The 56,374-nt window shown below is 57.9% G+C and carries 55 protein-coding genes and 1 pseudogene (1 of these 56 cut by a window edge); 32 read left to right on the top strand and 24 right to left on the bottom strand.

Annotation, left to right across the window (positions count from 1 at the left end):
• Window positions 1–154: the end of an acetamidase/formamidase family protein gene (locus AC1DPR_RS21575; protein ID WP_477817130.1), read on the top strand. It extends 758 nt beyond the left edge of the window; 154 of the gene's 912 nt are visible here — the last part of the coding sequence; its start codon lies off the left edge, out of view; the stop codon is at window positions 152–154.
• A gap of 181 nt (window positions 155–335) precedes the next feature.
• Here AC1DPR_RS21575 and AC1DPR_RS21570 read toward each other — a convergent pair whose 3' ends face one another.
• Window positions 336–1,505, bottom strand: coding sequence for a trans-sulfuration enzyme family protein (locus tag AC1DPR_RS21570; RefSeq protein WP_477817129.1), 1,170 nt, complete (start codon window positions 1,503–1,505; stop codon window positions 336–338).
• Window positions 1,506–1,610: 105 nt separating this feature from the next.
• Between AC1DPR_RS21570 and AC1DPR_RS21565 the strand changes: the two genes are divergently transcribed.
• A complete protein-coding gene (locus tag AC1DPR_RS21565) occupies window positions 1,611–2,498 on the top strand; it encodes a LysR substrate-binding domain-containing protein (protein ID WP_477817128.1) in 888 nt (295 codons plus the stop codon).
• A 993-nt stretch (window positions 2,499–3,491) separates the two neighbouring features.
• Entirely contained in the window at window positions 3,492–3,722 is a 231-nt protein-coding gene (locus tag AC1DPR_RS21560) for a DUF6894 family protein (protein WP_477817127.1), read from the top strand.
• Window positions 3,723–3,746: 24 nt separating this feature from the next.
• On the opposite strand, the gene AC1DPR_RS21555 is transcribed toward AC1DPR_RS21560, so the two are convergent.
• Window positions 3,747–4,475: a Crp/Fnr family transcriptional regulator gene (locus AC1DPR_RS21555; protein WP_477817126.1), complete on the bottom strand. Its 729-nt coding sequence runs from the start codon at window positions 4,473–4,475 to the stop codon at window positions 3,747–3,749.
• A gap of 119 nt (window positions 4,476–4,594) precedes the next feature.
• On the opposite strand from AC1DPR_RS21555, the gene AC1DPR_RS21550 reads away from it, so the two are divergent.
• The 3 genes from AC1DPR_RS21550 (at window position 4,595) to AC1DPR_RS21540 (ending at window position 5,958) form a co-directional block, all read left to right on the top strand.
• Complete coding sequence (locus tag AC1DPR_RS21550) at window positions 4,595–4,999, top strand: response regulator (protein ID WP_477817125.1); 405 nt, start codon at window positions 4,595–4,597, stop codon at window positions 4,997–4,999.
• A 103-nt stretch (window positions 5,000–5,102) separates the two neighbouring features.
• A complete protein-coding gene (locus AC1DPR_RS21545) occupies window positions 5,103–5,336 on the top strand; it encodes a hypothetical protein (protein ID WP_477817124.1) in 234 nt (77 codons plus the stop codon).
• A gap of 487 nt (window positions 5,337–5,823) precedes the next feature.
• The gene (locus AC1DPR_RS21540; protein WP_477817123.1) at window positions 5,824–5,958 is read left to right on the top strand and encodes a hypothetical protein; all 135 of its coding nucleotides are present in this window, start codon (window positions 5,824–5,826) and stop codon (window positions 5,956–5,958) included.
• A gap of 276 nt (window positions 5,959–6,234) precedes the next feature.
• On the opposite strand, the gene AC1DPR_RS21535 is transcribed toward AC1DPR_RS21540, so the two are convergent.
• On the bottom strand, window positions 6,235–7,140 hold the full coding sequence (locus AC1DPR_RS21535) for a LysR family transcriptional regulator (protein ID WP_477817122.1): 906 nt from the start codon (window positions 7,138–7,140) through the stop codon (window positions 6,235–6,237).
• A gap of 105 nt (window positions 7,141–7,245) precedes the next feature.
• On the opposite strand from AC1DPR_RS21535, the gene AC1DPR_RS21530 reads away from it, so the two are divergent.
• Window positions 7,246–8,364 carry a Gfo/Idh/MocA family protein gene (locus AC1DPR_RS21530; protein ID WP_477817121.1) on the top strand — a complete coding sequence of 373 codons (1,119 nt, stop codon included), beginning with the start codon at window positions 7,246–7,248 and terminating at the stop codon, window positions 8,362–8,364.
• A 147-nt stretch (window positions 8,365–8,511) separates the two neighbouring features.
• On the opposite strand, the gene AC1DPR_RS21525 is transcribed toward AC1DPR_RS21530, so the two are convergent.
• Together AC1DPR_RS21525 and AC1DPR_RS21520 are read right to left on the bottom strand one after the other, a co-directional pair.
• Window positions 8,512–8,874 carry a response regulator gene (locus AC1DPR_RS21525; protein WP_018859586.1) on the bottom strand — a complete coding sequence of 121 codons (363 nt, stop codon included), beginning with the start codon at window positions 8,872–8,874 and terminating at the stop codon, window positions 8,512–8,514.
• Window positions 8,871–10,556 carry a cache domain-containing protein gene (locus tag AC1DPR_RS21520; protein WP_477817120.1) on the bottom strand — a complete coding sequence of 562 codons (1,686 nt, stop codon included), beginning with the start codon at window positions 10,554–10,556 and terminating at the stop codon, window positions 8,871–8,873. The genes AC1DPR_RS21525 and AC1DPR_RS21520 overlap by 4 nt, the downstream gene beginning before the upstream one ends.
• A gap of 150 nt (window positions 10,557–10,706) precedes the next feature.
• On the opposite strand from AC1DPR_RS21520, the gene AC1DPR_RS21515 reads away from it, so the two are divergent.
• A complete protein-coding gene (locus AC1DPR_RS21515; protein ID WP_477817153.1) occupies window positions 10,707–10,919 on the top strand; it encodes a hypothetical protein in 213 nt (70 codons plus the stop codon).
• A 274-nt stretch (window positions 10,920–11,193) separates the two neighbouring features.
• On the opposite strand, the gene AC1DPR_RS21510 is transcribed toward AC1DPR_RS21515, so the two are convergent.
• The 3 genes from AC1DPR_RS21510 to AC1DPR_RS21500 form a co-directional block, all read right to left on the bottom strand.
• Complete coding sequence (locus AC1DPR_RS21510) at window positions 11,194–11,415, bottom strand: SDR family NAD(P)-dependent oxidoreductase (protein WP_477817119.1); 222 nt, start codon at window positions 11,413–11,415, stop codon at window positions 11,194–11,196.
• A gap of 9 nt (window positions 11,416–11,424) precedes the next feature.
• Window positions 11,425–11,862 (bottom strand): Rossmann-fold NAD(P)-binding domain-containing protein, encoded by a 438-nt coding sequence (locus AC1DPR_RS21505; RefSeq protein WP_477817118.1) that lies wholly within the window; start codon window positions 11,860–11,862, stop codon window positions 11,425–11,427.
• Window positions 11,863–12,659: 797 nt separating this feature from the next.
• Window positions 12,660–12,854 carry a hypothetical protein gene (locus AC1DPR_RS21500; RefSeq protein ID WP_477817117.1) on the bottom strand — a complete coding sequence of 65 codons (195 nt, stop codon included), beginning with the start codon at window positions 12,852–12,854 and terminating at the stop codon, window positions 12,660–12,662.
• A 292-nt stretch (window positions 12,855–13,146) separates the two neighbouring features.
• Between AC1DPR_RS21500 and AC1DPR_RS21495 the strand changes: the two genes are divergently transcribed.
• Window positions 13,147–13,335 carry a hypothetical protein gene (locus AC1DPR_RS21495; RefSeq protein ID WP_018859592.1) on the top strand — a complete coding sequence of 63 codons (189 nt, stop codon included), beginning with the start codon at window positions 13,147–13,149 and terminating at the stop codon, window positions 13,333–13,335.
• A 246-nt stretch (window positions 13,336–13,581) separates the two neighbouring features.
• Window positions 13,582–14,520, top strand: a complete 939-nt coding sequence (locus AC1DPR_RS21490) for an adenylate/guanylate cyclase domain-containing protein (protein ID WP_477817116.1) — start codon at window positions 13,582–13,584, stop codon at window positions 14,518–14,520.
• A gap of 81 nt (window positions 14,521–14,601) precedes the next feature.
• On the opposite strand, the gene AC1DPR_RS21485 is transcribed toward AC1DPR_RS21490, so the two are convergent.
• Window positions 14,602–16,566, bottom strand: a complete 1,965-nt coding sequence (locus tag AC1DPR_RS21485; protein ID WP_477817115.1) for an ABC transporter ATP-binding protein/permease — start codon at window positions 16,564–16,566, stop codon at window positions 14,602–14,604.
• A gap of 340 nt (window positions 16,567–16,906) precedes the next feature.
• On the opposite strand from AC1DPR_RS21485, the gene AC1DPR_RS21480 reads away from it, so the two are divergent.
• Together AC1DPR_RS21480 and AC1DPR_RS21475 are read left to right on the top strand one after the other, a co-directional pair.
• Window positions 16,907–17,140: a DUF6894 family protein gene (locus AC1DPR_RS21480; protein ID WP_477817114.1), complete on the top strand. Its 234-nt coding sequence runs from the start codon at window positions 16,907–16,909 to the stop codon at window positions 17,138–17,140.
• A 66-nt stretch (window positions 17,141–17,206) separates the two neighbouring features.
• Entirely contained in the window at window positions 17,207–17,536 is a 330-nt protein-coding gene (locus tag AC1DPR_RS21475) for a low affinity iron permease family protein (RefSeq protein WP_477817152.1), read from the top strand.
• Window positions 17,537–17,620: 84 nt separating this feature from the next.
• Here AC1DPR_RS21475 and AC1DPR_RS21470 read toward each other — a convergent pair whose 3' ends face one another.
• Window positions 17,621–17,833, bottom strand: a complete 213-nt coding sequence (locus AC1DPR_RS21470) for a hypothetical protein (RefSeq protein ID WP_477817113.1) — start codon at window positions 17,831–17,833, stop codon at window positions 17,621–17,623.
• Window positions 17,834–17,939: 106 nt separating this feature from the next.
• Between AC1DPR_RS21470 and AC1DPR_RS21465 the strand changes: the two genes are divergently transcribed.
• The 13 genes from AC1DPR_RS21465 to AC1DPR_RS21405 all read left to right on the top strand — a co-directional run bounded on the left by AC1DPR_RS21465 (window position 17,940) and on the right by AC1DPR_RS21405 (window position 32,202).
• Complete coding sequence (locus AC1DPR_RS21465; protein ID WP_477817112.1) at window positions 17,940–18,068, top strand: hypothetical protein; 129 nt, start codon at window positions 17,940–17,942, stop codon at window positions 18,066–18,068.
• A gap of 797 nt (window positions 18,069–18,865) precedes the next feature.
• Window positions 18,866–19,234 (top strand): response regulator, encoded by a 369-nt coding sequence (locus tag AC1DPR_RS21460; protein WP_477817111.1) that lies wholly within the window; start codon window positions 18,866–18,868, stop codon window positions 19,232–19,234.
• A 121-nt stretch (window positions 19,235–19,355) separates the two neighbouring features.
• Window positions 19,356–21,287: a methyl-accepting chemotaxis protein gene (locus tag AC1DPR_RS21455; protein ID WP_477817110.1), complete on the top strand. Its 1,932-nt coding sequence runs from the start codon at window positions 19,356–19,358 to the stop codon at window positions 21,285–21,287.
• A gap of 3 nt (window positions 21,288–21,290) precedes the next feature.
• The gene (locus tag AC1DPR_RS21450) at window positions 21,291–22,721 is read left to right on the top strand and encodes a chemotaxis protein CheW (protein ID WP_477817109.1); all 1,431 of its coding nucleotides are present in this window, start codon (window positions 21,291–21,293) and stop codon (window positions 22,719–22,721) included.
• Window positions 22,718–23,803, top strand: coding sequence for a chemotaxis-specific protein-glutamate methyltransferase CheB (gene cheB, locus AC1DPR_RS21445; protein WP_477817108.1), 1,086 nt, complete (start codon window positions 22,718–22,720; stop codon window positions 23,801–23,803). Before AC1DPR_RS21450 ends, cheB begins: the two co-directional genes overlap by 4 nt.
• Window positions 23,803–24,669: a CheR family methyltransferase gene (locus tag AC1DPR_RS21440; RefSeq protein ID WP_477817107.1), complete on the top strand. Its 867-nt coding sequence runs from the start codon at window positions 23,803–23,805 to the stop codon at window positions 24,667–24,669. The genes cheB and AC1DPR_RS21440 overlap by 1 nt, the downstream gene beginning before the upstream one ends.
• Window positions 24,670–26,631, top strand: a complete 1,962-nt coding sequence (locus tag AC1DPR_RS21435) for a chemotaxis protein CheA (protein WP_477817106.1) — start codon at window positions 24,670–24,672, stop codon at window positions 26,629–26,631.
• Window positions 26,628–26,888, top strand: a complete 261-nt coding sequence (locus AC1DPR_RS21430; RefSeq protein WP_112825206.1) for a hypothetical protein — start codon at window positions 26,628–26,630, stop codon at window positions 26,886–26,888. The genes AC1DPR_RS21435 and AC1DPR_RS21430 overlap by 4 nt, the downstream gene beginning before the upstream one ends.
• Before the next feature lie 77 nt (window positions 26,889–26,965).
• A complete protein-coding gene (locus AC1DPR_RS21425; RefSeq protein WP_477817105.1) occupies window positions 26,966–27,349 on the top strand; it encodes a response regulator transcription factor in 384 nt (127 codons plus the stop codon).
• The gene (locus AC1DPR_RS21420) at window positions 27,346–27,984 is read left to right on the top strand and encodes a chemotaxis protein CheC (RefSeq protein ID WP_112665426.1); all 639 of its coding nucleotides are present in this window, start codon (window positions 27,346–27,348) and stop codon (window positions 27,982–27,984) included. The genes AC1DPR_RS21425 and AC1DPR_RS21420 overlap by 4 nt, the downstream gene beginning before the upstream one ends.
• Before the next feature lie 26 nt (window positions 27,985–28,010).
• Window positions 28,011–30,359, top strand: a complete 2,349-nt coding sequence (locus AC1DPR_RS21415) for a PAS domain-containing protein (protein ID WP_477817104.1) — start codon at window positions 28,011–28,013, stop codon at window positions 30,357–30,359.
• A 215-nt stretch (window positions 30,360–30,574) separates the two neighbouring features.
• The gene (locus AC1DPR_RS21410) at window positions 30,575–31,897 is read left to right on the top strand and encodes a type II toxin-antitoxin system HipA family toxin (protein ID WP_477817103.1); all 1,323 of its coding nucleotides are present in this window, start codon (window positions 30,575–30,577) and stop codon (window positions 31,895–31,897) included.
• A 17-nt stretch (window positions 31,898–31,914) separates the two neighbouring features.
• Entirely contained in the window at window positions 31,915–32,202 is a 288-nt protein-coding gene (locus AC1DPR_RS21405) for a helix-turn-helix transcriptional regulator (RefSeq protein WP_018859666.1), read from the top strand.
• 113 nt (window positions 32,203–32,315) lie between these two features.
• On the opposite strand, the gene AC1DPR_RS21400 is transcribed toward AC1DPR_RS21405, so the two are convergent.
• Window positions 32,316–32,540, bottom strand: a complete 225-nt coding sequence (locus AC1DPR_RS21400) for a hypothetical protein (RefSeq protein WP_018859665.1) — start codon at window positions 32,538–32,540, stop codon at window positions 32,316–32,318.
• Window positions 32,541–32,660: 120 nt separating this feature from the next.
• Between AC1DPR_RS21400 and AC1DPR_RS21395 the strand changes: the two genes are divergently transcribed.
• From AC1DPR_RS21395 to AC1DPR_RS21380, 4 genes are all read left to right on the top strand, one after another.
• On the top strand, window positions 32,661–33,089 hold the full coding sequence (locus AC1DPR_RS21395; RefSeq protein ID WP_477817102.1) for a VOC family protein: 429 nt from the start codon (window positions 32,661–32,663) through the stop codon (window positions 33,087–33,089).
• A 315-nt stretch (window positions 33,090–33,404) separates the two neighbouring features.
• Window positions 33,405–33,614 carry a cold-shock protein gene (locus AC1DPR_RS21390; RefSeq protein ID WP_018859663.1) on the top strand — a complete coding sequence of 70 codons (210 nt, stop codon included), beginning with the start codon at window positions 33,405–33,407 and terminating at the stop codon, window positions 33,612–33,614.
• Window positions 33,615–34,065: 451 nt separating this feature from the next.
• Window positions 34,066–34,368, top strand: a complete 303-nt coding sequence (locus AC1DPR_RS21385) for a UBP-type zinc finger domain-containing protein (RefSeq protein WP_112665404.1) — start codon at window positions 34,066–34,068, stop codon at window positions 34,366–34,368.
• A gap of 16 nt (window positions 34,369–34,384) precedes the next feature.
• Window positions 34,385–36,106 (top strand): NAD(P)/FAD-dependent oxidoreductase, encoded by a 1,722-nt coding sequence (locus tag AC1DPR_RS21380; RefSeq protein WP_477817151.1) that lies wholly within the window; start codon window positions 34,385–34,387, stop codon window positions 36,104–36,106.
• A 351-nt stretch (window positions 36,107–36,457) separates the two neighbouring features.
• Here AC1DPR_RS21380 and AC1DPR_RS21375 read toward each other — a convergent pair whose 3' ends face one another.
• The 4 genes and pseudogenes from AC1DPR_RS21375 to AC1DPR_RS21360 all read right to left on the bottom strand — a co-directional run bounded on the left by AC1DPR_RS21375 (window position 36,458) and on the right by AC1DPR_RS21360 (window position 39,004).
• Window positions 36,458–37,150, bottom strand: coding sequence for a DUF599 domain-containing protein (locus AC1DPR_RS21375; RefSeq protein ID WP_477817101.1), 693 nt, complete (start codon window positions 37,148–37,150; stop codon window positions 36,458–36,460).
• 82 nt (window positions 37,151–37,232) lie between these two features.
• Window positions 37,233–37,376: pseudogene (locus tag AC1DPR_RS21370) on the bottom strand (DUF2934 domain-containing protein); the annotation flags it as partial.
• 138 nt (window positions 37,377–37,514) lie between these two features.
• The gene (locus AC1DPR_RS21365; RefSeq protein WP_477817100.1) at window positions 37,515–38,777 is read right to left on the bottom strand and encodes a HipA domain-containing protein; all 1,263 of its coding nucleotides are present in this window, start codon (window positions 38,775–38,777) and stop codon (window positions 37,515–37,517) included.
• Window positions 38,774–39,004: a helix-turn-helix transcriptional regulator gene (locus AC1DPR_RS21360; protein ID WP_018859659.1), complete on the bottom strand. Its 231-nt coding sequence runs from the start codon at window positions 39,002–39,004 to the stop codon at window positions 38,774–38,776. Before AC1DPR_RS21360 ends, AC1DPR_RS21365 begins: the two co-directional genes overlap by 4 nt.
• 413 nt (window positions 39,005–39,417) lie before the next feature.
• On the opposite strand from AC1DPR_RS21360, the gene AC1DPR_RS21355 reads away from it, so the two are divergent.
• A complete protein-coding gene (locus tag AC1DPR_RS21355; protein WP_477817099.1) occupies window positions 39,418–39,609 on the top strand; it encodes a hypothetical protein in 192 nt (63 codons plus the stop codon).
• Window positions 39,610–40,043: 434 nt separating this feature from the next.
• Here the strand turns inward: AC1DPR_RS21355 and AC1DPR_RS21350 are convergent, their stop codons facing one another.
• From AC1DPR_RS21350 to AC1DPR_RS21330, 5 genes are all read right to left on the bottom strand, one after another.
• Window positions 40,044–40,826, bottom strand: coding sequence for an ABC transporter permease (locus AC1DPR_RS21350; RefSeq protein ID WP_477817098.1), 783 nt, complete (start codon window positions 40,824–40,826; stop codon window positions 40,044–40,046).
• Window positions 40,823–42,001 (bottom strand): ABC transporter permease, encoded by a 1,179-nt coding sequence (locus tag AC1DPR_RS21345; protein ID WP_477817097.1) that lies wholly within the window; start codon window positions 41,999–42,001, stop codon window positions 40,823–40,825. Before AC1DPR_RS21345 ends, AC1DPR_RS21350 begins: the two co-directional genes overlap by 4 nt.
• Complete coding sequence (locus AC1DPR_RS21340; protein ID WP_477817096.1) at window positions 41,998–43,062, bottom strand: ABC transporter ATP-binding protein; 1,065 nt, start codon at window positions 43,060–43,062, stop codon at window positions 41,998–42,000. The genes AC1DPR_RS21345 and AC1DPR_RS21340 overlap by 4 nt, the downstream gene beginning before the upstream one ends.
• Before the next feature lie 79 nt (window positions 43,063–43,141).
• The gene (locus AC1DPR_RS21335) at window positions 43,142–44,182 is read right to left on the bottom strand and encodes an ABC transporter substrate-binding protein (protein ID WP_018859640.1); all 1,041 of its coding nucleotides are present in this window, start codon (window positions 44,180–44,182) and stop codon (window positions 43,142–43,144) included.
• A 117-nt stretch (window positions 44,183–44,299) separates the two neighbouring features.
• Window positions 44,300–44,848: a cupin domain-containing protein gene (locus tag AC1DPR_RS21330; RefSeq protein WP_018859639.1), complete on the bottom strand. Its 549-nt coding sequence runs from the start codon at window positions 44,846–44,848 to the stop codon at window positions 44,300–44,302.
• Window positions 44,849–45,027: 179 nt separating this feature from the next.
• Here AC1DPR_RS21330 and hisD point away from each other — a divergent pair, with 179 nt between their 5' ends.
• A complete protein-coding gene (hisD, locus tag AC1DPR_RS21325) occupies window positions 45,028–46,341 on the top strand; it encodes a histidinol dehydrogenase (RefSeq protein ID WP_477817095.1) in 1,314 nt (437 codons plus the stop codon).
• A 405-nt stretch (window positions 46,342–46,746) separates the two neighbouring features.
• Here hisD and AC1DPR_RS21320 read toward each other — a convergent pair whose 3' ends face one another.
• The 4 genes from AC1DPR_RS21320 to AC1DPR_RS21305 form a co-directional block, all read right to left on the bottom strand.
• Window positions 46,747–49,005 (bottom strand): VCBS domain-containing protein, encoded by a 2,259-nt coding sequence (locus tag AC1DPR_RS21320; RefSeq protein ID WP_477817094.1) that lies wholly within the window; start codon window positions 49,003–49,005, stop codon window positions 46,747–46,749.
• A gap of 253 nt (window positions 49,006–49,258) precedes the next feature.
• The gene (locus AC1DPR_RS21315) at window positions 49,259–52,021 is read right to left on the bottom strand and encodes a cadherin-like domain-containing protein (RefSeq protein WP_477817093.1); all 2,763 of its coding nucleotides are present in this window, start codon (window positions 52,019–52,021) and stop codon (window positions 49,259–49,261) included.
• Between the two features lie 184 nt (window positions 52,022–52,205).
• On the bottom strand, window positions 52,206–53,546 hold the full coding sequence (locus tag AC1DPR_RS21310) for an HlyD family type I secretion periplasmic adaptor subunit (RefSeq protein WP_477817092.1): 1,341 nt from the start codon (window positions 53,544–53,546) through the stop codon (window positions 52,206–52,208).
• Window positions 53,543–55,303: a type I secretion system permease/ATPase gene (locus AC1DPR_RS21305; protein WP_477817091.1), complete on the bottom strand. Its 1,761-nt coding sequence runs from the start codon at window positions 55,301–55,303 to the stop codon at window positions 53,543–53,545. Before AC1DPR_RS21305 ends, AC1DPR_RS21310 begins: the two co-directional genes overlap by 4 nt.
• Window positions 55,304–55,558: 255 nt before the next feature.
• On the opposite strand from AC1DPR_RS21305, the gene AC1DPR_RS21300 reads away from it, so the two are divergent.
• Window positions 55,559–56,095: an AraC family transcriptional regulator ligand-binding domain-containing protein gene (locus AC1DPR_RS21300; RefSeq protein WP_477817090.1), complete on the top strand. Its 537-nt coding sequence runs from the start codon at window positions 55,559–55,561 to the stop codon at window positions 56,093–56,095.
• Window positions 56,096–56,374 lie beyond the last annotated feature (279 nt).

Below are 56,374 nucleotides of genomic sequence, written 5' to 3'. Positions count from 1 at the left end.
GATGCTTGATTTGCTGAAAACAGATTATGGTCTGACAAAGGTTGCCGCTAGCCACCTGCTTGGCCAAGTCGTTCGCTATGACGTTGGCAATGTGTTCGACCCTGCATTTACTGTTGCCTGCAGGGTAGCAAAGAAGTGGCTGCCAGTTCGCTGAATTGCTTTTGGCTGTGACTAACGAAGCTCGCTGAGTAGCGATCGGGTGAGACGGCTTTCTGCATCCGATGCTGTAGGGTCGGCATTACCGGCCAATTAGGTCGAAAGGTGCAAGCACAATGCACCCTGCTGGCCTCTGGGTAAAGTCTTGCCGCCAGCGACCCGAATGACGTGTCCGATTGTTACGCTCTCGCGGATATCTCTGCGAGCAGTGCCTCGATGTCGGCTTGGAGGTCTTGGGCATCCTCCAAGCCGACGCTGAGTCTAAGAACCAGGTCATCTCCGCTCCACGCCGTGGCGGAGCGACTGGCTTTAACAGGCATCGGCGCGGCCAAGCTCCTCGTGCCGCCCCAGGAAGCGCCAATGGCGAAGGTCTTGAGCACGTCGAGCGCCGGGACGACATGCTGCGCCACACCTGGCTTGAACACAACGCTGAACACCCCGCTTGCTCCGAGAAAATCTCGCTTCCAGATGCTGTGGCCAGGATGGCTCGGCAGGGCGGGATGCAGCACCCGATCGACCACATCGGCTCTTTCGATGATGTCGATGAGCTGCATCGCACCGCTAAAAGCGTGGCGCATCCGGACGCCCAATGTCTCGAAACCGCGCAGCACCAACGAGGCATCATCGGGTGAGACCCCGATCCCAAATCTGCCAAGAGTAGACCGGATCGGAGCAACAAGGCTCTCGTCTTTGACGCTCAGCGACCCCATCAAAAGATCGGAGTGGCCGGAGACATATTTCGTCAGCGCCTCCGTCACGATGTCGACTCCAAGTGTCAGAGGTTTGTAGTTCAGTGGCGTCGCCCAGGTATTGTCGCAGGCAACCAGCGATCCATGCCGATGGGCGATCTCCGAAATGGCTGGCAGGTCCTGGACTTCCATCGTGGTAGAACCGGGGGACTCGCACCAGACGATCTTCGTCCGGTCATCGATCAACCGATCCAAGTCGTCGATGTTGACCGGATCATAATAGGCGACCTCGATGCCGAACCGGGCGAGATCGGTATTCGCGAAGTCACGCACAGGAGGGTATGCGGTATCGGCAATAAGGACTTTGTCGCCGGAGGTGAGAAATGGGAGCATTGCAATGGCGTTTGCTGCCTGTCCGGAAGGGACGAGAAACGTCCTGACGCCATGCTCAAGCGCCGTCAGTTTGGCTTCGAGTGCTCTGGTGGTTGGGGTGCCATAAAGGCCGTAGCTGTAGCCATCCGGTCCACGCTTGCCACGGCTTGCATATGCTTCGGCGTTTTCAAACACGATTGTCGATGCCCGATGGACGGCCACGCCAAACGATGCAAATCCGTCCGTGTTGACATCAGGTGTGAGGACACACTGCGTGAGGTCGTTCATTCCACTACTCCCTGCTGTCTCTCGTTTGATGAGCGATTACAGCATTGACTGGCCCATTCCGTCCAATACTAAGATCGACGTGCGCTATTCGTCAGGGTTATGGTTATGAACATTCGACAGGTCGAGATTTTCCACGCCGTTATGACCAATGGTACGGCCTCGCGGGCGGCCGACGTCCTGCGGATTTCCCAACCCGCCGTCAGCAAGACCATTCAGGAGCTTGAACGGGAATTCGGTTTTCTCCTGTTCCATCGCGTCAAGGGTAGAATGACGCCCACGTCTGAGGGTCGCCTCTTCTTCCGGGAGGTGGAGCAATCTCTTTCCGGTCTTATCCATTTGCGTAGCGCCGCCGCCCGAATTCGCGATTTCGGCTCCGGCGAGATCAAGGTCGCCAGCCTCTCGGCTCTCAGCACGAACATTGTCCCGAAAGCGCTTCGTGGCTTCCAGCAGCGGCATCCTAACGTTGCCATCACGTTTCAGGCGCAGATGTCGTCGGTGGTCAAGGACTTGATCGCGGGAGGCCAGTTCGATGTCGGACTGGCCGCCGACGAGATCGATATTGCTGGGGTGGAGGCAACGCCGTTTTCTCGCTTCCGGGCAGCAATCGCACTGCCAAGCGACCATCCGCTCGGAAGGAAGGAAATCATCGAGCCCACCGACCTGGATGGTCAGCCATTCATTGCCCTCGCGCCCGAGGACACCACCAGGCGGCAGTTGGATACGATCCTGTTGCAGGCGAATGCACAGCCGAAGGTGGTTTTAGAGACGCCCTATTCGACGACGATATGTGCGATGGTTCAGGCAGGACTGGGTGTCGGCCTCGTGAACCCCCTGACAGCGGAGCCGTATGTAGGAAAGGGCCTGACGCTAAGGCCTTTTCGTCAGGGAGTGTTTTTCAGGACGCTTTTACTGCTACCGCCTAACCGTCGGCCAGCGCTTATCGTCTGCGACTTCATTGAGGAGCTAACGGCGTTCTCGAAATTTGAGGACTGAATTGACCCGCGTTTTCCCGATCTGCACGTCCATATCATTAGCCTCTACCGCCACCCCGAATGCCCTTTCTAAAGGCGCATGCCTTGCACTGGTTTCATGAATTGACCGGAGACCACCGATGAGTTGCTCTCTGAACTCGCAGAAACGACTGTGCACGCGAAAGCCGCCTGACGATAACGACGCGTGCGTTGCCGTTAGAAGATGGCAACCACGCCATCGGGTGTAGCTGTCAAATTTGTTTGCGAACGCGGAGAGAGTACTTCATTGTCCTCGATGGTTGTGTTTGCCCCTTCGAAACGAGTTCTCGCCTGAACTATAACCAACCATTTTCTTAACATTCGTGAGCTGTTGGGCGGTTGAGGGGAGCACAAATCTGATAGAATCCATGGCGGTGGCCATCGCCTCCGAGTTCCCGTCTTCCTTAAACCTTCTTATTACTGAGGATGCCCGATTAAGCGTGTTTCGAAGATCGTCGATAACGCTCTCTGCGCATACTGAGACAACCGCGCGTTCCAAGGCGGTGGCAATTCTAACGTTTTTGCGGGCTCGACGACTTGCCAAAGGCAACCTCCAATCGCACCACATTAGCTTTCTCTTATATTAATAGGTGTCCCCCACTGGAGACAATATTCTCCATGCGAGCGAACAGTAGCATCCACAAGATACTTCGCCGAAAATGCCCTCAGCCGCCTTCGCTGCTCCGGCCTCGTCCCTGGAATTCGTTCAATTTGACTGCCGTCGGGTTGTGAGAGGACTGGCTGGCCACGGCTACCCGCTGGACCCCTTGAAGGAACGCGAGCCACTAGYCGACCGGCTGGCAAACCGCCAATCGCGGTCACGCCGTCCGCTAAGAGTATCTGTATCGACTTAACCTTTTTAGTGGCTAAGCCCGCACGAAGGTGACTAAGTAGATCATCATCGGCATCCTTTTTGGCCAGTCCGTGACAGAGAGATTCTATGGGCTCCCGCCAAATTGCAGGGAGAACCGCTATCATGGCGCAGTATTACTTTCACGTTATGAATGGCCAAGCCGTTATGGACGATGTGGGAATGAATTTGGCGAACATGGAACTAGTTCGCACGGAAGCGATCCGAGCGGCCGGGCAAATGCTCAGCGACGGCGACCACTCGTGGAAAGGCCAACAGTGGCAGATGATAGTAACCGATGCATCTAACACAATCGTCTTTGGCGTGAGCTTCTCGGTGGATCGCCACGGTCTCTAGGGCTTTGCTGCAGAACCCGCACGCTCAAGCACCCTCAGGGGATGGCCATTGAAGGTGAAGGTACGCGGGATCAAAGCCCGAGTATTCCTTTAAGCGATGCACGTCGCGGATGACAATGCGGTTGTCTTTCATCGTTACCAGACCAGCCTCGCGGAGTTCCTTCAGGCTTCTGTTCACGTGGACAACGGACAACCCCATGGTGTCGCTAAGCTCCGTCTGGGTGATAGGAAGTTCGAAAGAGCCGTCGGACACCAGGCCCACCGCGTTCATCCGAACATGCAGTTCACAGAAAAGATGAGATATGCGATGCGGAGCCGAGCGCTGCCCGAGGTTCACGAGCCACTCCCGCAGCGTGGCCTCGTCGACCAGCGAGCACATCCACAGTGCACGCGTAAGAGTGGGCCGTCGGTCTGTCAGCTCTATGATGCTGCTTGGAGGTAGCTGAACGACCTGGCATGCGCTCAGAGTTGCGACGCTGTGGTCCATCGTCTTTAGAAGGGCGACCTGGAAATCGCAGAAGTCCCCGGGGATCAAGTAGGCGAAAATTTGCCTTCGTCCCTCTGGCGTGAGCTTGTAACGCATAGCAAAGCCTTCGAGGATGAGATGTACATTGTCGGGTTTGTCGCCTTCTCTGATCAGATCGTGGTCGGCGTTGACATAGTCCGTCCTGCTGGTTAGCGAAAGCAGCCATGCGCGGTCGTCGTCGTCCAGGCGTTCAAAGGCACTGAGCTTGCGGATGAACGCGTTCGGCACGGCGCACTACGTCCTCTCTGGATATGCTCGTGGCAGGGCGGTGGCGCTGCCAACGCGCATTCAAAAATACGCCGGTTATTAACCTATGTGAACGCACAGTAGTCAAACGAGTACTAAACTTGCGGACCATGGAACAGCTAAAAACCAGGTCCGGTCTTCTTCTGGAGGACGAGCCAATTATTGCGATGGATGTAGAATACTGGCTACGAGACGCCGGTTTCGAGATCGCAGGTTCTTTTTGCTCATACGTCAACGCATTGGAATGGCTGAAATCCGAGGAAGCCAACGCTGATATCGGAGTACTCGACATCGTCCTCCGGGACCGAGATTGTCTTTCGGTCGCCCAAATCCTTCAGGAGCGTGGTATCCCGTTCATTGTAGATGCGGCAGGTACCAATGATCCTGACTTTCACAATCCCGTGTTCGCAAATAGCAAGTGGCTTTCAAAGCCAAGCGATCCGGTTGATGTGGTCACTACTCTAAAAACTCTGCTCACACAGCGCCAGGCCCTGACGTCAGCTTAGATATCTCGATGGCAGCTTTGTTCCCCCAGTCATTGCGAAACGAGAAGTTCCGGAGTGGCACAGATATTTTGTTTAACTACCTTAAGTTGAAAAGGAGAGCCCGATGACAACACTCAATCCCGAGGAGTTTCAACTGCTGTCTAGAGCTGTTGTTCTTTGGTATCGCCATTACAATGTATCTCCAGTCGAGCACCGCTCTGCGATGCTCTGCCGAGAAGCAGTCGACCTGTTTCGAGCTGGGTACGACACTTCCGAGGAAATTGCCGACGTCCTTATCGACAGATACGGAGAGGGTGATTTTCATCGCCTCGTAAGGCCAAGCCTCATTTTCAACTAATCGGACGTTTGGCCTTGAATTTCTTGCTTCTCCTGAGCTTGAGCCAACGGTGTTGCACGCGGTGGTATTAATACAGTGGTTTGCGCTTGATGAGGCTGTAGAACAGGCAAGTCTGCCGGGACTGAAAGAGTTGCTGGCAAACTCGGGCGACAAGGCGGACACACAGCGTAAATGCAAGTTCTTCAGTGAAGGCGCATTGTTATGAGAGCTGTCGGCATGTCCGATGACCGCATTGGCCCCAAAAAGAAACGTCGTGTCCCAGCCTTCACAAAAACGCCGGCCTCAGCCGCTTAACCCCTCATTCGAGGGAAATAGCAATCCCGTGGCCAAGGGATACTGTCGGCAATCGCACTCGTTGCCGTGGGCCCAGCCGGGTCAGAGACCCTTTTCGTGAGCATGGCCCTCACGAGAATACTGGCCTTCCTTGTTCAGGAACTTGTCGGCTATGCCGCGGCTATCGCAACGGGGCTAGGTCATCGGCAGGGTGATGAGCGGCATCGTGACAGGTATTCTTGCAGCGCAATCAGTCGCCGGTGTCGTTGCTGACCTCGGCGGCTGGCGAGCCGTGTCTGCGCTGCTCACCCTGTTGATGGTCGGCTTCGTCTTATGGACGCTGCCTTGACAGCCCGTCGGGGAGTATCAGAGGGCTAACATGGTCTTTTTTACTCTGTCGGCAGCGCGATCGGGGCTGCAGCGACTACTCGGGCTTATGCCCACTACGGTTGGTCGGGCGTTTCCCTGTTGGGAGCAGCTTTCAGCGCGAGTGCGCTTGCGTTATGGGCGGCCAGGTGGGCGGGTAGTATTACCTCTTTGGTTGGACGCGGCGATGAGGTCTTTCGCCCGCCAGCGGTCATTAACATTCGCCCGCATACTCTTGAAACACTGTGCAGTCGTTGCGTTATCGACGCCCGTCTCGATCGCCCTCGCTGGATGACAATCGAAGAGCTAGATCCGGATTCCCGGAGACGGCGTCCACCACGAAGTCCATCACGGCGCGTACCGCAGGAGTTTTGCGTAGGTCGCTGTGAACCAACAGCCATATGTCGCGTGCGAAGTATGGGGCGCGCTCGTCAATCCGAACGAGATCAGGGTCGCGTTCCCCGATAAAACAAGGCAGACCGGCAACTCCCACCCCAGCCCGCACCGCGACTAAGTGCTCGCTCGAGTAGGTCAGTTCGCAAACGACCGAGCGCCCGTTTGCAATGCCGAGCAGCCACGATTGTGCCGGCGAATCAGCAAAAGCCTGGTCCCAGGTTATGAACTCCCACCGTTCGGGTGTGGCGAGGTGCGCATAGGATCGGTGTGCATAGAGGCCGAACGCCATTACACCGATCTTCCGAGTCACGCTGCTCGTTTCATCCGGCCTGATGAACCGTACAGCGACATCCGCCTCGCGACGACTGAGGGAAACCCGATGCGCTTCCGCGGAAAGCGAGAGCCGAATATTGGGATACTCCTCCCTGAACCGCGCGAGACGCTCGGTCAGCAGATGTGTGGCGAGCACTGGCGGGGCGCTGAGCGTGATCCGGCCAGCAAGCGGGGCATGAGCGGCTTTCGCCAAACGGGCGATGCCATCAGCCGCGGCTTCCATCTCCACGGCCCGCTCCAATACCTGCCTGCCTAGGACGGTGAGACGGCAGGATCGTGGCATGCGATCCACCAGCTTCACGTCGAGCGCAGTCTCCAGCGCGGCAAGCCGCCGGCTCACTGTCGCATGGTCTACTTTTATTTCGCGAGCCGCGCCGGACAGCGTACCGCTCTGAGCAACGGCAAGGAAATGCCGTACGTCTTCCCAATCGACCATCTGTGCAAAATCTCCAGGATCACCCGCACATATACCGAATTTTCGCAGCGAGCGCATCCATGCACTGTTGGGGCATTAGAAATCAATTAACGGAGATAGAACACCATGACAGGACAACGGCTCAAGATTGGCATCATTGGCGTGCAACCTGGAAGAAGCTGGGCTGCGCGTGCTCACATCCCCGCCTTGCGCGCCCTTTCCGACACGTTTGACATCGTCGGGATTGCCAATTCCACGGCGGCAAGTAGTCAAGCCGCCGCAGCCGAGATCGGGGTCGCGAAAGCCTTCGACGGCGTTGCCGATTTGATCGTTGCTCCCGAGGTTGAAATCGTCACTGTGGCGGTGAAGGTACCGCCGCACTTCGAGATGGTGAAAGCTGCGATCGAAGCCGGCAAACACGTGTACTGCGAATGGCCGCTCGGCAACGGCTTGGCCGAGGCGCGAGAAATGGCTTCGCTCGCCAAGGCAAAAGGAGTCCTGGGCGTGGTCGGAACTCAGGCGCGCGTCGCGCCGGAGATCGAGTATTTGAGACATCTGATCGCCGACGGCTTTGTCGGCGAGGTGCTGTCGATCACTTTGGTCGCGCGGGGCGGCTCGGCACTGGGCGGAGGCAGTATTCCCGACCGGAAGACCTACGGATATCTGCTGGATCGCGCCAATGGCGCAACCCTGCTGACGATCCCCGTCGGGCATACGCTGGCGGCGTTAAGGGATGTCGTAGGCAACCTCGCTGAAGTGTCTGCAGTAATGGCGACACGCCGACCCACGGCGACGGCAGTCGATACCGGGGAAATGCTGCCTGTATCGGCACCCGACCAGGTGCTGGTAAGCGGGGTCTTGGCCAGCGGCGCTCCCATCTCCATACATTACCGCGGCGGCGCGCCGCGCGACGACGACGGATTGTTTTGGGAAATCCACGGGACGGAAGGCGATATACGGGTTTCAGGCTCCTCTGGTCATACGCAAATGGTGCGGCTTTCCCTCATGGGTGCACGCGAAGGAGAGACGGAGTTCCGTCCATTGGAGGTTCCCGCCCAACACCGCCCCGGCTGGCCGGAGGACGTGGAGGCTGGGAATGTCGCACGTCTCTACGCCAGAATGGCCGAGGATCTCCGGCACGGCACTCGTACCGCGCCAAGCTTCGAGGACGCGGTCGAAGTGCATCGCGTTATTGAGGCCATCGAAAGTGCAGCCGAAAGCGGGCGTCGCGTCGTGCTGACCTGATGGAAAATCCGAGAGACAGATCGGGAACTGGTTGTCGGAAGCGCGTAGCTCATCTGGCAGCAAGCAGAATGACCGCGATCGCGGAGGAGACCAGGACACGATTTCATGATCGTTTCCCTGTCAGCGGACCGTGGCTAAGCGGTTCGTTCAGGCCACCATCCTTGTCAGGGCCTCAGTCATCGTGCGGGCGTCATATGGCTTCGCAATGAAGACCCCACCTGCCGGGATCTGGTCCGCCGAAGGTTGCCGTTTTCCAGAGACGATCACAATCTTGATCGGCGGCCATCTGTCACGGACAGCAGCAGCGAACACCAAGCCGTCCATGCTGCCGGGCATGTCGATGTCGGTCAGGACGATCACGATGTCATCAGTGTTTTCGAGGAGGAGAATGGCATCGTCGGCATTGCTTGCTTCAAGCGCCTCAAATCCGCCGTCCTCGACGACATCAACCGTCATCATCATGATGAGCGGTTCGTCCTCGACGATCAGTACCTTCGCCTTGTTTCTCACGTGCCCTGCTCCGCTACCCCATCCGCCGAAACTTGCGAAAGGGAGTCTGGTTCCCCGGCGGCGAACGAAAGTTCGAAGACCAATCCCTCGGAGAGATAGTCCGACCGGGAGACTGATCGCGCTTTCGACGGGAAGGCTCGCTCGATCAGAACTGAACCGAAACCCTTTCGGGCAGGCGCGTCGACAGCGGGACCGCCGCTCTCGGTCCAAGTGAGGTCCAGACGTTCGCGCTCCTTGCGCCAGACGATCGAGACCTTCCCCGTCTCGCTGGAGAGGCTTCCGTATTTGGTGGCGTTAGTTGCCAACTCGTGCACCACGAGCGACAGCGGTAGCGCGAGATCCGCGGGAAGGACGACGTCCGGTCCATCGACGCGAATTCGTTCGCAACCACCGTCAAGATGGGCTTCCATTGCGGCCGCAATGACTTCACGCACCGACGACGACGTTGTCTCCTTGGACAGCAGTAGGTCATAGGTCCGAGCGAGCGCCGTCACGCGCTCCGAGAATGAGTGATAGCGTTCTGGTTCGACCTTCGAGAACGTCTGCCTGGATATCGCCTGCACGAGCGTGAAGCCGTTCTTGACGCGGTGCGTGAGCTCCCTCATCAACAGAGCACGCTCGTCCACTCCCCGCTCGGTTTCAAGCCGGCGACGGTCAAGTTCATCCAGCAATCCGTCGAGCGTCGCCCCGACTGCGGACAGCTCGTCAGGCCCTCTCATGCCGGTTCGTGCCTTCGTCTCGCCGTTGCGCCATCGGTCCATTGTCGCCGCGATGCGTTCAATCGGCGCAAGCAGGAACCTATTGCCAATCAAGAACGCGGCGAGAAACGCAAGCAGCACTCCCCCGACAATGCCAAGCGCGCTTGCGAGTGTCGACCTGTTAATCTGATCGAAGGCCTCCTTCTTTGAGAAGCCTGCACTGACATAAAGCGGGCTACCCGGCAGAGCGATCGGGCGGTATCCGAGGATCCGCTCGGTACCATCCTGGCTCGTGACATCGATGACGCCAGGCTCGTCGGCATGAATGAGCGACTGGAATTCATCTGGAATGACGGTGCCGACGAACCGTTCGGGAAACGGCACCCGCGCAAGGATCGTCCCCTTTCCATCAGCTATCGCCACGGCATTGCCGGGGGAGACGCCGCGCTCGGTGATCCTGTTCTGAAGCCAGTCCAGCCGGACGCCGGTGACCACGACCCCCTTCAGATTGTCACCTTCCATCAACGGCATTGCGATCGGCAACACGGCCGTATCCGAGATCCTGCTCATCGTGTACGTGCCAACGACCGTCTGCCGAGAAACGATGACGCCCTTGAAATAGTCTCGGTCTGCGAACGTCGTTCCGGCCTTTATCGGCTGACTGCCGCAGATCGGGCTTCCCTTCGGATCGAGGACGAAGATCGTTCTGACGTTCGGAACGTTTTCCGCCACCGACTTCAGGCTCTCGCTGCAGCTTGCGGCGTCGAGGTGACGAACGGCGGGCATGGCGGAGACAGAGACGAGCATGGCGCGGACGCCTTCGATGATCCGCTCGACCTCCGACGAAGCCTCACGAGCGGCTTGCGCGGCGTTCGCTCTAACCTCCTCGTTTCGCTGCGCACGAAGCGCGAACTCGTTGTACACGAGCATCGCGACAACAGGAGCGAGGGCCGCCGCTGCGACCCCTACAAGCTTCAGCTTCATGTGGCCCCCATACACTCCAGACTAAGGTCGTAGCATGGCCGCGAAACCTTGGCTATCCGGTGAGTTTTGTCCCGCAACGCTCGGATCTGGCGGAACAAACTGGTGTCGCAATCATTTTCACCGCCAGAAAATATAAGGGAGCTGGGAAAGATGCATTCAGATCGTCATTTTGAACGCCGGCGAGCGTTGCGTGGCAACGCGTACACGCTCGAGGAGTTTCAAAGCCGATACGGCCTGCATCAGGACGTGGCCGAGAGTCTGTTTTATCGCTTCGGCCCATCATCGATCGAACTGGACATTTTGATGGCCGCGAAGAAGCGCGTGCCGTCGATCCACGTGATTACGCAGGAAATGGGACGGTAGGTACGACGCCGACACCTCCGTGCGATTGTCCGACTGAGGTGCATCTTCCTCAGAAGTCGGTGGAGCCCGAGACCTCTCGCCACCGCTTGATGATGTCGGCATCGCTAAGATGCTTCGCCTTCATCGCGGCAACAGTGTCGCTGCCGAACGGCATGCGGACGGGCGGTTGAGCGACGTCGGAGAAGGCCAGGACCTGCTGGGCGAACGTTTAGGGGTCGCCGGGCTGATTGTGGTTCAGCAACGACGCGCGCTCGCGAACCGCGCGGCGGTCTCATCATAGTCGCGGATCCGATTGGTGCTCGACGCCAATGAGCTGCGATCGAGGAAGTCCGTCCGGAAGGTAGCCGGGTTCGATCACGGTCATATGGATTCCACGCGGTTCCAGTTCCGCATGGAGGGCCTCAGAAAGTCCTTCGACTGCTAACTTCGCGGAGCAGTAGAGCCCGAAGGCCCAAGTCGGTCTCGGACTGTCAAAGGTGGAACTTCTGCGAGACATCCCTTTAGTTCAGGAAAGATCGGGGTGTCGCGAAATTCGGATCCAAGGACACCCAAGCTCAGGTCTTTTATCGCGGTTGGAGTGCCGCGGGCCTTCAACCTCAATGGTGGACCCTGTATACGCGCCCGCTCTGCACGCCTTCAATGCGGCGTCTATAGGCCATTGCGACGCGAGTTCCCGAGATGCTTTCATACCGGGAAAGAACGGACCAAAGCGGTCCATCGATTCCGTTAGCATCGTCGGGCTTACTTCATTGATACGGATGCCTCGGGAAAAATCGCAGGCGGCGGCAGGGACGAACCCTTCAATCCCGGCGTTGGAGGTTGCGGCGTTAGAGCCTTGAGCAATCGGATCGTCAACAGCGATGCCGGAGGTCAGCGTGATCGACCCTACGTCGTTCGCGCCCTGTCCATATTGTGCGTCGACAGGATCGACGACCGCTCCCAAAGCTTACTCGTTTCATTGGCATTTGCTCGCGCATGTCAGGGAGGAGGCAACTAGCTAATTTCGTGTCGGGTCGATCTGAAGTACGCAATTGGCGGAAAGAGGTCTCTCGCTGATGACTGCTATCAGGCCCAAAGCGCGACCCGATAGCGGGCACGAATCCCGACAGTTCTTAGGCTAGGCAGTCAGCCTATCGTTGAGCAGCGGCAGCGTCCAAGAGGCCCCTCGCATCTTTGCCGTGGTAATCGCGCTTGAAGGCGGCGATTTCCTGCTTTTTCGGTATCGTTATCACGACAAAGCGCTTATCAGGCTCCGGTCCTTCATCAATCGCGAGGTCGACGCTGGCGCGGATATGTCCAGTCATAGCAGTGTTGACAATTCGAACCTCCATTAAGCCTTGACCACTGGGCAGCGGGCTGGTCTCCCGCAATGGCCGGCGAATTGGCACACGAGGCCCTGCCTATCCGGCTTCGCACTCGACCGCGAAGGCCGCATCAAGATCGCCGCCCCTGTACGGCGTCATAGGGTCCTCTCGCGCCCCCATTGGAGTGTTCCGCGCATGAAACAGACCGACGACCGGAGCATCGTCATCTATAATTTCGGTGGCTTCCGGTTTAGGACCGGTATTCGCCAGCGAAGCTTACGCTGACGCGCATCTGCTGGAGCAGCAGCCGTTGACTAAGGACAACCTTATCGACGACGCGATCGACGACACCTAAGCGAATGGTAGCGGGTTCGGCCACACGGAAGCGTTCAAGGGCTCGCTCCGACCGCCGCCCGGCCGTCTACATCGTGTAGGTTTAATTGGCGCGAACCTCGGTATCAGGCCCATGATTTGCATATGAAGGGGCCGACCGGCTCGGAAAACGACGGCCACGCTCCGCAGCAGCCCTTTCGAGCAGCATCGCGAAATCGCCCAGCTTCACACCGTCGGCGCGCAGCATCTGACGGATCAGCGGATCAGTCAAAACTTGAGACATAGTAAGGTCGAGCATTGCAAGTTCCTCCTATTTTGGAATGGACCTACCACTCTACCTTGAAGGTCAGATGTCGCTGGGGGGGCGAAAACAAGGCAGGCAACTAGAGCAAAACTCCGCCGGATGCTCCGGCCGGAAATTCAACTCGCCACGCCACTTTGATCATCACGGCCAATTCTTCGATGGGAAAGGAGCCCCGGAGCAACGTGGACGGAAAAAACGGCGGCCGAGTTGGCGCTGGCTATCACCCTCAGGAACGAACCCGCTGCCGAACCGTTGTGCTTACCCACAGATATTTGGAGAAAGTGAAATGGGTATCGAGCAAGCTACCACAAGCAAGGGTCGGGATGCCGCGCGCGGACTGAGAAAAAACGCAGCAAAAGAGGAGAAGAAGGTAGAAGCTCAAAAAGGTTCGGACCTCGCTAAAGGTGCCGATCGTTTTGAGGAGCGGTCGAAAAGCTCTGACGGCAAGAGTGCCGGGAAAAAGCAGGGGCTTTAGCCGTAGTTTTGAAACCAGCCGGTGAGTCCCAGCAGACCAATAACCCGGGATAATTGCGGAGGTCCGTCGGTCGATGCTTTTCAGCATCCACCATCATACCCTGGCGGAAGATGTCCTCAATCTGGCGGAAGCGAGCAACAGCAAATCGCGCCGGCCTCTCGGACGACTTGTTATCGCCCTTCTCATCCGGGTGTAGAATAAGAGCTTATGGCAGAACTTTCGCTGTCAACAGATAGGACCGGTCGAATGGAAGCACCACCGCTTGAACGCAAGCTTGCAGCCATTCTCGCGGCTGATGTAGAAGGCTATTCCCGGCTGATGAATACTGACGAGGAGCAGACGCTGGCGACTTTGACGTCGCATCGCACGATCGTCGACGGTCTCATTGAAAAGGCCCACGGCCAGATTTTCGGCACAGCCGGCGACAGCGTGCTGGCCGAGTTCCCGTCTGTCGTCCATGCCTTCAATGCGGCCGTTGCGATCCAGCAGGCAATGTGGCGCGCCAACGAGGAACTTCCCATCGACCGTCGAATGAACTTTCGCATCGGGATAAACGTGGGCGACGTTCTGGTCAAGAACGGAGACATCTTCGGCGATGGGGTCAATATTGCCGCCCGGCTGGAGGGGCTCGCCGATGTCGGTGGCATCTGTGTGACGCGGGGCGTAAGGGATCATCTCCGCGATCGTGTGGACGCAACCTTCGAAGACCTGGGAGAGCAAATTATTAAGAACATCCCGCGTCCCCTCCGGGTGTTCCGTGTCCTATTCGACCAGGAGGGAGAGCCCGCGCTCGATTTGACAGCCTCCCTTGTCGGAGACCCAAAGCATTCCTCTTCTGTCGCGCAGTCGCTATCGCAAGACAGCGACGATGCGCGTCACCTTGTCGAAGTCGCCTTCTGGGAGTCGGTACAGGAGAGCGACGACCCGGCCGAGTATCTTCTCTACCTGGAGCGCTTTCCGCACGGACAATTCGTCGAACTGGCCAACGCGCGGCTCGAGAGCGGTTTAGGGAGTGGAGACGATCCTGCAATCGAACTCGCCTTTTGGGAGACGGTGCGGGAGACCGGTAACAAGGATATGTTGGAAGCTTATTTGGTAAAGTACCCCAACGGGCAGTTCAGCGACCTCGCGAACATTATGATAGCCAACCTTCTGAAAGCCAGGAGCGCACCTTCGATCGATTGAACGCTGAGTTATGGAGATCGCGCGCCTGGCGACGACACACACAAAAAACCCGTCGGGCCCGTCGCCGGGGATCGAAACACTTCACCTTCTCGTCCGTATTAAACGCGAAAGAACATTTCGCTTTCTTCCTCGCTCAAGAACAATGTCACTAACGAGCCGCGCGCCGCCCTCTCTTCGCTCCAACGTGATCTTGCGGCTGTGGAACGCCTCAAGCTCCGCCCGGTGACCGACACTGACGATCGTGACTTTCGGCAACTCACGGACCAGGGTACCCATGAGCGCGTCCTGGCTCGTTTCATCGAGTGCGGACGTTGCCTCATCCAGCACGACGATATCAGGATCGTGAAGCAGCAGGCGCGCAAAGGCGAGTCGCTGCTTCTCGCCGCCTGACAGTGTATGGTCCCAAGGCGCGTCCTCTTCGATCTTTTCAGCGAGGTGGCCCAGACCAACCTTGTCGAGCGCTGCACCGATTTCCTCAGCCGTCCAGCTATCCGCGGCTCCCGGATAGTTGACGGCGCGACGCAGTGTGCCTGATGGGATGTACGGTCTCTGCGGCAGCATGAACATTTGCCTGTTAGCATGAAAGTTGACGCTGCCATTTCCCCACGGCCAGAGGCCGGCGATGGCGCGCACCAGCGTACTTTTGCCCGATCCGGATTCTCCGGCAACAAGCACCCATTCCCCCGGTCCGATCTCAACCTGTGTCTCCTTGACCACGGCGGTCCCGTCACCAAGCGACACCGAAAGATCCTCGAGGCTCAGCATCGTGTCACCTCCCGTCTCACCGTGCTGGATGCGCCCGAGGGCTTTGCTCAATTCCGCGCGTTCCAGCCCGTCTAGCGACATCATCAGAGAGGCAACGCGCCGCGCCGACGCGTTCCAATCGGCCAGACGCGGATAGTTGTCTACCAGCCATCCGAAGGCGCTTTGGACGATGGTAAAGGCGGAGGCTGCCTGCATGACCTGTCCAAGCGTCATGCTGCCGTCCAGAAATTTCGGTGCGCAGAGCAAGACCGGGACAACGGGGGCAATGAGCATCGACCCCTGCGAAACGAGTGTCGTTCGCATGTATTGTCGCGCAAGCAGCCGCCATTGCCGCCGCACATTGGCGAATGTCCTACCGAGATCGCTCTGCTCTTCTTCCTCGCCCCCTAGCAGGGCTATACTCTCGCCATTCTCGCGTATCCTCGTGAGGGTGTAGCGAAACTCGGCCTCCACCTGGTTTTTCGCCTCGGAAACTAGGACAAACTTGCGGCCGATGAATGCGATCGAACCGGACGTGATTATGGCGTAGAGCACCGCGGTAACGACCAGAAAACCGGGAATAGTGATCATAGCGCCACCCACCGGAAGCGTTAATGCACCGCCGATCGTCCATAGCACGACGATGAACGTCGACGCAGAAACGAATGCGGATATCACGCCCGCGATGAAGTCGACTGGAGATTCCGTTGCAATCCGCAGATCCTCGGACATGCGCGCTTCCGGGTTCTGATGATCCCCGCCGATCAGATTCAACTGATAGTATCGGCCGTTGGCCAACCAGCGGGAGATCAGTGCCCTCGTCAGCCACGACCGCCAGCCCCGCTGTATCTTCATGCGCACGTAGACCTGGATTGTGATCAGAGCAACACTCCCCAGGACAAGCGGTGGGAAGAGTGCCCCCAGGAAATAGACGCTCGGACCGTTACGCTGCTCAATTGCGTCGAAGATTTCTCGGTTCCAGACATTAATGCCGTACTGGAACCCGACATTGGCTGCAATCAGGAAAAGAAGCCCAATAGAGAGCGTCCAAGCCAGCCAGCTTCCGCGGCGCAACGCCCAGTAACCACGAGCGCTTATCCAGAAGCGTTTCAGTAGATAGCGCTTTCGCGCTTGTTCCGCCTCTTCGGGCGTCAACCGGATATCGGGTTCAATGGCATCGGGTGGAGGCTCGATGTCGTCCTGGGTCTTAGCATTGTCTGAGGTGATATTGGCCCATGCCTCAACATCTGATTTTGCATCGCTCATGATGGCGATAACGGCCTGAAAATCAAAAGGTTTCATTGCGTCCCTAATGGGAGCGACGATTTCGATTTGGCCCGTGTACTGCAAGCGCGAACCAAGCCGTAGGGGAACGCAGCATGGGTGAAGAGCCCCGCGGCAGCTTGAAGTCATGTCACGGTCAGCATTGCTGCGCCCGATATGAACGACATCCCTTCCCGCTCGATCCGACCTTTGATCTCCGTCATGGATGATCCGAGCATGACTTGGAGGCGCGTCTCGAAAGGGAAGGCCAGAAAACAACGTCGGCAAGACCGGTTTCGTTCTATACCTGAGCCGGAAAGACATGTAGCAGGAACAACCGGTAAGTATCGGCGTTCTCACCTGGAAGCGCGGGTGCAAAATGAAATTCTTCTTCCATCTCAGAGACATCGATCGCTACGAGCCCGATCTCGACGGCATGGAACTGGCGTCGTTCTCTCAGGCCGTTGCACAAGCCGAAAAGGCCGCTCGGGAGATGGTAGCCGAGCGTGTGCTCCATCAGGACAGGGTCGACGGACGAGCGCTCGAGGTCGCTGACGATCATGGCAAGATCCTCATAACGGTGGCCTTCAGGGACGTCATTCAATTGGATTGAACTGGCTGCGGAAGCAGCAGGAACCACTATGCGAATTCTTAACAAGCACTTCCTCGGCACTCCGACATCGCCGCCGCGGTCGCTGGCCATAGAGTATCGCGGTGGCGTTTGCGATCGTCATGGGTGGCCTACTGGGTCGCTCACGGCGCATTGGACGGTTTTCCCGACGAGTGGTTCTTGATTGCCAACATGGCAGGGACGCTCATCTCGGTGCTGGTCTTGCTGCTGCGGCATTCTCAGAACTGGGACATGCTCGCGCTACCAAGGTCGATCAGCTTCTCAGATCGAGCGATACCGCAGGAAATCACTTCATCCGCCGCTGAAGAGCGCGAAGCGGAAGAACTGCAAACCCTGGTTCTCGTCCGTCAAGCGGAGGCCGGCATCCTAGCAGATTGACCCGCTCTTTCGTCAGCCACGTCTTCGACGCACTCTGCCTTCTCCGCCTGCGTCTGGCTAAGAATGCGAATCAGGTACGACAGCTCAGCAGAGAAGATGCTGGGCATTGAGGTGCCACCACCTAAGGCCGATCACGAGAAAACCCTCGGCGAGTTGGCACAGTACGAGGCGTTGTTCGCCCTTTGCACCGAGTGCAATCGCCGAAAGCCGATCGATCGTTGGGAGATCCATCGGAAATTCGGAAACGCATTGACGCTGGGCCAAGTCGCAGACCTCATGCGCTGCACGCGTGGGCATCAGGGCGCCCCCGCTTGATGGTGAGGCACCTGTCGCGATGAGCATCGAAACCCACTCAGAACACGAAGGCTTTTGATCAGTTTTCTCCTCAAAGGAAAACCGCATCATGCCGACGGATAGCACCGACAGCAGCCATAGCAGATTGAAAAGCCAACTCGTTGGGCGTGTGCCCGACGGCCGGTTCGATATCGAGTTCGACCTTGAAGCCTTCCGTCTTGAGCTGAGCGGCGGCTAGCGAAGAAGCCATTCGAGGGGATGGTCCGGTCGTCCTTGCCGTGCACAAGGAGCATAGACGTGTCCTTGCTCGTAGGCAGAAGCCCTACGAAAGACAAGAATGCGCCGACCTTCGAGCGTCGAACAGCAAGCCCAACGCCCATCCCATCGGCCTCGGCTGTATAAACGCTGAAAGAAATTTTCCGTTCTCTGAGCGCCGAAGCCGACACCAACGTCACTTGCGCCAGACGGACCTGGTCTTCCCGATATAGGTTAGTCGTGACTAGCTCATGGTGTTTGGCGAGAAAGCATCGCTCTCTTGGTTCAAGAAGAGCCGAACGAGTTCGTTCACACGAGCTTCACGGCCGTACCGAAATCATCAAGCGCGGTGCCGGCTATCTGGAGGCTTTTGCAAACCTCTATGCCGCCTTTGGGAGGCGATGCGAGCCCGTTAGGAAAACAGGGAACCGTCGGCGATCGGACGGGGTATCCGACGGCCCACGACAGATTGAAGGCCTTCGCCTTTGTCGGCGCAGTCATCAACAATTCCGAAAGCAACAGCGTCTGGCGGCGCCGATCGCGACATAGCTCCGAAGTACCCGTGGGATCCCCCATGCGGTTGCTTGACAGCATTTTCCCCTCGCCGCTGGAGTGGTCTTGTACTTAGGTTCGTTCCAGGCGCGGCTGCGCTAGCAGAGACGAACACCGCCGTTGCGAGCAACCGTCTAGAAAAAACAAGCACTTTGCATCTAGGTGAGGAACTTAATCTGGTCAGTGACGTTTAACCGTGTCGCATTTCTAGCACCGGTGTACACTTTCATGATCGTTGATGTTGATCTCGTATTGGTTGTCGAGGACGAAGTTCTCATACGAATGAGCCTGGTTGAAGACCTAGAGGATGCTGGGTTGATAGTTCTTGAGGCGGGATCGGCCGATGAGGCGCTCAAGCTGCTCGACGAAAACCCTCACGTCGGGACCCTGTTTACCGACGTGAATATGCCCGGTGCAATCAGCGGGCTGGATCTGGCACGTCTGGTCAGCCAATCACGGCCCGATATTTCGATTGTCATAAGCTCGGGCTACCTAAGAATGCCTAAGGACGAATTGCCGGGCAATGTGAGCTTCATTTCCAAGCCTTACGACATTGAGCGTGTTGTTAAACAAATCCGGGGGCTTGCGCGCCTGTAAACGGCTACCGATTGCTTTGCACCCACCCTTAGTTCATAAAAATCAAATAACTTAGCAGCCGTGACGATATTGAGCACGACCATTGTGCTACGATCCAGGCTCAGAGATCTACGGACAATCCATGGCACTCGTGAAGACAACGCAACTGGGTTTGAAGGCTGCCACCCCACAGACGGCCAACGAAAGGCCTGCTGCAACGGCGGCGGTCTCAAGCGCTTCTCGCAGGTCCCAAGATCGCACGCGCGTTCGACAGCAGAAGGCAGCCGAGCGCATTGGTGCTGCGACCGAGGAATTGGCCGGAGGAGTCGGACAAGCCGCCGCAGCCGCCGAGCAACTGCGCCGCGCGCTTGAGCAGATTGCCACCGGAGCAGAAGAGGCAGCGGGCGCTGCGCACGAGTCACTGTTGGCCACGACCCATCTTTCGTCCAGATTTTCCGCGGCTCGTACCGAAGCCGAGACGGCCCGCAAGCGGACTGAGGATCTCCAGAGCTCGGTTCTTGAATTTGCGGCGCAGATCGATTCCTCAATCGCCGCGATCGGTACCAATGCGTCTCGGCAGGTCGCCTCCGTCGATATCATTGATAGGCTTCAAACTCAGGCGGAGACCATCGGCGCCACGACCATCGCGGTTGCCGACATCTCGGATCGAACCAACCTTCTGGCGCTCAACGCGGCGATTGAAGCCGCCCGCGCTGGCGATGAGGGCCGTGGCTTCGCTGTCGTAGCCGACGAAGTGCGGTCGCTTGCCGAAATCGCCGAGCGGAGCTCGCGCGAGGTCAGCCAGCATGCCGAGACCATTGTGGATGGTGTTCGACGGGTCTCCGACCGCATCAAGTCGGCCGCCGCCAAAGCGGCCGAGCAGACGGCCTCGGGCCGAACTATTTCGCAGGGATTGCATTCCATCCGCTCTGGCCTGACTGCTCTTTCCCAAAGTAGCCAGGTGATCCTGATCGCCGCAGTCGAAGCTGAGGTCGCGACGCGCGAGGCGCAGAAAGGCTCAGAAGCCGTGGCAGCCGCGGCGGAGGAACAGTCAGCCGCTGCAACGGAGGCCCAGCGCGCCGTCCAGCAACAAAGTGCAGCTCTCGACGAAAGCCAAAAGACGGCGCAATCGCTTGCAAGGCTTGCTGACGATCTTGTGAATGAGAACGGCCGATCCGCACGAACCGAGGAGCTGAGTTCGGCGGCGGAGGAATTGTCCACGACGGTGCAGCAACTATCAGGTGCGGCCGGCGAGATCCTCATTGCGATCGAGCAGATCAGCCGAGGTGCGGAATCCCAGGCGAGTGCAACGCAGCAGGCCGATGCGGCCATGGCACAAATTGAGAAAAGCGCTCTCCAGATACAGGAAAGTGCCGACATGGCAAGCAAGCGCGCCGACGAAATCAAGGCACTTCTTGCGAAAAACAAAGACAATCTCAGCGGCATCGCGGCCGGCATTTCCGATGCGCTCGTTGAGACGCGAAACGCGCTGACGGAATTGAATGCGCTTGGAGAGATCGGTTTCCAGATCGAGCGAACGGTGGACCGGATCGTTCTCGTCGCCGTGCAAACGAGCATGCTGGCCGTCAGTGGATCAGTTGAAGCTGCTAGAGCAGGCGATGCAGGCCGTGGCTTTGCGATCGTCTCGACGGACATCCGAAAGCTCTCACAGGATGCAGCCGAGAATATTGATGGCGTCAAGGAAACGGTGCGGCAAATCCAGATTCAGATCGGATCCGTGCAGAGGGAATTGGAGACGATCGCTGTCGCGTCAGAGGCAGAAATTGCCAAGAGCAAAACGATCGTCGAACGGCTGAGCGCGGCGGAGGCCGACGTGGAAGCCATGGTCCGAGGGAACGCTTCGATCCTCGATGCCTCGCAGGAAATCCTTGTTGCCGCAAAGCAGGTACAGGCTGGAACGCAGCAAATCGCCGCGGTTGCACAGGAGGCAAGCGCGGCCTCGGAGCAGGCGGCGACCGCGGCCCGGCAACAATCGCGCGGGGCAGAGGATCTGGCTGCGGCTGTTGAGGAAATCGCGTCGTTGGCCGACGAACTCCAACTATCCGGCGGCTAGGCCATGACAGTGTCAATCCCCCTGGCAGATGTTGACCGGCGACGGCTCTTGTTTCGGGTTGGAGAGCAGAGGCACGAGATTGACGCGAGTCAGGTGTTGGAGGTCATTAGGGTGCCCCACATTACGCGCGTTCCCAATGGGCCAGAAGCGCTTGCTGGCATCGCCAATCTCCGTGGCAAGCCAATCCCGATCCTAGCGATGACCAAGGTTTTGCACGGTAGCGCGACTGCCATGCAAAACCACGGGAAAGTCATCGTCTACGATCATGGGGGAGCCCTTGGTCTTCTGGTTGACGACGTGCTGCGTTTGTCGACTGATACAGTGTCGGCCCCACTCCATGGCTTGCCGGCCCTGCTGGACGCCGCGTTCAAGCATACGAGGCTAGCAAAGGTCGAGCGCGAACATGCCAGCGGCAGCCTTGGCGGGACTCAAGCAGAGGAAACCTCAAAACTCATCGCATTGCTCTCCTTCCGCGTCGCGGGACAGCTTTACGGCTTGCCCCTCGATGATATCCGCGAAGTCTCGGGGCTTCCCGAGGAAATTTCCGTCTTTGGAAATGCACCAGACTCGATCATAGGTATCATTCCTTTACGAGGCGGCGTCCTGCCTCTCGTTTCGCTCGCATCGTTGCTCGGGCTCGATAGCAACCAGGAAGGATCGACAGCGTCGTTTATCGTTGTGGTGGAGCACGAGGGTCAACTGTTGGGACTTGTGGTCAATGATCTCGACGTTATTCGCCGTCTCCCCGATCACGCCATAGATGCGATTCCTGCGGTGCTTCAGAAGGGGCGAGGCGACGCACAGATCGAGGCTATCGGCAGGATTGCCGAGGGTGGACAGCTTATCTCCATTTTATCGCCAGAAAAACTGTTCGGCCACAAGGACGTCACTCAGGCAATCGCCAGGAACCAAGGAGCCAAGCCGATGGAGGCGACAGGAACAAGCAGCGAGGCACTTGAGCAATTTCTGATCTTCCAGCTCGGCGATGAAACCTATGGCCTTCCGGTCAGATCGGTCGACGAAGTCGTCCGAGTTCCAAGCGACATCACGCGCGTTCCCGGCGCTCCAAGTTTTGTAGTGGGCGTCATCAATCTTCGCGGCAAAGCTGTACCCCTTATCGACCAGCGCGCGCGTTTCGACACGCCTTCGACGCAGCAATCGGCCAAGACCCGCGCCATTGTTTTGACGCTTGGCCAGCTGCAGGCAGGGTTTGTCATCGACGGTGTATCTGAGGTTAAGGCAATCGCGTCGTCCGCCCTATCAGAGGCACCAAAATTTTCCTCTGAACAAACAGATGTTTTTGACCGAGTTGCCCATATCGAGGCGGACGGCCGAATGATACTGCTGATCGATCCCCAGGAGCTTCTGTCACGGGCCGAACGAGATGTGGTGGCTTCGATTGCGAACGATGTGACCGCGGCGGTGGGGCCGTGATCCGCCTGCTCATCGTCGAGGATTCCGCTTTAATGCGAAAGCTACTGGGGCAGATTTTTACTGACGAGGGTGATTTCGAGATCGAGTTTGCACGGGACGGCGCCGAAGCCTTAAAGGTCATTTCGAGCTTCCGGCCGGACGTTGTAACCCTCGATATCCATATGCCTCTTGTGGACGGACTGGCTTGTCTGGACCGCATCATGCTGGATCACCCTTGCCCGGTCGTCATGGTGTCCTCGCTCACCGAAGAAGGCGCTGAGGAGACCTTGGCCGCTCTCGAGATTGGAGCGGTCGACTTCATCGCCAAGCCCGGTGGCGCAATCTCGCTTGGGATCGAAGACCTTGCCCCGCGCCTGGTCGAGAAGGTTCGTATGGCCGCAACGGTTCGCATTCGCCGCAGCCGACGTCTGGCCGAGCGTGTGCGCATGGCGCATATGGCGCCACAACCATCGCCCTCCCGGACGTTCAGTCGGCGAGACGCAGCCGATAGATTGTTTCGCGACCCTGGCAAACCCGGTCTTGTCCTCATCGGGGCATCAACAGGCGGTCCGCCGGCGCTGGACGCAGTCCTCGCCAAGCTCCCGGCAGACTTTCGCTTTCCGGTCGTGGTGGCGCAGCACATGCCAGCCTCCTTCACCGGCCCCCTCTCCCGGCGCCTGAACAAGATTTGTGCGCTCAACGTCAGCGAGGTAAAGCAACAGATCAAGCTCGAACCGGGGAATGTCTATATCGCCAAGGGAGATGCCGATATCGTAATATCGTCCCGTGCCGGGGCGCTGGTCGCAATGGCCGCCCCCAGCGACCCGGCCTACCGGTGGCATCCAAGCGTTGAGCGAATGGTGCGCTCAGCTATGAAGCATGTGCCGGCAGCCGATCTCGTCGGCGTACTGATGACTGGGATGGGAAGTGACGGGGCGGCTGCGATGGCAGATCTTCACGCCAGCGGCGGTTATACGATTGCCGAATCCGAAGACACTGCCGTCGTGTGGGGCATGCCGGGCGAGTTGGTGCGCCTTCAGGGCGCAAGCGAGACCACGAGGGTAGACGACATCGGAACCTCCCTGCTGGATCGGGTTAGCTGATGGCGACTACTCCCGCCGAGCCGAGCGATGACCGCGCAACTCCGCTTTCCGCCGCCGATCTCGAGGAGATATGCGCCATAATATACAAGCGAAGCGGTATGGTTTTCGGCGAGACGAAACGCTACTACATCGAGCGCCGGGTGGCGGACCTAATCGCGCAACGACAATCCGCGTCTGCCAGGAACTATATTGGCGTCCTGCGCGGAGACCCACGCGAGACAGAGTTGCTCATCAACAGCTTCACGGTCAACGAGACGTATTTTTACCGCGAGCAGCACCAGTTGGCATGCTTGAGCAACTCGATCCTGCCGGAAGTTATCCGCTCAAAGGGACCTGGCGACCGAATTCGCATCTGGTCGATGCCCTGCTCCAGCGGCGAGGAGCCGTATTCGATTGCCATCTGGCTATTGGAGAACTGGCCTCTGGTCGACGCCTATAATGTCGAGATCACTGGATCGGATATCGATACCGACGTCCTGAAGCAGGCCGTCGAAGGATATTACGGGCCGCGGTCGTTGTCGAAGATTCCCAAGGATATCCTTGATCGGTATTTCGACCCGGAGAAAGATCAGCAACGCCGACTGATCAGCGATTTAAGGGAGTCTGTGACGTTTGCGAAAGGCAACATCATCGATCGGCAAAGCTTGGCCGCAATTGGGCGTTTCGATGTGATCTTCTGCCGAAACCTTTTGATCTATTTCGATGAGGCAGCGCGCGAGATTGCAGCTCGTAATATTCACGAGCTCCTCTATCCCGGCGGCTTTATCTGCCTGGGGCATACCGAGTCCATGTCGCGGATTTCGGAGACCTTCGAACCCGTCCGGTTTCCCGACGCCATCGTCTACCGGGAGACGAGGGAAAAATGAATGGATGAATTGATCGTTCAGTTTGCCACCGAGGCGCGAGAGTTGGTCCAGCAGGCCACCGAGGATCTGCTGTCGCTGGAGTCAAATCCACAGAAACGGGATAGCCTTGAGAGTGCATTCCGGTCGATTCATACGTTGAAAGGCTCTGTTGGTCTCTTCGATTTTGGCTCGATGCTCGCCGTCTTGCATCAGGCGGAAGATCTGTTGAGCCAGGCGCGGGCCGATAAGATCGTCGTTAATGGCACACTGATTGATTGTCTTCTCGCTGTGGTTCAGTGGGTTGAAGACAGTCTCCCCGGCATATCTCAGACGGGGCGGTTGTCGGAGGCGCAAGAAAAACAGGCTCCGCGGCTGATCGGAATCCTTAGCGGCGAAATGACCGATCAAGTCGACGATGTGATAGGACCTGGACCTGAGCAAATACCAGGCTGGGCTTTGTCTTTGCGTGAGCAAGCTCCCGCCTCAGAATCCGAGGGAAGCCTAATAGCCATTCGCTATGAACCGCATCCCGAATGCTTCTTCAACGGCGACGATCCGCTGGCGACCCTGACGAAGGTCCCAGACCTCCGGCATCTGAACATCATCCTGAAAGAGCCCCAAACCTCCCCGCAAAACTACGACCCGTTCAGATGTCATCTTTTGATTGAGGCTTTGTCCGGGGGGGCTCTGGCTGAGGCCGAAGCGGTGTTCCGGCTCATACCCGACCAGGTCGAGCTTCTCGCTCTGCCCGCAGAAGACGCGAAGCTTCCTGCCGTTCCATCGGGGACGCCGTCCGATCACTCCGTTGAACGCCAATCGACAACCATGCGGGTCGATTCCGCGCGTATCGACAAGCTGGTCGAGATCGCTGGTGAGTTGATTGTTGCCAAAAACGGGCTTGTGTCGTTAGCAGGCGAAGCGCAAGAGCTTGGCAATCGTCGGCTGGCGAGGCGCATATTGTCGAGCCACCACGAGATCGAGCTGCTTGTCGCCTCCCTCTACGGCGCCGTTACCCAAGCGCGCATGATCCCGCTCGAACATGTATTCCGCCGCTTTCCCCGACTGGTACGAGAAACCTCGACAAGACTTGGCAAGGCACTCGATCTGATCATCGAAGGTGAGACAGTCGAAGCGGATCGCGAAATCGTCGAGAACCTCTTCGAACCGCTGCTGCACCTTGTTCGAAATAGCCTCGACCACGGAATCGAGCCTGAAGCCGAGCGATTGCAGCTTTCCAAGCCGGCCAGAGGGCGCCTCCGCCTGACTGCCCGGCAACGCGGTGACCAGATCGAAATCGAAGTGGCCGATGATGGTCGCGGCATCGACCCGCAGCGTGTCCGCGCGACTGCAATCGACCGGGGTGTCATATCGGAAATTCAGGCAACCGCTTCGTCTGATGAGGCCGTCCTTCAATTGGTTTTTGCGCCTGGCTTCTCTACAGCGTCGTCGATCTCCGACCTGTCGGGGCGCGGGGTCGGCCTTGATGCCGTACAGAGTTCCATCAAGAAGCTCGGCGGGTCGGTGGAACTAAGCAGCGCGGTCGGATCGGGAACATCGTTCAGTATGAAACTGCCGATCAGTTTCTCGATGACCCAGCTCATGATCGTGGAGGTGGGTGGCGAGCGCTATGGAATCCCGCTGTCGGATGTCGTGGAGACACATAGATTGCCGGCCAGCGCCGTTCAGTGTGTAAGAGCGGGCCAGGCGTTCGTCCTGCGCAATCAAACCGTCCCGTTGCTTCATCTGCGCGAACTACTCCAGTTGCCTTCCTCTGGATCTCCCTCCGGTGATCTTAAGGTCCTTATCATGCGAACGGCAGGAGGCAAGATCGGCATTGCGGTCGAGAAAATCGCGGAACGCTCTGAAACTCTGACGCGGCCCCTGTCCGGTCTGTTGCAGGGCGTCGCCGGGATTGCTGGTACCACACTATTGGGCGACGGCCGGGTTTTACTTGTCCTCGACATGGAGGATCTTGTGCGATGACAGTCACTCTTGACGGCGACGTTATTGCGCTTTCCGGACCTTGCGGTGTCGAGGAGGTCGAAACGCTAGTGAATTACCTTGAGAACCACCCATCTGCCCCTGTTGATGTTGGTGAGGCCACGTCGATCCACACCGCGCTCTGGCAGGCATTGCTGGTTTTCAGGCCGAAAATCAGCGGATCACCCAGCTCGATGGCGCTCGGGCAGGTTCTTTTGGGAATAGAAGCCTATCTACGGAACGACAAAGAAGACGCCTGATTTGCTAGGGCATAAAACGACAAATAATGGTAGTACGAGTACACGGTAGAACGGCTACCTGACGACGGGATTGTAGAATGACAGTGAAAGTTTTGGTGGTAGACGACAGTAAATTGGCGCGCATCGTAGCAGGCAAGGCAATAGCTGCTTTGCAGCCAGACTGGACGCGCGTTGAGGCGGCGAGCGCTGCGGACGCCCTTGGGATCATCAGGTCCGAGCAGATCGACGTCGCCATTCTCGATTTCAACATGCCTGACAAGGACGGCCTCGAACTGGCGTCCGAGCTACGCGCTAGCCATCCCAGCATGCCGATCGCCGTGATTACGGCGAACGTCCAGGATGAGATTGTCGCCAGGGTGCGCGCGCTCAATGCGACGTTTGTTGCAAAGCCGGTAACCCAGGATGCGTTGAGTGGCTTCATTTCCGGGGCCGCGCTCCGGCTCAAGAAAGCGGCAACATGAGTGATCAAGCCGTAGGCCTAGACGAGCTCGAACTCGACGCCCTGACGGAACTCGTCAATATCGGGGTGAGCCGCGCTGCTGCCAGCCTCAGAAAGATGGTGAACAAGCAGGTTATTCTGTCTGTTCCTTCCGTTGAGATCGTTACCCGGAAGTCTGCCGCGTCCTTGATCGGCCAGCGTGAGAGCGAGAAACTCATCGCTGTCCAACAACAGTTCGAAGGCCCGTTCTCAGGGCGAGCGCTTCTGATCTTTCCCGAAAGCGACGGGTTATCGCTCGTTCGCGCGATCGTCGGCGATGACTTGGGAGAAAGCGAACTTGCCGCGATAGAAGAAGAAGCCCTTGCCGAAACAGGCAATGTCATTCTGAATGGCTGTCTTGGGTCCATGGCAAACATGCTGCAGCACACGCTGAAAATGTCGCTTCCCCATGTTCGCCGCGGCGATAGCAATCTTTTGTTCGAGATCCTGCCAGGCTCGAATGAGGAGGGCTTTGTCCTCTTCCTCTACATCAACTTCTCGGTAAAGGAGCACGATATTCGCGGCTATATTGCCATGATTATGGATTTGCCATCGATGGAGAGACTCAAGCAGCACATCGCGGACTTTATCGACCGCGTCATGATGGAAAGCCCGTAGCGTGAACCATACAACTGGCCGCATCCATGATTGAAGATGCCAAATCGTCTACAGAAATGCCGACCGCTCTTGATGCGGCTCAGCGCCGGTTGGAATTGACCCTCGATGCCGCCGGCGCGACCTGCGGATGGGAATGGGATATCCCGGCGCGTCGACTTGTCGCTGACGCGAAATTTGCTGCGATAACCCATCAAGACCCCGTCGCCCTCGCCGATGGTGTATCGACGGACAGATTCTATGTGTCCATTCATCCCGACGATCTGAAGAGGGTGAAGTTGGCCGTCGCCGGCATTCTCGCCGGATCAGAGGTTTTTTCTAAAGAGTATCGACTGCTGCGCAATGACGGCGGCTATCGCTGGGTGCACGCCCGAGGCCGGACTATTTTCAGCGAGAACGACGAGCCCGTGAAATTTGTCGGCGTTCTCGTTGACATCACCGAGCAGAAACGCACCAGCGAGCAGTTGCGCATTGCCCAGTCGGCAGGCGGCATAGGCACGTTCGAACACCTTGTCGGCTTCGGCACCATTACCGTTTCGGAACAATTCTGTCGGCTTTTCGGCCTTCACCCGACGAAAGTCCTTCCGATCCGGACGATCAACGACCTCATCCACCCTGACGACGACCCACTGATTGATCTGAGCGGTCCAAATGGTTTTCAAAACGAACAGGACATCGAGTTTCGTGTCAGGCGTGCCGCCGATGGCCAGGAGCGGTGGCTGGCGCGTCGCGGAGAATACGTGGATGATCTGGAATCGAACGCCCGACGCTATGTCGGCGTAGTCTTTGACATTACAGAAACAAAACAGACCCAAGAGAGCCTGAGAGAGGCGAACCAGAAGCTGTCCGAAATCGCTCGCGACAGCGTACGTGATCGCAATCGCGTGTGGAAGAATTCGCGCGACCTTCTCGTCGTGATCGGTTTGGATGGCGTGTTCCGCGACGTCAGCCCCTCTTGGCAGCAAATCCTCGGACACCAGGTCGAAGAAGTCGTAGGGCAGAAGGTCCTCGACTTCGTGGCAGTGGATCAAAGGGAGGCTATTCAACCCGAACTGAAGAAGGCGATCGAAAACGTCTATGCCGAACTGGACGCAACCCTTATCCACGCAGATGGTTCTGAACGCATCGTGTCCTGGATGACCTCCCGTGAAGACGACCTCGTCTACGCCTATGGGCGCGATATAACGGTTGAGAAACAGCAGAAGGCGATCCTGGAGCAAACCGAAGACCAACTTCGGCAAGCGCAAAAAATGGAGGCGGTCGGTCAGCTCACCGGCGGGATAGCACACGATTTCAACAACATGCTTACGGGGGTCATTGGCGCACTGTCACTTCTCAAGCGTCGGATCGCGGCCGGTCGTCTGGATGAACTAGACAAGTTCATTGATGCCGCAACGTCTTCTGCACACCGCGCCGCTGCCTTGACCCACCGGCTTCTTGCGTTTTCCCGCCGACAGTCCCTCGACCGCCACTCCATCGATCTCACGCAGCTCGTTCACTCGATGGAGGAGCTATTTCGCCGAACCCTGGGCGAACAGGTCGAGCTCGAGATCATGGCCGGCCCCGACACTTGGAAAGCAGTGACTGACGCAAACCAGCTTGAGAGCGCTGTTCTCAATCTAGTAATCAACGCACGCGACGCTATGCCGAACGGCGGAAAACTCACCATCGAGACGACCAACGTGACACTTTCGCAAGCTGATCTCGCTAAAGGTGAGACGCTCAGGCCCGGTAGCTATGTGGTTCTTGCGGTCAGCGATACGGGCACGGGAATGTCACAGGCGACAATCGACAAGGCCTTTGATCCCTTCTTTACGACCAAGCCGATTGGACAGGGAACCGGACTCGGACTTTCGATGATCTATGGCTTCGCGCAACAATCAGGCGGTCATGCCCGAATTTACAGCCAACTCGACATCGGGACGACGATAAAACTCTACCTGCCACGCAGCACTGAAGGAGAACCTGCGGTCGATCAAGCGGGCGAGGAAGACTCGATCGCACCACGCGGAGAAGGCGAAACCGTCCTTGTCGTCGAGGACGACGATGCGGTCCGCCTGCTCGTTGTCGATGTTCTCAACGATCTGGGCTATCGCGTTCTGGAGGCGATCGATGGGACCCAGGCGCTACCCTACCTCGAGGGCAAGGGACGAATCGATCTGCTGATTTCGGACGTCGGCTTGCCAGGTCTTAATGGCCGCCAACTTGCCGAAATCGCCCTAACCGCGCGGCCCACGTTGAGCGTCCTGTTCATCACGGGCTATGCTGCAACGGCCGCGTCTCGCGCAGACTTCCTGGCGCCTGGCATGGAGATGATAACGAAACCCTTCGCCCTTGATGATCTTGCCCAAAAAGTGAAAGAAATACTGACGAAGTGATTTTCGTACGCTTGAAGGCGTCTTCTACTAACGCGCGGAACATTTGCGCCGCTTCTACAGTGCGGATGTGCCGAGGTTACGACGGACGGCGGATTGATCGGTGCTATGGCGCTGTCTAAGTCGATCGTCAGTTCAGACGATGGTCATTCAACCCACTTTGATGGGTTGAATAATTTCTAAAAATGCATTATTTGAACCATTGAAAGGGTCAATTAATGCGCCTAACGCTCCAAACCCATTTTGATGACGAGTGGCATCGCGCCGCGACGCTAGAACTCAAGGACGACGCGGCCGGCTTCCAGGGGGCGTCGATCGTCGATTACGATCTCGATTATTTCGTCACGATGGCGTCGGCGGAATTCGCGACCGGCAAAACGGTCCGCGACCATCGTGCCTTGTCAGTCCGTTATCCCGTTGACCTCCAAAATCGATACAGCCGCAGCTGGCCCCCTCTCCTCTTGGATCTTATGCCCCAGGGGCACGCAAGGCGAAAGCTTGCCGATCACCTCGGCCTTGCTGAGGGTTCGCGCGCTTCCGATCTGCCGCTCCTTCTGCGATCGGCAACGGGCGGCATAGGCAATATCCGCATCAAAGAAGCCGCGGACACCGAAGCGGAAAGGATGCGCGGTGTTGAGCGCCAAGGAGTGACAGAAGCGGAAATCCTTGAACGGTCGGATCGTTTCATGGAAGTCGCCGACCGCTTTGGAATGCTCGCCTCCGGTTCGAGCGGCCTGCAAGGCGAATGGCCGAAGGTCTCGATGACCCAGGCGAATGACGGTCTCTATTATCCCGATAGCTTCGTGACCGATGATGAGGCCGTGCGCCACGTTATCGTCAAGCTAGTACGCAGCAACGACCCTGTAGACCGCCTGATTCTCGAAGGCGAAGCCCTCTATTCGCGGATCGCTCAAGAAATCGGTCTGAATGTAAGCGAACCTTCGACCTATGCCGAAGGCGTCCTGATCATTCCCCGTTTCGATCGGAAGAAAAAAGAAAGTGGCGGAACCATCCGGCTGGGCCAGGAAAGCCTCGTGTCTGCGATCGGCGTTGCCGATTTCGGCCATGTCGGCACGCATGAGGCCTACATCGACGTTCTACGCCAATATTCCGCCAATCCCTTCTCGGACATCGCCGAATACCTAAAGCGCGACATCGCCAACCTGGCGCTCGGCAATCCCAACAATCACTGCCGGAATTCCGCACTCAGTAAGCAGCAGGACAGCACCATCCGCCTGTCTCCGCTGTTTGATTTTGCGCCAATGCGACTCGCCAAGGAGGGGATTGTTCGCTCCACCCGATGGGCGTTGATGCGTGACGGAGGTCGCGACCATCTTCCCGATTGGAAGCGCATTTGTGCCGAACTGATGGCAGACCCTGCAGAGCAGAATGCGCTCGCGGCTGAGCTTTCCGCGTTTGCCGAATATCTGCGGCAAACACCGGCCGTGGCGAAAGATATGGGCGCGTCTCCGGAAATTCTAGAACGTGCAATGGGACGCTGTATCGTGATAGCGGACAGCGTTCTGGYGGCGTGTCAATGATGGCGAAGGACCGCTAAATGGCTCGATGGAAGAAGCCGACGAAAGAGGAGATTCTTGAGAACCGGCGAACACTTGCGGAGCGTGCTCGAACAGGGGACCTGAGGCTGCCCGGTGCTGTGGCGGAGATCCGCAAAGGGTTCGGCATGACGCAGGAGGAATTTGCCAAGACGCTGTCGCTTACTAGGCGACAAGTTGCGGAGATCGAAGCCGGCGCCGCGAACCCAACGCTGGAAACATTGGAAAAGATTGGCCGCTTGTTCGGATTTGGCGTTGGGTTTGTTCCAAAGCAACCGGGGCCAACTTGATAATCACGCAAGCAACAGCCGACAATTCCTCTAGCGCCAAGACAGAGCGCTACGGCTCTTTGCGCAACTGAAGGCGCTCAGGTATCTGCCTTGGCCGTTTCGGAAAAACTTGATCAGCACGGCGCGCCATCCTTGGCCGTGAACTGCTCAATCGTCTCTGAAAGCGCCCGCTCGATTGCGGCCAGGCGCGCGGCAACCGTGATTGCGTCGATGGGCCTCGCCATGTTCAGCCATCGCGCAATCTGGTTCGTAGGCGAAGCCGATACCGCATGCTTATCTTGGGTGAGTTGCCCGACAATGCGACCACCCCACCAGACATTGAGAACCTCTACGTTCACCAGGGGCCAGAATATCTAACGACAATCAGGGGATGTCGACTTCAACTGAAATCACGGCGAAACATGGAACCGAAACCGCCCCCTGCCGTTTCGTTATCTTCGCGAATTGGAGGCGTCGAAATGGACACTGCCCAACTTCATCGTGGCCGACTAATCGATCACATCCAATTGGTCGTAGCCAATCTTTCGGCAAGCCGCGCCTTTTATCTCCCACTGTTAGAGGTGCTCGAAATTCCAATTGGTGGTGCGGCCGATGACTGTTTCTGGGCTGACGAACTCTTCATTTCCTCCCGAGACAGCGACGCTGCCCTCGGGGAGCTAACTGGGCGGCATCATTTGGCCTTTCAGGCAAAGGATCGTGCCACTGTCGACGCATTTCACAGCGCGGGCATCGCGAACGGCGGTACCGACAACGGTAAACCGGGCGAACGATCCTATCACCCGGGATACTACGCCGCCTTCCTGCTTGACCCAGACGGGAACAACATAGAGGCGGTGTATCACGGACCGGCCAACCGCAGCGCTCGGTCAGTCGTTGTTGACTTCTGACGACGGTGGTTGGCGGCGAGGACGAAAACGACGGGCTATGCATAGCTGCGCTGCAGTAACTGGTGTTGCCAGACTCGGATTCCGTCGATAGATGGACGCCTCAAGCAAGCGGCCTGCCACGCAGTTGGTTTTTGTCGCTAGCAAACATATGGGCGCTCCCCAATCGGGTTGAGCGCCCGTAATGTTTTGTCCATGTTCAATGGCCTCGTCTTCGGATATTTCCGGAAGGTCACGTACCCCCAAACTCAACCGTACATCTTGCCAAACGAGCCTTCGTGACTATTTTGCCCGTTGCAAATCAACCGAGGACTTACATTGGCTACTGGTACAGTGAAATGGTTCAACTCTGAAAAGGGCTATGGTTTCATCGCCCCCGATAATGGCTCTCCCGATGTGTTCGTGCACATCTCGGCAGTAGAGCGTTCCGGGCTTTCTGGCCTCAAGGATGGTCAGAAAGTCAGTTTCGAACCGACGCAAGATCGGCGTTCCGGTAAAACAGCGGCTGAAGATCTCCGCGCACTTTAATCGAAGGCTGCCGCGGAGACGCGGCAGCCGAAACAACAACAGCAAAATCTATCTGCAAGCAGCGACTTTCAACCAAACGTTTGTCAAGGCGGCGGCGTTCATCAATGAGGCAGCTGAGGCAACCAGGGGCGGACAAATATGTTCACCGCTTCGCGCTCCGTCGCGACTTCACCCCGATTTGCCATGTGCTGAACTGCCAAACGCGTGGCCAAGGCTTTACCCGCAAAGCCAACGTGGGTTTGCCCATAATCTTCACCAAAAAGCGCTCGTCTTTCGTAATTTCTGCATTCTTACGTTTCAAACGGCTAGCACACGGTCGAGTGAGGCGGTCTAACCCGGCTCAGTTCGATGGACGGCAAGTGAAGCGGTCACCATAACCCTTGCGTATGACTGACCAAAGTAGCGTTCTCAGGTATGTTACCTGAGGTCCAACGATAGGATAGGATTTCAAATGACGCGTTGCAGCCATCAGAACTCCGTTCGATCCGTCAAGCCCAAGACCATGGGGTGTGAAGAATGCCTCGCAATCGGACAAGCTTGGGTCCACTTGCGACTATGCCGTGAATGCGGACACGTTGGATGCTGCGATCAATCAATCGGCAAGCATGCGACGGCGCATTTCCGGAGCACCGGCCATCCCATCATCGAAGGCTACGATCCGCCGGAAGGCTGGGGTTGGTGCTACGTGGATGAGACAATGATTGACCTTCCTGATCAGACCCCTCAGGTCGGACCGATTCCGCAGTTTTATTAGACAGGAGGTTGAGTGCATGGACGTCCACTCTCGCCAAGCCCAGCTGTTTCCCGTCCTGACCCCGTTGCAGATAGAAGTAGCCAAAAGATTCGCCAGCGGAGAGCCAAAGACGTTTGGTCCTGGAGAACAGGTCTCATCGATTGGTGACCGACAAGTCCCGGCTTGGCTGGTCCTTTCCGGGCGGCTTGATGTCTTCGGGAAAATTGGCTCCCACTCGGAGACCGCAATCGTGTCGCATGGGGTGGGCCACTTCTCAGGCGAACTCAATCAATTGTCGGGAAGGCCTGCTATGGCGGCTTCACGGGCTGGCCACCATGGTTGCGTCGCCATCCCTTTTGACGCCACGCACGTCAAGGCGCTCATCATCGGCTCGGCCGAGGTCGGCGAGATCATCATGCGGGCCTACATTCTTCGACGCGTCGCGCTCATCGACACCGGGAATTCCGGCACCGTGCTGATTGGACACGATGGAAACTCGGATTTGCGTGCCCTTCAAATCTTCCTCTCCCGGAGCGGATACCCCTACGTTGTGGTCGATGCCTCCAGCGAGGGCGAGGGTCACGATCTGGTGGAGCGCCTGGGTATCCGGGACAGCGATCTACCGGTCATGGTCTGCCCAAACGGGACTGTCCTGAAAAAGCCCACCGACGCGGAGGTAGCATGCTGTCTGGGGATTACACCGGAACTGGACCCGGAGATGGTGTACGACACTGCTATCGTCGGGGCGGGTCCCTCAGGACTGGCTGCGGCGGTCTATGCCGCCTCTGAAGGCCTGAGCGTTATCGTCCTGGACGAACGTTCCGCAGGAGGACAAGCAGGTAGTTCTTCCCGCATCGAAAACTACTTGGGCTTTCCGACCGGCATCTCGGGCCAGGCCCTTGCCGGTCGAGCACTCAATCAGGCCCTGAAGTTCGGCGCCGAAGTTGCCCTGCCCTTGAGAATTTCTGAGATGTCACCGCCCGTTCCCGGCAGTCGGCGCGATGGTCTAATCAATCTTCGCACGACCGACCGGCGAGCAATAATGGCGAAAACGGTCGTGGTTGCATCTGGAGCACGATATCGCAGACCGAGTATCTCGAATGTCTCGGACTTCGAGGGTGCCGGCGTGTCGTACTGGGCAACGCCCATCGAAGCAAAGTGGTGTGAGAACCGGGATATTGTCGTCGTCGGTGGTGGCAATTCTGCTGGTCAGGCAATCGCCTACTTGGCCCCCAAGGTCAGCCGTCTCCACCTGGTGATCCGAAGGGACCTCGCGGATACGATGTCGACCTACCTGATTGAGCGGATTGCCGCCCTCCCGAATGTCGTGATGCACGTCGGATGCGAGGTAGCCTCCTTATCGGGGGATGCGTCGCTTCTGGCAGTGAAGATCAGAAACTTGAAGTCCGCAAGAGAGACGGAATTCGAAGTTCGCCAGCTCTTCATGTTCATTGGCGCTGATCCTAACACCGCCTGGCTATGCCCGCACATTACTACGGACCGCGCCGGATTCATCGTGACGGGAGCTGCTTTCGATCCCTTCGTCGAACAAGAGGTGGGCCGCGCAGCTCTGGCCCTCGAAACCAGCATACCGAACATTTTTGCCATTGGAGATGTAAGAGCGGGCTCCACCAAGCGGGTGGCAGCAGCTGTGGGCGAAGGCGCGGCGGTAGTCAGCCAGATTCACACAGCTTTGGGAATTCGAGATGGCGACCGCAATCCACCTGCGTTCCTTGAGCCTTCACCCCCGCCGAACTGAACCTGAGCCTCGGAAAATTCCAGCTCCCGCTGGAAATAGGCAGTGTGTGAACCGCCGAGCCTCCTGCACGTTGTGAGGCAGGAGGAAACGGCGATGAATGTCCAGAATGAAGGCTCCAGCAGGAATGTTCGCGACGTGGCGCCGATCGGAGCGGCCCTAACCCCCGGGCTGGTATCGTTTTGGTCACCAAAACGGAAAAGGCTTTCCGCCGCTTCCAGGTCGCCCTTGAAGTCGAACCCATCGGCATCGTCTCTCACCCAAAGCTTGACAGGCTGCGCAGGGTGAAAAGAAGCTCCGTTCGCGCTCCCCTCTCCCACTATTGCCCTCGGTCGGCCATGGCCCGCCAGAAAGTCAATCCAGCAGCTTGCGGATCGCCATGATCCCCTTCGCCGTATCCGACCAAGATTGACGCCAAATCAGCAGGCCGACGCCGAGTACCGTCGCCACGACAAACGGGAGCGGACCCAGGAACCAGAAGGCCGCCGCTACAGTGAAGTAGTACGACCTCACGCCGACGCTAAATGATCGGAGCGCCGGGTTCAGGACCAGCGTGAGCGCCTCGGTCCAGGCCGCGATGTCGCGCTCTTCTTGTCGCGACGGGCTGGCGCCGATTGCGGCCAGACAGTAGTTCAGCTGCCTCACCGCCCAGATGAAATCCGATAGCCCTCTGAGGAGTGTGGCGATGATCAGCAATACCTTGGTTTGGAAGAGCCACGCGGGGTCCTCGGCCGCGAACATAGCGATCAGGCCATTACCGTTTCCGTAGTTGGGCTCCATGAACAAAGCGCCGCTGAGGCCGACGATCACGATCAGATTTGCTGAGCCGAAGAAGGACGCGGAATTGATCGTGTGGCCCAGGATCGCGGCGTCGCCGATGAAATTGTTGTCGCGGGTCAGCGTCTCGCGCATCCACGCGGCTCGGACCCGCACCATATCTACGGACAAGCTATCGTTGGGCCGTGGCCACCCGAGAGCCAATAGCGGCTCAATCGCAATCCACACCACGATGAAGAATACAAGCGACGCGATGTTGAGCGTGTCCATTCGGCCCCCAGCCAGACTTTTTCGCACACTATCGCGGGCGTTGACGTCCTCCAAGAGGGGCCGACGTTTGAACCGCTGTCCGCTAGGGCTGCTCGCGCATCCCCGGCGTAGCCTCCCGCTGATCGGCATCAATCATGTCGGTGGCAACAAGGAACGCGTCCGTGGGCTCGCGAGCTGCCTCTCTGAGCATGGCCAGCTTCGGGACGTCGTCACCCTTTTCACCTTGACAATGCCCTCGCGCGACGCTGCTCTGCAGCTACGCCTGGTTTTAGGAGGTTTCACCGCAAGCCGGCCGCACGCGCTGCGACCGGGGTCACAACTCAATATTTGGGTTATGTCTGCGGAGATGGTTGGCGCTGTTGAGTTAGATGCTCAGGGCCACGAGTTTGGCACGGTCTGCGATCGAATCGGCTACATGATCTAACGTCACAGCATTTGTGGCAAGTGGAGACATCTTTTCTGACAATCGGGGAATCGCGTCCCCTGTGGCATCTGATAGTTCTTTCACCCGACGGCGTACTAAGAGTAAGCCGACACCTGTCTCCTTCGAGAAAGCCTGCCAACCAGCGGCGTCCATTTCCGAAAGCGTTGCGCGTTTGCCGATTCGCATAGCCATCTTCGGCGAAAGGTCTGGATAGGCCACCGTGGATAGCAGATCGTACAGCGGAGCCATTCGCGGTCCACGATCATCATAAAGGATCGAGAAATTCTTGCCGTGGGCATCCGCATTTCCGACAATGAGATTGAAAATCGCAGCATCCAAAAGCTTTGCGATGTCCGGACCCGGCCGCTCAGATACCCGCCGCAATAACTCAAAACAATCCCTAAAGGTCGGCCCGCCCTCGCTTGCATACTTAGTTTCAGGTGGCACACCGAGTGCTTGGCAAAAGTCTTCCTGATGGATGCGGCGAACCACACCGTCGGCATCGCAGTAGCGATCGTATCGCTCGACCAAAAGGAAAGGGCGACCATTCGCGGACCTCGGTTCGACGGGAGCAACGTCGAGCCCGATTGCGGCAGCAAGCCTCATCACGAAGGCTTCATTCTCGCTGGTCCCCGGAAAGCGCGCAATTGGTGGTTTCAAGATGTGCGTAGTCGCCTGGCCTGGAAGCGGTAGGGCGACTTGGCCATCGACTAGAACAACTGGAACTTTAGATTGGGCGCCCGCAAGCGATAGCCTCAAGCCTTCCTGGCCGGCCAATAGCGGCCGTGTCGGAAGTGCGTCCAATATCCGAACGATTCCTGCCTCATCCAGAGGTGCCGTTTGCTGATCCGCAATCGGTTCTGCCCCGATAGGTTCCTGATCTTCAGGCAAAAGCTGAAGCGCGCCGGCGACGTCGCCGCCCAAGCGATCAAGAAGCGCGAAGTCGTTGGCAGGTGAAACACCCAACGCCTGCGCCGCAACAAGACGCTGGCTTTCTTCTGGCAGCAGGCCCCCGAAAAATGGCCGGCATTCACGGCGAGAAAAACGTTGTGGACGCTTCGGAAGTGAGGCCGACAGTGGAGGCGTCTTTTCGTCATCAAGCCAAGCTTCAGCGTATGCGAAGCCGATATCGCCATGCTTATCTTGGGTGAATTGCCCGACAATGCGATCACCCCACCAGACATTGAGAACCCTAACCGTCATTTTCTACGTTCACCAGGGGCTAGAATATCAATCGAACAACCCAGCGTTTGCAGAACCTGCAAAACCTTTCCTATCTGAGCTGTCGGCTTGCCGGCTTCGAGGTCAACAATGAACCTTAGGCCAACTCCAGAGACCCCGGCAAGCTCGTCCTGTCGCAAGTTTTGCTCCTTGCGTGCGCTGCGTACTAGGGCGCCGATATCGGCTGGACTTCTGACTTGTTTTGCCATCTTTATTTCCCGATCGGGAAAATAACAGCACATCAGCCGCCCTGTCGAGTAAATTTTCCCGATCGGGAAAATCATGAGCGCCCGATGATCTGTGTTTGGAAAAATTTCCCGATCGGGAAAATCAGATGGAGCCGATGCGGTGCCGGGAAACCTCGGCCGATTGGGAGTTATGGCCCCGCTGATTGGGAATGGCAGCGGTTCCTATCCTACTGAAAGTCTTGCAGACTAAATCACAACATCGGATTCCGATCCAGCTTCGATGGCGAAAACGTCCTATCGCACGTCGGGCGCCCTCCGCTAGGCGTGACAACAGTTTGTCGCCAAATCGACCTGCTGAGTCCTCCGGTCGATGCACGACAACAGTCGCACCAAAGGATCCGAGGACATGTCCTTCAAAAGGCCGACATGAACTGGTGATCGCAAACATCTACGCTCTCGGCATCGAGAAATGGTGCGGCTCGTTCCCGGTGACCTCCGGCCTGCTGCGTGTCGGGCTATCGCCCCGCGCCCCAGTCGGCCACGCGGCTCGCGACCGCCTCGAGATCCCCACTACGGTCCCGGCGCGCATGGCCAGCAGGCCACTCCGCGACTCGCTCCATTCCTGACGCCACGGCACCGACGAGATCCGCATGGGACCCATCGTTTCACCCGCCAGCTGGCCCCCCTCCGCGCGGCCGCTTAGTCCACTGCTTTTCGGAGAGAAACCGGCCGAATCCAGCATAGCGAAGCGTTGTCTCAATGCTGGTTTCGCAACAGGTTCTGGATTCGCTATGGCCCCGGTGCCGTTCACGATCACCCGAGGCGATGGAAGGCCTGTTCGAGAAGCAAGTGGAGACCAGCGCTGCGCTGGATGCCCTGATTGCTGATCTGACGGCAGCGCGTCGCTCCCAACTTTAGGAACCGAGATGAGCCATCTTTTTGCTGTGTCAGCCGTCGCTCTGGCCTTCTCCCGCTCCGCCGGCGTGCGCGGGATCAGAAAGGCATCGCCGTGGGTCTCAGTGTCTTGGTCAATGATGACTAGGCAGAAGCTTGCAACTGCTCAGGCCCGCTGTGCCCTCCTCCCAATGTTCACCAGCAGGGCGATAATGACGGTGCCTGCGATGAAGACGAATGCTGCGGCAGCGATGGCCGGACTGATATTCTCCCTGATTGTAGAGAACATCTGACGGGCAAGGGTGCGTTGGTTAGGTCCGGCCACGAACAACGTCAGGACGACCTCGTCCAATGACGTTGCAAACGCAAAAACGGCACCGGAAATGATGCCCGGCATTGCCAGGGGAAGAGTCACAGTTCGTAACACCACGTGGGGCGCTGCTCCCATGCTCGCCGCAGCATGCTCCAAGCGATGATCTATCCCCTGTAGAGATGCCGTCACGTTGACCACGACAAACGGTATAGCGAGAACCGAATGAGCAATGATGACGCCGAGATACGTATTGGCGAGACCGTACTGGGCGAACATAAGCTGCATCCCTACCCCAAGCACAACCGCTGGGACGACCATGGGCAGCAAGAAGACAGTACGGATGAACCCAAATAGTAACGAAATCTTCTTTCCGCGAAGGCCCAGAGAGCCAATTGTCCCGAGAATAGTAGCAAGGACCGTCGTTCCCGCACCAATAACTAAGCTATTGAAGATCGAGCGGCGCCAGGCGTCCGCCGTGAGAAGTTCGTGAAACCACCGAAAAGAGAAGCTTGGGATCGGGTAGTTGAGGAACACGCTGTTGGTAAAGGCCAACGGCAAGATTGCGATCAAGGGAGCCATCAGAAAGAAAACGACGGCTGCTCCGAAAACTAGCTTTGCGATGGTCAACGGCCTCATGTCCGAGCCTCCTCAGAAGAAAGCCGCAGATAGACGACATAGAGAAGGATCGTCGCTATCAGGAGCACCAAACCGAGTGCGCCTGCCATGCCCCAGTTCGCAGCACCCGTCGCATAGTAGGCAATAACCGAACTGATCATTTGATCCTTGGCACCGCCGATAAGCGCGGGCGTGATGTAGTAACCAAGTGCACTCATGAAGACGAGCAGCGATCCAGAGACAACGCCGCGAAGCGAGAGGGGAAGAAGCACAAGGTAAAAGGAGCGGACCGGATTTGCCCCGAGCGATGCGGCCGCAGGCATGAGATTCTTGGGAATACTGATCAGCACACTGAAGATCGGCAGCACCATGAACGGCAATAGCACGTGGGTCATGGCGATCACGACCCCAACCCTGTTGAAGATCAAAGGGATGGGCCCGCTGGTCAAACCAACTGCTTGAAGTGTGGAGTTGATTAGTCCGTTGTCCTGAAGCAGGATGAACCAAGCCGCTGTTCGAACGAGAAGCGATGTCCATAGTGGCAACAGGACTGCGCCCAACAACAACTGCCTGGTCCAGCCTGTGACTGAGGATGCGACCATTGCAAACGGCATGCCCAGCAGAATGCAGCAAATCGTGACAGTAGCGGCGGTAGTGAGCGTCCGGATCAAGGTATCCCGATTGGCGGACGTTCCTGCTGGAGCACTCGTGATCGATCCATTTACGTCCCGGGTCAAATCCACGGCGGCAAGCAGGTTGCGGTCCGTTATTGGAGAACTTGCTGCGTCTTGGATCGCAATCCAGAATGCGGGATCACTCCAGCGATTGTCGATCGTTGTAAGGTCGCCAATGTTGGGGTCGGATGAAACGGCGGACTTTGTTTTACTCATCAGGGTGCGAAAGCCTGATTTGGCGCTGTTCAATCGCCGAACGAGATCCCCAAAAAGCTCGTCGTCCTGGATGCCCCGGATGTCGGCTGCAAAAGCCCTTTGAGCGTCAGCTGGAGGAGCGCCCGCCCTGTCCCACCCCTTCAATGCAGAGGCGACCGTTGGCAGAGCACGAGATGCGACGGGGTCGGATACTGCCGACTTCATCATGGTCGCGAGCGGCGCGACGAAGAAGAAGACGAGAAAGAGCGCCAGCGGCGCTACCAACAATAACGATGCGGCTTGCTTCCAGAGCCAAGTGTCCTTCATGCCACGATCCAGCATTGTTCTGGAGAGAAGGAAGCGACAACTTCATCGCCAACGCTCAGTGGCGAGGATTTACGGTTCGCCTTGACGATCAAGTCTTTCCCTTGGTTGCGAATGCGAACCTGCAGATGGTCCCCATGATAGACAATATCGGCGACCGTGGCGCTCAGGCGATTGCTGGCTGGCACATCGGAATTGATCTCGACACGCTCGGGTCGAACCGAAACCTTGACCGGTTTGCCCACGTCGGCGATCGTCGAGGTTCGGACCTCGATATTTGCGCCGCTTTCGAGATGGACGCCCAAGACACCATTTCCGGCACTCTTGACCTTGCCCGTTAAAAGGTTCGTTTCCCCGATGAATTCAGCAACGAACTGCGTCTGTGGGTTATCGTAAATTTGTGCGGGCGTTCCGATCTGTTCGATTTTCCCGTGATTGAAGATCGCAATCCGGTCGGACATGGTCAGCGCCTCCGTCTGATCGTGAGTGACAAAGACGATCGTCAAACCGAGCCTTCGGTGGATGTCACGGATGTCGAGCTGCATTTGCTCGCGAAGCTTCTTGTCAAGAGCACCGAGGGGCTCGTCCATCAAGACGACTTCAGGTTCGAATACCAACGAACGCGCCAGGGCCACACGCTGTTGCTGTCCCCCGGACAGCTGGATCGGTTTCCGATCCTGAAACGCGCCCAACTGCACCATATCGAGCGCCTTCCCGACCCTCTCCACGATCTCAGATCTGGAGACACCCCTCATTTTCAGGGGAAACGAGACATTTTCTGCAACTGTCATGTGGGGGAACAGAGCATAGTTTTGAAAAACAACGCCCATATTGCGCTTGTAAGGCGGCAGGCCGTCGACACGCTTCCCGCCAACAGATATCGCGCCGCTGGTCGGCTTTTCGAAGCCCGCAAGCATCATGAGCAAAGTCGTTTTGCCCGAGCCGGAGGGGCCCAGCATGCTGACAAACTCGCCCTTTGCAATCGCGAGGTCGAGATTGTCGACGACAGTCATGATCCCGAACGATTTGCTGACTTTTTCGAATTGAATGAAGGCGTTTGTCATGTAAGCCGACTCTTCTCTAACGCGAACTGCTGAAACAGCCGTTCGACAAGGGGCCTCCGTGGAGGCCCCGCACCAATAGTTACTGACCGAGCCAAGCGTTGAATCGCTGGGTCAGTTCCTCAGAGTTATCCGTCCAGAAGTCGACATCCAAGGGAATTGCGCCCTTAAGATTTTCTTCCGAGGTCGGGGATTCCTTCTGGTACTTCTCGGGCACGAGCTTGGAGGCGCCAAGATTTGGCAAACCGTAAGCAATGTATTCTGGCAACTTGGCCTGGTTTTCGGCTTTGCTTGCGTAGGCAATGAAGTCCATGCCCGCGTCCTTGTTGGGAGCATCCTTCAGAATGACCCAGCTATCGATAGCGTAAACGCTGCCTGGGAACACGAAGCCGAAATGCTTGCCTTCAGAGCGGTTGATGCCGGTGATACGACCATTGTAGGCTGCTGTCATAACGACTTGGCCAGAAGACAGGAGCTGGAGGGGTTGCGCACCTGCATCCCACCAGACGATGTCTTTCTTCAGCTCGTCGAGCTTCTTGAACGCACGGTCGACTCCGCCTTCGGCGCTGAGGACCTTATAAACCTCGTTAGCCGGAACGCCGTCCGCCATCAGTGCGAATTCGAGCGCATATTTCGGCCCCTTGCGAAAGCCACGCTTGCCTGGGAATTTTTTGGTATCCCAAAAGTCCGCCCACGTCTGAGGTGCTTCCTTAAGCTTGTCAGCGTCGTAAGAAAGACCAGTTGACCAAACAATGTTACCAACACCGCAATCACTGACGGCTGCTGGCAGGAAGGTCTCCTTACCTCCAAGCTTCTGCCAGTCGATCTTTTCGTAGATGCCGTCCGCGCAACCAAGAGCCAATTCCTCGGATTCTACTTCGACAACGTCCCAGTTCGGCGTTCCAGCCTTAACCTTGGCCTGGAGAACACCGTAGCCGCCATCCCAGCTCTCATCGAGAACCGGTTTGCCGGACTCCTTTGCATATGGTTCGAAGAAAATTTTGCGCTGCGCGTCTTGGAAATTTCCACCCCAGGACACAACTGTGAGATCACGAGCTTGGGCGGCGAGGACGCCAGTCACCAATACTGTTGACGCAATGAGCGAGACTTTCAGGAGTTTCATCGGCGTTCCCTTTTGTTGGTTTGAACCTCGAACAGGAAACCACGTTTTGCCACTTTTGGAAGTGAGCCTTGGGGGCTTGGTGACTATTCTCACCGCTGGTGATCGCTGCTTGGAGGGTTAATACGTGGGCGGGGTGATGGCGCTCAGAATTTCGCTCTCCCCATCGTGGACATTTCTGAATCGATGTGGAAGACGGCTGTCAAAATAGTAACCATCGCCCGGGCGCAAAATTTTCTGCTGTCCGCCCACGGTAACCTCCACCGCTCCCGACAGGAGCATGCCTGCTTCCTGGGCCGCATGGGTGAACGCTTCGCCAGAATCTGCCCCCACCGCGTAACGCTCGTGGAGCATCAGAAGCTGCCTGTTGGGATGATCGAGGCCAATCACTCGATATGAGATGGTATCGACCTTGCCAATTTCTACGAGATCTTGGGACGTGTAGAATGGGGTATACGGTAGGCTAGACTGCAAATCTGAGAAGAAACCCGGCAGCGTGGTACCCAGCGCGTCCAAGACCGCACTCAGCGTGTCGATCGAGGGGCTCATCCGATCCCGCTCAATGAGGGATATCGTCGAGTGTGAGATCCCCGACCGTGCTGCAAGTTCTCTAACACCCAAATCGCGACGACGACGTAGCTCTCTGAGCTTCACCCCAATTTTTGGCATGCGATTTCCCTTTAGAATATGCGCCTTCGCTAGCATGGCATTCGTTAGCACGCACGCCTATCCACAATGCGTGCAGTCTTCGAGACGTGGTGAAAATACTGAACACCTGTCTAGTGGGCAATTGTCTGAGTGGCTTCAGTGCGGGATGCTTCGTTCCAGCACGCACATAGGAGAACCTCATGACATCGCGGCTCGATGCCCTGAAAGGCAAATTTACACGGATCAAGGAACCGAAGCGCGACGCAGTTTCCGACACTGCTTCGATTGAAAAGACGGTTAAGGAGATCATCGCTAGCGTACGTGAGCGGGGCGACGCCGCGGTGCGTGAATACTCGGTGGCGTTCGACAAGGCCGACGTCACCAACTTCGAGGTTACCGAGGAAGAGAAGCTGAAGGCCATCGCCGATCTCGACCCGCAAACCCGGGAAGACACTGAGTTCGCCATTGCAAACGTCCGTCGGTTCGCGGAAGCTCAACTCGGAACCATCCTGCCACTCGAAATCGAAAGCCTGCCGGGCCTACACCTTGGCCACCGCGTCATTCCTATCGAGATCGTGGGCTGCTATGTTCCGGGGGGTCGTTACCCCCTCCTCTCGGCGCCGGTCATGACCATTGTCCCGGCCAAGGTCGCTGGTTGTGACCAGGTAATCGCATGCCTTCCGCCGAATGCTCATCCCGCAATGATCGCAGGCTGCCATCTCGCTGGCGCAGACCGCATCTTCCGCGTGGGTGGAGCCCAAGCGATTGCGGCTATGGCATACGGTACGGAAACGATCCCAGCAGTCGACAAGATCGTTGGCCCGGGCAACGCCTTCGTCAATGAGGCGAAGCGCCAAGTATTCGGTCAGGTCGGCATCGATCAGCTCGCTGGCCCGAGTGAAATCTTTATCGTTGCCGATGAGACGGCCAATCCTGCAACCCTCGCAACTGACATGCTGGCCCAGGCAGAGCACGACGTACGCACCCGCGTCGGCCTTGTTACAACCGACCGCAAGCTTGCAGAAGAGACAATCAAGGAAGTAGAGAAGCAGCTTGAAACTCTCTCGACAGCTCCTGTCGCCAGTGTTGCCTGGAAGGATTATGGTGAGGTCACCGTTGTCGACGATGAAGAAACCTTGATCGCCTACTCGGATTACATCGCGACGGAGCACCTTCAGGTCCATACCCGTGATCCACAAGCGACCGCTAAGAAGCTGCGCAACTACGGCTCCCTCTTCATTGGAGAACTGGCCAGCGTTGTCTACTCCGACAAGTGCTGCGGCACAAACCACACGTTGCCTACGATGGCTGCTGGCCGTTACACCGGTGGTCTCTGGGTTGGCTCCTACGTAAAGATCGCCACGCACCAGTGGCTGGATGAGCGCGGTGTTGCAGCAGTCGCCCCCGCGGCCGTTCGGCAGAGTGCCACAGAAAAGCTCGAAGGCCACCGCCGCGCGGCAGCGCTTCGCCTAAGTCCCCAGCAGCTTGCCGCAGCAACTAGGCAAGCTGATTAGGGCTAATCGAGATAATCAAATTTTGCGGCAGTGGGAGGCCGCCCGGCAAACGAAACCGGGCGACCTTTTCTTCTGAGCGAGCGCCTCATTGAATCTTGTAATAATCGACCGCGGTCTTCGATGACACGCGATACCGTGGCACACGGCAACAAGCACTTAACCGAGAGAAATGTCGTAGGCAGCCGCCTGCCACGCATTGGTTGTCAGGATCAAAGGTGGTAAGGGCGACCCTGCCACAGCGGCCGAAAGCAGCCATGATCGCGAAACAGCACAGGATCGTGGCAATGCACTGCTCCGTGGTTGCCGCACCGACATACAGGCAGAGAGTCTGGCCCCAACTATTCTCGGAGCCTCCTGTCATCAAGAGCGGCGAGGCGGTAGTCCCCTTGCCCTGATTCTGCCAGATTAGATGACCCATTCCTGGATCGACACGTGGTCGACGGCGAAGCCGGCGTAGCCGTGCCTAACTCCGTTCGCGTCCGTGCAATCCGTCATGCCGGTCGACTCGATCGTCAGGTGATCTGCGCCGTCCTGACCGGTGACATCAACCTTAAAATCGTGGAACTTGTTCCAATCGACCTGACCGCCCGCGTCCGTGAAGTCAGCCAAGCTGATATCTTTGACCACCTGGCCGTTGAACCTGAACAGGAGATGGTCATCTGCGTCGGGCTGGTACGTGTTGGTACCCACGCTGTTGGTGAAAACGATGTTCTCGGCGGCGACGGAGACAGTCAACTGTGCCCGCTGACCCGTTCCGAGGTCAAGGTCCTGACCGATCTTGATGTTACCCGGCGATGCCGACGTGTCGAGCCACTGGTGTTCGTCGGCGGCGAAGCCGGTGACAAAACCGAACTTCTCGTGCTGCACCTGCATTGGCTGCGAAGTTCCGGCTTCGTTGTTCCACCCTGCGATGGAGTTGAGATTGATAAAGCCGTGTTCGTTGTTGGCGTTATCCTGCTCGAAGTTCCAGTTCTTGACCAGTTCGTTTCCGCTCAGGTGTTCGCGGCAGTCAGAGACCCAGTCGTTCAGAACGACGTGATCAATGGCCAAGCCTTGGTAGGCAGCGTCTTGGCCGCTCGACTTGATGAACAACTGATCGGTGGCCAAGCTGTCATTGGCATGCACAGTGACGTCGAACTTGTAGAACTCATTGGCGGTGGCCAGGTCCGAGGCTTTAACCGTCTTCACGAGTTCGTAGTTCCACCAAAACTCCACCACCGCGTTCGGATCCGTGTGGCCATCGATGCCGAGATCTTGCTTGGCGATCGAGAACGACAACTGAGCGTCGTGCTCAATATTGGTGGTCCTGTTGGACTCGCTCAGCTGTATCCAGATGTTACCTGGCGATGCCGCAGTGTCGAGCCATTGATGCTCACCAGCACCAAATCCCGTCTGAGGACCGTTCGTGCCGTCCACAACTTCCATCGACTTCGCATAAGTGCCGAGGCCTTGGCCTTCAGCGTAATCGGCAACGTTGAACCAACCGGTCGGTGCAGACGTTTGCTGATAACCGCGCGGGTCGGTTACGACGGTGTCCTCGAAAGTCCACGAGGCGATCACGTTGCCGGCGTGTGGAGAGCAAACCGGCTTTTCGTCCGTGCCGGCGATGTCGATACTGACCGAAGTCTCGGTGCCGTCGAAGCTGAACACTTTGAACGTGTCGGTGTAGTGCTGGTCCTTCACGAACTCGTTGTGGGCGCTGTCGGCGGTATAAGTCCACTTACCGTCGGTACCAATCGAGAAGTGACCGTATTCACCGGCAAAGTTGGTCTGTGGCTTGAACGTATCCTGACCAGCGTCCGGGTCGGTGGCGGTCAACTGACCGTGAGCCGAGATGTCGGCTATCGTGTCACCCTCGGTCAGGTGCACCACGTCGGCCGATAATTTCGCGACGTCGTTGACACCAGTGATGTTTAACGTCAGCGTGGCCGTGCTGGTGCCGCCGTGCTGGTCGGTCACGGTGTAGTTGAACGTATCGGTAGCGGGCTCACCTTCCGCCAGCGCCGTCGCATGATTGGCGACGTAACTGTAACTGCCGTCCGACTTGATCGTGAGATCACCGTAGGCACCCTGGATAAGGGTGCCCGCGTCGGTGACATTGGCGGTCCCGACTTTCAGCACTTTCAACGTCTGGCCGACGTCCGAATCTGAATCGTTCGCCAACACACCGTTGATCGCCGACACGGTGATGGATGCGTCTTCGGCAACCGCCGCGCTCTCGCCCACCGCAACCGGTGCGTCGTTAATCACGACCGGGGCTGGCGGGGGCGGCGTACCAACAACATCCACGTGAGCCGAGGACCATGTACCCTTGTTACCGGTTTGGACCATGTAGTCGAAGTCCTGACCGTGTTCACCGATGTCAAACGACATCCAATTGTGAGTGACCGGGTCGATCTTTACGGTGATCCCGTGAGCGAGCAGGTAAGCCTTCTGCGCGTCGAGGGTCGGGATGCCGTTGACAACGGCACCATATTTGCCACCGGCGTAGTCGGTGATGTTGCCGAGGAAAAACTGCTTGGTGACGTCAACCTTGGCGGCCCCGCCGGGGTCGTTCTTGAGCAGATCGGCGATGGTGAAGTCATAGTCCCCGTTCAAGCCGACGACGTCGTCCTTGGCCGCGCCCGAATTCTGTGCGGAGTTTGATGTTGTAGAAGTACCCATTTTTTGCGTTTCCAGTTACTGGAGGCTATGTGTGTTCCGGGTCCCGTCGTCGCCCTGTTCACGACGGGTCGGTAGACGGACGGGACGTTTCCCTCCCGTCCGCTGTTATCAAGCGATGATGAAATCAGCGGCTGTTAGCGCCGTCCCGGCATGAAGCTGGGCGAACTGGACCGCGACACCGGCACCGTTGGCGTACGGTCGAAGAGCGGGCCGAAAGGCCCGCTCCCAATTCGCTCGCGAGAAGGATCGCACCTCAGAGGATGAAATCCGAAGCGGTCAAGCCCAGGCCGGTACCTGTCAGGGTGATCGTCATTTCGTCGTTGCCCGTATTGCCGTTGGTATCGAAGTGAACGGTCGTGTTCCCGCCACCTTCAGTGAACCAGACGCCGTGCGCGGTGGCCACGGTGCCACCGAATGTGAAGTCACCAGTACCTCCGCGACCCGAGTTGATCGAGTGCACGTCGATTTTATCGAACCCATGGTGGAAGTCGTGGATCGTGTCGGGAGCGTTGAACAAGCTATCGTCTGCAGTCGTAAACACGAACTTGTCGTTGCCGGAGCCGCCCCAGAGGTGATCCGCACCGTTACCGCCGGTGATGTTGTCGTCGCCTGATCCCCCATAGATCGTATCGTTTCCATTTTGACCCTGGAGATCGTCGTTTCCGCCACGGCCGTACAGGGTGTCGCCGCCATCTTTAGCGTTGACCTGATCGCCGTTTATGGGGTCGTTAGTGGCAACGATTGTATCGGCTTGTTGGCTTCCATTGAAGGTGTGGCCATTGCCGGTGGCACCGCCCGACGTCACTTGTAGGTTGCCATTGACGTCGCGGACGTCATAGTCATTTGTGGTGTCGCTATCGGCTTCGACCACGTCGGTGATTGCGAGATGGACGTTCTGCGAGGCGTCCGGATTGCCGCCGACGCTTGCGTCATTGACGTTCACCGTCACGTCGTAGCTTTTCTGCGTCTCGAAGTCCGCGCCGCCGATGAAGTGCAACTCGGTGCCGACGATCTTAAACGCCGCAGCGTCGGTGCCCGACAGTGACACTACGTTGGTCCCCAGCGCGTCGTCGGAGACAACGATGTCGGCAACCTTGATCTCGCCGCCGTTCTCCGCCGTCGACGCCAGCGTGTTCGCCAGCGCCACGCTCGGTGCCTCGTTCACGTCGGTGATGGCGAGATGGAAGTTCTGCGAGGCGTCCGGATTGCCGCCGACGCTTGCGTCATTGACGTTCACCATGACGTCGTAGCCCGCCTTGGTTTCGAAGTTCGCACCGCCGTTGAAGTGCAGCTCCTTGCCGCCACCCGCTCCGTCCATGATCGAGAACGAGGCCGCATCCACCCCCGACAATGACAGCACATTGGTGCCAGAATCGACGTCCGTCACTGCAATATCGGCAACCTTGATCGAGCCCCCATTCTCGGAGGTCGATATCACCGTGTTCGACAGTACTACCGCGGTCGGCGCGTCGTTGACCGCCGCCAGCGATAACGTCTGGCTGGCCGTGACGTCGCCGCCGTTACCGTCGGTGACATGGTAGCTGAGGTTGACCTGACCGTTGAAGTTGGCGGCCGGCTTGAAGGTCCAGCTGTCGTCGGCGTTTTYGGCCCAGGTGCCGTCATTCGAGGACAGCCCCGAGACCGAGAGCGCGTCGTTCTCCACATCGGTGTAGCCGGCCAGAAGATCGGCCTTGCTTATCGTGTAGCTCGTGTCCTCGGTACCGGCCGTGAGCGTCGCCGGCGTACCGGTCAACACCGGCGCGTCGTTGACCGCCGCCAGCGATAACGTCTGGCTGRCYGTGACGTCGCCGCCGTTACCGTCGGTGACATGGTAGCTGAGGTTGACCTGACCGTTGAAGTTGGCGGCCGGCTTGAAGGTCCAGCTGTCGTCGGCGTTTTTGGCCCAGGTGCCGTCATTCGAGGACAGCCCCGAGACCGAGAGGGCGTCGTTCTCCACATCGGTGTAGCCGGCCAGAAGATCGGCCTTGCTGATCGTGTAGCTCGTGTCCTCGGTGCCGGCCGCGAGCGTCGCCGGCGTACCGGTCAACACCGGCGCGTCGTTCGCCCCGTGGATGGTCACTGAGATAACCTGCGCGGTCCCGTCGGCGGTATTCACCGTGATGCTGTCGGTGTAGTCGGTGCCCTGCTTGAACTCGTTGTGGGCGTCGTTCATGGTGTAGTTCCATGAACCATCCGCCTCGATCGAGAACGAACCGTATTTGCCGGCCACGTCGGTCTGCTGCTGGAACGTCGCCTGATCGTGATCCGCGTCGGTGACCTCAAGTTTTCCGGTGTACACCTGTGCTTCGTTCGTCTCGTCGAAATCACCCCCGACTTCACCGCTGATCTTGGCAGCGTCGTTCATGCCGGTGACCGTGATGGTCAACGTCGAGGTAGCGGTACCACCGTGACCGTCGTTCACGACGTACTCGACTTGGATTGCCTTCTGCTCGCCGGCGGCCAGCTTCTGGAACTCAGCACCGGAAGCATCGAACGTGTAAGAACCGTCCGAGTTGAAGGTAAGGCCAGCCGGGGCCGTACCCTTGAGCGAGTAGGTCAGGCTGTCGCCGTCGATGTCCGCGCCCTTGACGTTACCGGAGATGCTCTTGTCCTCTTCCACGGTGTTCGTAAAAGCTTCGGCCGTCGGTGCGTGCCTCACGTCCACGTCGGCCTGTGACCACGTACCCTTGTTGCCCATCTGGACCATATACTGGATATCGGTGGCGTCGTTCTTGATGGTGAACTCGGTGAAAGCGGCGTTGCTCTCGATGTGGTGCGCCAGGAGATAAGCCCTCTGCGCGGCGACGGTCGGGATGCCGTTAACGATCTGGTTAGCGGCGTAGTCTGCAATCTTCCCGAAGAAAAACTGCTTGCTGACGTCGTTCTTCGCCGCACCGCCGGGGTCGTTAGCCAGCAGGTCCGCGATGGTGAAGGTGAGGTCGCCGTTCAGGCCGACGACGTCGTCCTTCGCGGCGTTGTTCGTCGTTGCCGACGGGGATGATGGCGATTGAGCCATTGTACTCTACTCTCTGTTTCCGAATAAGGCTGTTTGTGGACAAACCAATCCCGCCGCCGCCCCCTTCGCGACAGGGTTGGTGTCTGTGAATTTGTGAGAACCCCCTAAAGACCCTCGTTGGCGTTGTTCGGGGCACGGAATAACGTGTTCACATTGTTGGCGTTTTGTTGCCCCGTATCTTTGTTTATTTTTCCCGCAGGGACCGGCGGAAGTTCTGGGTGATCGGCTCCGAGAGGTATTCCAGCACGGTCCGGCTCCCCGTCCGGATCATCGCCTCGCTCGTCATACCCGGCAGCAACTTGCGCCCCTCCAGCTTGGTGAGTTCGCTCCTGTTGATCAGGATGGTTGCGGCGAAGTAGGGCGCGCCTGTCCGCTCTTCCACAAGTCTGTCGGCTGATACGGTGTCCACGACACCGTCGAGCGGGGGTAGGTTGTAGCGGGCGAGCGCCGGGAAGTTCGCGTGTGCCGTCTGGCCTGGGGCGATCGTCTCGACGTCCTCGGGCTTCACCATGGCCTCGACCACCAATTGTTCGTCAAGAGGCACGACCGTCAACAACGTCTCACCGGGCTTCACGACGCCGCCAGTCGTGTGGACTTTCAGGTCCATGACGATACCGTCCACCGGTGCGGTGATGTTGGTGCGGGCAAGCACGTCCCTGGCAGCACGCTCCTGTTGACGGAGATCGGACAACTCCGCCTCGGTCTTGCTCAACTCATCGACGGCGTCGTTCAGCCGCTTGGTGTCGAGGTTCAAGATCTGCATTTGGATCTCGGCCATGGCGCTTTTGGCGCGGGCGACTGATGCTGTGTTCGTCGCCCGCTCACCCTCGTATTCGTGCTGCTGGCGTCTGAGCAACAAACCCCGCTCCCGGGTTGTCAGACCCTTCTGGAGCAAGACGTCGAGGTCGTTCGCCTCTTTGTCGATGTCTGCGATCTGCTTGTCCTCGGTCGCAATGAGGTTCTTCAGTCCGGCAATTTCGTCCTCGCTCTGCTGGCGGCGCTGGGCGAGAATTTCCCGCTCGTCCTTCAGGTTGTGGTACTTCGCGTTGAACAAGTCCCGCTGCGTGATAATCGCCTCCTTGGCAGCTGCCGACGGGTTTGAAAGCAGTACCGGGCCGAACTCGACCTCGCTCTTGTCGTCCCGCTCGGCTCGTAGCCGTGCGGCCAGAGCCTCGCGGGTGACGATACGGCTCTGGATCAGGTCCAACTGTGATTTTGCCTGAGTGCTGTCCAATCTGACCAGGACGTCACCTGCCTTGACGATGAGGCCGTTGGTGGCGTCCAGTTCCTTGATGATGCCGCCCTCGAGATGCTGGACCTGTTTCCGGTCACCGGCGACCTTGATCACGCCCCCGGCGACGGCGGCACTGTCCAGTGGGGCCAACGCCGCCCAACCACCGGCCACGCCGAAGAACAGGGCCATTATCGCCACGCCGGCGTAGGTCACGCCCTTGATGCGCAGTGGTCGATGTTCCGGCGTGGGCATCTGGATACCGGGTAGAGGTATGATGTTCTGGCGGCTCATGCTTCTTTCACCTCTGTCATTTTTTCCTTGACCACCATCTGCGCTACCTTCGGCATCTGGGCCACTTTGCGATTGCGGCTCGCTATCTCGGCAAACACTGCGTCACGCGGGCCGAACAGGTCCTGTTGACCTCGGTTCAGCACCAGCACCTTGTCCACCTGCTCCATGATGCTCGGTCGGTGGGCGATCAGGATGACGCTCATACCGGTGTGCTTGGCTGCGCTGATGGCCTCCGCCAAAGCGTCCTCACCATCCTTGTCCAGATTGGAATTCGGTTCGTCCAGTATCAGCAGTGCGGGGTTGCCGAAGAATGCCCGTGCCAACCCGATTCGCTGGCGTTGCCCACCGGATAGTGACGCACCTGCCTCGCCGATCTCGGTGTCGTAACCCTTCGGCAATCCCTTGATCAGTTCGTGGACGCCCGCCGTTTGCGCGGCCTTGACGACCTTGTCAAAGACCGTGTGGTTCAGTTTGGTAAACCGGGCGATGTTCTCGGCCACCGTACCGGCGAACAACTCGATGTCCTGCGGCAGGTACCCGACGTGGAGACCCCGGTCCTCAGCTGCCCACTCGGCGACGTTCATGCCGTCAAGTAACGCCCGCCCGCCGGTCGGTCGCCAAGCACCAGCCAGTATTCTCGCCAGACTCGTTTTGCCAGATGCACTCGGGCCGATCATCGCCAGTACCTCACCGGGTCTGAGTTGGAAGCTGATTCCTCTCAGGATCGGCTCACCGTCCGTTCTGGCTAGCGTGATGTTCTCTGCAGTGAATCTGCCGGTCGGTCGCGGCATCGGGAAAACTGGGACGTCTTCCTGGCGGTTCCCAGCGATTGCCACGAGACGCTTGTAAGCAGCACGTGCCCCGATCGTCGCCTTCCACGTCCCGATCGCTTGTTCCACCGGGGCCAGCGCACGACCCATCAGGATTGAGGCCGAGATCATGATACCGGGCGAAGCCTCGTTCCGAAGCACGAGATAAGCACCGATACCGAGTACACCCATCTGGAGAGCCATCCTGTAGCATTTCGCGAGGGCTGAGATCGTGCTGCCCCTGTTGGCTGCTGTTGTCTGCTCGTTACTCGCCTTGTCCTGTTGGGCCCGCCAGACTTCGAGCAATGGCTTCATCATGCCCATTGCCTGTACGACTTCGGCGTTCCGGATCGCGGCCTCGGCCTGTTGGTGTGCTCTGGCTTGTGCGTTACCGGCGTCTGTCAGGGGCTTGCGGGTTACCCACTCGTTCAGGAATGCCAGTGCGAACAGCCCGACACCGCCGGTCAGCGCCAACCAACCCAGCCACGGGTGCATCAGGAAGATCGCGGCGAAAAACAGTGGTGCCCACAGCGCGTCGAGGATCGGGTAGATACTTGGGCTGGTGAAGAAATTCTTGACTTGGTCGAGATCCCGCAGTGCGCGACCGTTCCCCTGACCGGGAGACACGGCGGACAGCTCAACTGATGCCGTCAGCAACACCGGTGCCAACCGCGCGTTCATCCACGCGCCGATCGTGGCCAGCATTCTGGATCGCACCACGTCCAGACCCGCCATCGTCACAAGCGCACAAGTGGCCATTAGCGACAGCATCAACAACGTTTCCACGCTGTGGCTTGATAGCACCCGGTGGTAGACTTGGAGCATGTAGATCGTCCCGGTCAACATCAGTATGTTGATCCCGGCGGTGAACACGATCAGCGGTCGCACGGCGCGTCTGGCTTCTTTCGTCACCACCTGCAAGGCAGGTGGGTGTTTGGCTGTTTTCATCTCTGTCCTCAAAAACCCCATAAGCTACGGCGGTTTGTGCGTAGCCATTCGTGACTTGTTCACATTGTCGCTATGTAATTTCGTCGCTGAAATGCGGTTGAGGCGCACTGCCTAGTTTTCGCAGACGGATATACAGAATTGGCGAGGTGCTCGGCTTGCCATGCGCAGACAAAGATTTGCGCTGAGCTGCCATACGTCGCATACTGCGTGTGTCGCGGTGGCAGCGATGTCCAACCCGTTTGTCAGAGACCAGCATTGGCGCAAGTTTGTCGACGAATTATTTTGCTCGACGACCAAGGGGAACGCAGTTGGCCAGTTCACGAAGGGCGGGAACGATGCCCCAAGAGCTCATATCCACCTCTCAAAGGCCCACTGCTGCGCACAGCAATGGGGTTGGCTTCGCGCCTGGCGCTCTCCCGGATCAGACAGAAAAACATCGATCCGCTGCCCCTGCTGAAACGATCCAACCTGACCGAGGCTATGCTCGATGAGCGAAAGCGCCTCAGCATCGCATCGCAGATAGAATTCCTAGGTGAGGCGTCTCGGGTGCTCAACGACGAGCGGCTCGGCCTCACTCTGGCGAAACAGCTCGATCTGCGAGAGATCGGCATGATCTACTACTTGGCCGCCTCGTCGTATTCATTTGGCGACGCTCGTCGCCGGATTGTACGATATGCTCGTGTGGTCAGCGAAGCGTCGGAACTTCGGATCGACCGGCGGGGTACGAACATTAAATCTGGCCATATCCTATTCGGGATTTTCCAGACACGCCGACCGACATCAGGCAGCTGAAGGGTTGAGCTTTGGCGAAATCTTGGACCAACTACGGCGTGACTTGGAAATGGCTACCTCGAGGACGATCTTCCGGCATCGCAAATCCCGTGGTTGCTTGGTTTTCATCAGCCCAGCTCTTTCAGTCACGTGACGCTCGAAGCCGTCTCTGGGCGTGTTCCAGAAGATTGCGGTGAGAAAGTTGAGACCGGCGCTCCGGTGATGTTGCCGCCCGTGGTAAAAACAGTCGTGATACCGCACCTGAGACGACCTTACCCCAGAAGAGGCCGAGATGAACGA

This window comes from Rhizobium sp. 01T417 (assembly GCF_056398905.1).
This window is presented reverse-complemented; position numbering and strand designations above follow the sequence as displayed.

Bases quoted from the DNA above. Each gene is read 5' to 3' on its own strand.
- AC1DPR_RS21320 (WP_477817094.1), bottom strand. From the start codon at position 49,005: ATGGGTACTTCTACAACATCAAACTCCGCACAGAATTCGGGCGCGGCC.
- AC1DPR_RS21560 (WP_477817127.1), top strand. From the start codon at position 3,492: ATGGCGCAGTATTACTTTCACGTTATGAATGGCCAAGCCGTTATGGAC.
- AC1DPR_RS21430 (WP_112825206.1), top strand. From the start codon at position 26,628: ATGACAGTCACTCTTGACGGCGACGTTATTGCGCTTTCCGGACCTTGC.
- AC1DPR_RS21345 (WP_477817097.1), bottom strand. From the start codon at position 42,001: ATGAAGGACACTTGGCTCTGGAAGCAAGCCGCATCGTTATTGTTGGTA.
- AC1DPR_RS21515 (WP_477817153.1), top strand. From the start codon at position 10,707: ATGCATTCAGATCGTCATTTTGAACGCCGGCGAGCGTTGCGTGGCAAC.
- AC1DPR_RS21380 (WP_477817151.1), top strand. From the start codon at position 34,385: ATGGACGTCCACTCTCGCCAAGCCCAGCTGTTTCCCGTCCTGACCCCG.
- AC1DPR_RS21360 (WP_018859659.1), bottom strand. From the start codon at position 39,004: ATGGCAAAACAAGTCAGAAGTCCAGCCGATATCGGCGCCCTAGTACGC.
- AC1DPR_RS21490 (WP_477817116.1), top strand. From the start codon at position 13,582: ATGGAAGCACCACCGCTTGAACGCAAGCTTGCAGCCATTCTCGCGGCT.
- hisD (WP_477817095.1), top strand. From the start codon at position 45,028: ATGACATCGCGGCTCGATGCCCTGAAAGGCAAATTTACACGGATCAAG.
- AC1DPR_RS21330 (WP_018859639.1), bottom strand. From the start codon at position 44,848: ATGCCAAAAATTGGGGTGAAGCTCAGAGAGCTACGTCGTCGTCGCGAT.
- AC1DPR_RS21570 (WP_477817129.1), bottom strand. From the start codon at position 1,505: ATGAACGACCTCACGCAGTGTGTCCTCACACCTGATGTCAACACGGAC.
- AC1DPR_RS21375 (WP_477817101.1), bottom strand. From the start codon at position 37,150: ATGGACACGCTCAACATCGCGTCGCTTGTATTCTTCATCGTGGTGTGG.
- AC1DPR_RS21485 (WP_477817115.1), bottom strand. From the start codon at position 16,566: ATGAAACCTTTTGATTTTCAGGCCGTTATCGCCATCATGAGCGATGCA.
- AC1DPR_RS21545 (WP_477817124.1), top strand. From the start codon at position 5,103: ATGACAACACTCAATCCCGAGGAGTTTCAACTGCTGTCTAGAGCTGTT.
- AC1DPR_RS21365 (WP_477817100.1), bottom strand. From the start codon at position 38,777: ATGACGGTTAGGGTTCTCAATGTCTGGTGGGGTGATCGCATTGTCGGG.
- AC1DPR_RS21495 (WP_018859592.1), top strand. From the start codon at position 13,147: ATGGGTATCGAGCAAGCTACCACAAGCAAGGGTCGGGATGCCGCGCGC.
- AC1DPR_RS21540 (WP_477817123.1), top strand. From the start codon at position 5,824: ATGAGCGGCATCGTGACAGGTATTCTTGCAGCGCAATCAGTCGCCGGT.
- AC1DPR_RS21395 (WP_477817102.1), top strand. From the start codon at position 32,661: ATGGACACTGCCCAACTTCATCGTGGCCGACTAATCGATCACATCCAA.
- AC1DPR_RS21470 (WP_477817113.1), bottom strand. From the start codon at position 17,833: ATGCCCACGCGTGCAGCGCATGAGGTCTGCGACTTGGCCCAGCGTCAA.
- AC1DPR_RS21425 (WP_477817105.1), top strand. From the start codon at position 26,966: ATGACAGTGAAAGTTTTGGTGGTAGACGACAGTAAATTGGCGCGCATC.
- AC1DPR_RS21340 (WP_477817096.1), bottom strand. From the start codon at position 43,062: ATGACAAACGCCTTCATTCAATTCGAAAAAGTCAGCAAATCGTTCGGG.
- AC1DPR_RS21415 (WP_477817104.1), top strand. From the start codon at position 28,011: ATGATTGAAGATGCCAAATCGTCTACAGAAATGCCGACCGCTCTTGAT.
- AC1DPR_RS21440 (WP_477817107.1), top strand. From the start codon at position 23,803: ATGGCGACTACTCCCGCCGAGCCGAGCGATGACCGCGCAACTCCGCTT.
- AC1DPR_RS21535 (WP_477817122.1), bottom strand. From the start codon at position 7,140: ATGGTCGATTGGGAAGACGTACGGCATTTCCTTGCCGTTGCTCAGAGC.
- AC1DPR_RS21350 (WP_477817098.1), bottom strand. From the start codon at position 40,826: ATGAGGCCGTTGACCATCGCAAAGCTAGTTTTCGGAGCAGCCGTCGTT.
- AC1DPR_RS21420 (WP_112665426.1), top strand. From the start codon at position 27,346: ATGAGTGATCAAGCCGTAGGCCTAGACGAGCTCGAACTCGACGCCCTG.
- AC1DPR_RS21460 (WP_477817111.1), top strand. From the start codon at position 18,866: ATGATCGTTGATGTTGATCTCGTATTGGTTGTCGAGGACGAAGTTCTC.
- AC1DPR_RS21520 (WP_477817120.1), bottom strand. From the start codon at position 10,556: ATGAAGCTGAAGCTTGTAGGGGTCGCAGCGGCGGCCCTCGCTCCTGTT.
- AC1DPR_RS21565 (WP_477817128.1), top strand. From the start codon at position 1,611: ATGAACATTCGACAGGTCGAGATTTTCCACGCCGTTATGACCAATGGT.
- AC1DPR_RS21435 (WP_477817106.1), top strand. From the start codon at position 24,670: ATGGATGAATTGATCGTTCAGTTTGCCACCGAGGCGCGAGAGTTGGTC.
- AC1DPR_RS21305 (WP_477817091.1), bottom strand. From the start codon at position 55,303: ATGAAAACAGCCAAACACCCACCTGCCTTGCAGGTGGTGACGAAAGAA.
- AC1DPR_RS21405 (WP_018859666.1), top strand. From the start codon at position 31,915: ATGGCTCGATGGAAGAAGCCGACGAAAGAGGAGATTCTTGAGAACCGG.
- AC1DPR_RS21480 (WP_477817114.1), top strand. From the start codon at position 16,907: ATGAAATTCTTCTTCCATCTCAGAGACATCGATCGCTACGAGCCCGAT.
- AC1DPR_RS21510 (WP_477817119.1), bottom strand. From the start codon at position 11,415: ATGTCTCGCAGAAGTTCCACCTTTGACAGTCCGAGACCGACTTGGGCC.
- AC1DPR_RS21500 (WP_477817117.1), bottom strand. From the start codon at position 12,854: ATGCTCGACCTTACTATGTCTCAAGTTTTGACTGATCCGCTGATCCGT.
- AC1DPR_RS21455 (WP_477817110.1), top strand. From the start codon at position 19,356: ATGGCACTCGTGAAGACAACGCAACTGGGTTTGAAGGCTGCCACCCCA.
- AC1DPR_RS21310 (WP_477817092.1), bottom strand. From the start codon at position 53,546: ATGAGCCGCCAGAACATCATACCTCTACCCGGTATCCAGATGCCCACG.
- AC1DPR_RS21335 (WP_018859640.1), bottom strand. From the start codon at position 44,182: ATGAAACTCCTGAAAGTCTCGCTCATTGCGTCAACAGTATTGGTGACT.
- AC1DPR_RS21465 (WP_477817112.1), top strand. From the start codon at position 17,940: ATGCCGACGGATAGCACCGACAGCAGCCATAGCAGATTGAAAAGCCAA.
- AC1DPR_RS21450 (WP_477817109.1), top strand. From the start codon at position 21,291: ATGACAGTGTCAATCCCCCTGGCAGATGTTGACCGGCGACGGCTCTTG.
- AC1DPR_RS21385 (WP_112665404.1), top strand. From the start codon at position 34,066: ATGACGCGTTGCAGCCATCAGAACTCCGTTCGATCCGTCAAGCCCAAG.
- AC1DPR_RS21530 (WP_477817121.1), top strand. From the start codon at position 7,246: ATGACAGGACAACGGCTCAAGATTGGCATCATTGGCGTGCAACCTGGA.